The sequence below is a fragment of the Streptomyces sp. NPDC001980 genome (assembly GCF_040296885.1).
In the GTDB taxonomy this organism is placed as follows: Bacteria; Actinomycetota; Actinomycetes; order Streptomycetales; family Streptomycetaceae; genus Streptomyces.
Window position 1 is genome coordinate 1 of sequence record NZ_JBEOYD010000011.1, and the last position, 56,592, is coordinate 56,592.

Genomic DNA, 56,592 nt, shown 5'->3' on the forward strand with positions numbered 1-56,592 from the left:
CTTCCTTTTTTAGGTTATAAACATGAAGCACCCCCGCTTCAAGGCCCGCCAGGGCTGACGGAGGTCCCGTCCCACGACGGCCGCCCGGCGTTCCCGCCGGGCGGCCGTCGTGCGTCATGCGTCACGGCGTCGCCTCCGGCCGGTCCCGACAGCCCGACGGACGGGCTTCCCGACGGACGGGCCTGAGGACCCGACGGGCCGGGAGACCCTGAGGAAGCCGGCCTTGTCCCGTGGCGCCCGTCTCGGACGGCCGCCCGAGACGGCCGGTGGCGCGTGACGGCCCGTGGCCCGGCCGGTCGTTCGTTTCGGCCGGTGGCCCGTGACGGCCGGTCGCCCGGCCCCACGGCCTCGCCGCCTGCGGAGGACCCCGTACGCTCGCCCCATGTCCCCGCACGTCCTGATCCTCGGCGGTACCGCCGAGGCCCGCCGCCTCGCCACCGAGTTGTCGGGGCGCCCCGGCGTCCGGGTCACCACCTCGCTCGCGGGCCGGGTCGCACGGCCGGGCACACTCGCCGGCGAGGTGCGGATCGGCGGGTTCGGCGGGACGGCCGGCCTCGGCGACTGGCTTCGCGAACACCGCGTGGACGCGCTGGTGGACGCCACCCACCCCTTCGCCGAGACGATCACCGCGAACGCGGCCCGTGCCGCCCGGGCCACCGGAATCCCCTCCGTCGTCCTGCGCCGCCCCGGCTGGCAGCCACGCCCCGGCGACGACTGGCACCCGGTCCCGTCCCTGCCCGCGGCGGCCGCCGCCCTGCCCCGCTTCGGCCCCCGCGTCTTCCTGACCACCGGCCGCCTGGGCCTGTCCGCCTTCGCCCACCTGGCGGACCGGCACTTCGTCGTACGGTCCGTGGAGCCCCCCGAGCCGCCCCTGCCCCGGCACACCGAAGTGCTGCTGGCGCGCGGGCCGTTCACCGTCGCCGACGAGAGCGCGCTGCTGACCGGGAACCTGATCGACGTCCTGGTCACGAAGGACAGCGGGGGAGCGGCCACGGCCGCCAAACTCACGGCCGCACGGGAGCTCGGGCTGCCCGTGGTCGTCGTACGGCGGCCCCCGTTGCCAGACGGCGTGACGGCGGTGCCGGACGTCGCCGGCGTACTGGAACGGCTGAGTCTCGGCCCCGCGTGACCACCCCGGGCGTCAGGGCGTCAGGGCGTCCGGGCGTCAGGGTGTCCGGGCGTGAGGGTGTCCGGACGTCACGGTGTCTGGACGTCACGGTGTCCTGGCGGCCGGCGTCAGTTCCGCCGTCTGTTCGGACAGGCCGTCGGTCAGGTCCTCGACCAGCAGACGCTTGCCGATGGCGTCGACCGCGGCGCGCAGGTCCGCGCCCGAGGGGCGGCCCAGGTCCTGCTGGACGCGGTCCTTCAGCCAGCTGCCCCACGCGTCGCCGAGCACCCGGGCCTCGTGGTCGCCGGCCGCGGTCAGGGACAGGAAGGAGCCGTCGCGGGTGAGGTAGCCCTCGTCGGCCATGCGGTCGAAAACGGGCAGCAGGACCTCCGGGGGCACCCGGCGGCGGGCGGCGATCAGGCCGAGGTTGCCGTGGCCGACCAGCCGGGTGTGCAGTTCGACCTGCATCACGGCCCAGGCGCCGGCCACGTCCAGCCGGGTGCCGGACTCGCGGATGATGCGGCGGGCGGTCTCCAGGTCCGCCCGGCCGATGATCTTCGCCACGGCCGCCTCCAGCACCCGCTGCGAGTCCGGCCCGTGCGGCGAGGCGAACCCCTCGCCCATGTCGGTGGAGCCGAGCCGGGCGCTGTCCCGCAGCTGGACCTGCTTGAGGAACAGGGCGACCACGAACCCGACGGCGGCGACCGGCACGGTCCACAGGAACACGGTGTGGATGGTGTCGGCGTACGCCTGGATGATCGGCTCGGCGGCGGGCGCGGGCAGCCGATGGAGGCCCTCGGGGCTGGTGGCCGCCTTGGAGATGACAGCCGGGCCGAGGGCGGTCGCCCTGTCGGCGGCGGCGATCCCGTCCGCCAGGTTCGGCTTCAGCGCGTTGGTGTAGAGGGTGCCGAAGACGGCCGTACCGAACGAACTGCCCAGCGTGCGGAAGAAGGTGACGCCCGAGGTCGCGGTCCCGAGGTCGGTGTAGTCGACGGTGTTCTGCACGGCGATCGTCAGCACCTGCATGCACAGGCCGATGCCGGTGCCGAGCACGAACATGTACAGCGACTCCAGCCAGGCCCCGGTGCCCGGCCCCATCAGGGACATCAGGTAGAGGCCGGCGCCCATGACCGCGGAGCCGATGATCGGGAAGAGCCGGTACTGGCCGGTCTTGCTCACCACGTTGCCGCTGAAGATCGAGGCGATGAGCAGGCCGATCACCATCGGCAGGGTCCGCACGCCCGAGATCGTCGCCGAGTCGCCGTCGACGTACTGGAGGTAGCTCGGCAGATAGGTCATCGCGCCGAGCATCGCGAAGCCGACGATGAAGCTGAGGATCGAGCAGACGGTGAAGACCGGGTTGCCGAACAGCCGCATCGGCAGCATCGGTTCCCGCGCCCGGGTCTCCACCCGGCAGAACAGCGCGAGCGCCACCGCGCCGCCGACGAACAGGCCGATGATGGTGCCCGAAGCCCACGGGTACTCGTTGCCGCCCCAGCTCGTCGCCAGGATCAGCGAGCTCGCGCCGACCGCGACCAGCGCGATGCCCAGGTAGTCGATGACCGGCTTCGCCGCCGACTTCACCACCGGGATGGTGCGGGCGGCTGCGGCCACCACGACGATCGCGATGGGCACGTTGACGTAGAACGCCCAGCGCCACGACAGGTGGTCGGTGAACAGCCCGCCGAGCAGCGGCCCGATGACCGTGGCCACGCCGAACACCGCCCCGATCGCGCCCTGGTACTTGCCGCGCTCCCGCAGCGGGATGACGTCGGCGATCAGCGCCATCGCGGTCACCATCAGCCCGCCGGCGCCGATGCCCTGCATCGCCCGCCAGGAGATCAGCAGCGACATGTTGGTGGCGAGGCCGCACAGGAACGAACCCGTGATGAACACGATCGCCGAGACCTGGAAGACCACCTTGCGGCCGAACACGTCGCCGAACTTGCCGACCAGGACGGTCGCCACGGTCTCCGCGAGGAGGTAGGAGGTGACCACCCACGACATGTGCGCGGCGCCGCCCAGGTCCGACACGATCGTCGGCAGCGCGGTGCCCACGATCGTCTGGTCCAGGGCCGCGAGCAGCATCCCCAGCATGATCGTCACGAAGACGACGTTGCGCCGGCGGGCGTCGAGGACGGGCGGCTGGGACGCGTCGGGCAGGACGGATTCCTCGGTCACTGTCACGATGTCACCACCACACTGGTGGGCTACCGTCGCCTACCGGAAGGGACCACCCGGGTACCGCTCAGCCCTCCTTCGGAACCTCCGGGTGGCGGCGCAGCAGATACGTGTCCATGATCCAGCCCTTGCGCTCGCGTGCCTCGGCCCGCAGCCGCTCGATGCGCGGACCGGCCTCGGCGATCGGACCGGAGACCAGGATCTCGTCCGGGGTGCCGAGGTACGCGCCCCAGTAGATGTCGATGTCCTCGTCCGCGTACCGGCGGAAGGCCTGGTGCGCGTCGAGCATCACCACCACGTCGTCCACCCCGTCCGGCAGCCCCTCGGCGAGCCGCCGCCCGGTGGTGATCTGCACCGGCCGGGCCACCCGGTTCAGCCCCGTACGGTGCCGGGCCGCCAGTGCCGAGACACTGCTGATCCCGGGCAGCACGTCGTACGCGAACCGCACCGCGCCCCGGGCCAGCACCTCCTCCAGGATCGCCAACGTGCTGTCGTACAACGACGGATCGCCCCACACCAGGAAGGCGCCGGTCTGCTCCTCGCCCAGCTCCTCGCGGATCAGCCGCTCGTAGATGTCCGCGCGGGCGCTGCGCCAGTCGCCGACGGCCGGCGGGTACGCCCCGCCGCCCGCGGCCCGGTCCCGCTCCGGGTCCCGTGCCTCGACCACCCGGTAACCGCCGTCCGGTATGTGCGTGTCGAGCATGTCCAGGCGCAGCTGTGTCAGGTCGCTCTTGACCTCGCCCTTGTCGAGGAGGAAGAACACGTCCGTGCTCTTCAGCGCCCGGACCGCCTGGAGGGTGAGCTGGTCGGGGTCGCCCGCGCCGATACCGATGACATGAATCTCTCGCACGCCCCCGAGTCTGCCGCATGGCACTGACAGCGGGTCACCCCGGTGCTACCGGGAGCCGCGCAGCCGGGGCGCCTCGCCCTTAGCGTCGACGCTCCCGGCGCCGCCCTCCACCCGCCCGGCCAGCTCCCGCGCCCACCGCGCGAGCCCGTCGACATCGATCCCGTGAGGCCGTGGCCCTCCGCCCCCGCCCGCCCACTCCTCCACCGCACCCGCGCCGCGCCGCAGCAGCCGCGCGCCGCCGGTCGCGTTCCCGCGGGCCGCGTGCGTGAGCCCCACCGCCAGCTGGGCCAGCCCCCGCCACAGCGTGCGCTCCGCCTCGGGCCCCGACTTCCAGGCGTCCTCGAACACCTCGTGCGCGTGGAAGGGCTTCCCGGCGTCCAGCAGCGCCTGAGCCTCGGCGACCGTCTCCTCCGGAGTCCGTACGACGCCTTCGGGCTGCCGCTCGACACCCGGTGCGCCGTACGGCAGCGGCCGCCCCAGCCCGTCCCGCGGCCGGGCGCTGCGCGCCCTGCCCTCGGCGTCCCGGTCCCGTGCCTCTGTCCACGCGTCTCGCATACGACCGATTGTCCTCCCTCGTCCGCCGCCTGCTTTCGGCCCGGCCAGGTACGTGGGGTAAGGTTCTGTTCGCGCGATCACGCGGGTCACCGCGCGACAGTGCAGCACCGGGACGTGGCGCAGCTTGGTAGCGCACTTGACTGGGGGTCAAGGGGTCGCAGGTTCAAATCCTGTCGTCCCGACGGTGTTCACCAGCGGGTCTGCCGGAATCGGCGGGCCCGCTGAGTGCGTTCGTGTGACACGTGATGGCGGCGTGATGGCAACCGAGAGACACTCGGCAGCCGGTCTCAGCCCTTCACCAACTCCCCCCCCCCGCGTGGTCATCTCCACGCTGCGCAAGAAGCTCGGCAGGCCGTGGCCGATCGAGACCGTTCCCGGTGTCGGGTACCGCGTTGTCCGCACCTGACGCGGGCGGGACACCGCGACCGGCTCCTCGCAGGTCCCTCAGCGCCCAGATCATCGGGAGCCTGATCGCCGTCTTCACCGTGCTGGCCCTGGTCATGATCGCCACCGTCACGCTGCTGACGGCCTACGTTCCCGTCGGCATCGTCGGAGGGGCACCGGCGGTCGCGCCCGGCACGACGGGAGGCGCACTTCCACCCTCCACGGGTACGGCGGGTCCGGTCCCGCCCCGGCAGGAGGTCGAGCGGCTGCAGGTGTTCTCGGCTATCGCCCTCACCGTCGGGGTCGTCTCCGGAGTGTTCGCCGTGCGCCGGATCATACGACGCTCGCTGGCACCGCTGAGCGCGATGGCCGCCGCGCCCCGCCAAGCCGCCGCCGCGGACCTGCGCGCCCGGGTACCGGTGGGCCGGACCAGGGACGAGATCACCGACCTGGCTGTCACCTTCAACGTCATGCTCGCGAGACTGGACGACGCCTTCGAGGCACAGCGCCGTTTCGCGGCGAACGCCTCCCACGAACTGCGGACACCACTGGCTACCACGCAGGCGGTCATCGACGACGCGCTGGCCGACGAGCCGCCCGGACCGACACGTGACCTCCTGCAAGACCTGTGCACCCTGAACAGCCGCAGTGTCCGCACCGTACACACGCTGCTGGACCTCGCGGACACCCAAGCGGGGCGGGGCAGGACGGGGACGGCCGACGCCTAGGTGACCTGGCCTGAATCGTCGGTCAGAGCAGCCGCGGTCAAGGTGAGGTGCTGGACCAGGACCGCGGCTGCGGTGTCGGCGTCGCGGGCCAGCACCGCCTCCTCCAGCCTGCGGTGTTCCGTGGCGCCGTCCCGGCCGGGGTTGCGGTGCGCCGACCAACGGCGGGCCAGCTCGCTGGCGGTCCACAACCGGTCGAAGGTCTCCAGCAGTGCGCGGTTGCCGCACCCCTCCAGCAACGTGCGGTGGAAGGCCCTGTGAGCCTCGGCCCAAGCAGCGGTGTAGTACTCGCCTTCCTCCGGCACGTACGCCGGAGTGCGCACCAGACGATGATGGGCGGCCCGCACACGGGCCTCCCAGTCGACGTCGCCGCGCTCGATGGACATGCGCAGTACGACCGGTTCGACGGTCCGGCGGGCTTCCGCGATCTCCTGCCAGCGGCGGTCGGAGAAGGACGGGACCGCGAAACCGCGGTTGGGCAGCCGGTCGGCGAGCCCCTCGCCCACCACCCGCACGAGTGCCTCGCGCACCACGGCCAGGCTCACGCCCTGCTCCTTGGCAAGATCCTGCGGCTTGAGGGGGGTGCCGGGGGGGTGGTCCCCGCGCATGATCGCGTCCCGCAGGTGTGCGTAGACCTGCTCGGAGAGCATCTGCTTCCCCGGCGGGGTCGAGGAGTGCGCGGTCTGAGTCATGAACCCATCCTAGACGACCTGATAGACGATCCCTTGGATAATCGATTATTGATGTTATGGTCGATTCAGCAGCCGATGAGGACGTCCTCGTCCGGAAAGGAACGACCGCCGTGTCTGCCAACAACCCCTTCGCCCGCCTCCCCCAGGCGGCCTCATTCACCGTCACCAGCACCACCGTCACCGACGGCACCGCGTGGCCGCCCGAGCAGCACTCCTCCGGCCTGCCCGGCGGGAAGGACACATCCCCGCAGCTGTCCTGGAGCGGCGCCCCGGACGGCACCAAGAGCTACGCCGTCACCGTCTACGACCCCGACGCCCCCACCGGGTCCGGGTTCTGGCACTGGGCGGTCGCCGACATCCCCGCCACTGTCACCGAGCTCCCCGAGGGCGCCGGCGACGACACCGGCTCACAGCTGCCCGAAGGCGCCTACCAGTTGCCCAACGACGCCCGCGTGGCTCGCTTCATCGGCGCCGCCCCGCCGGCCGGACACGGCCCGCACCGTTACTTCATCGTGGTGCACGCCCTCGACATCCCCGCCACAGGCGTCCCGGCCGACGCCACACCGGCCGTCCTCGGCTTCACCATGGCCGGTCACACCCTCGGACGCGCGGTGTTGACCGCCACCGCCGAAACACCCGCCTGACGGCGCCGCCCGACTCCCGGAGACACCACCGCCATGCACCTCGAAGCCCTTCCCGACTCCGCCCGCACCGGCGACGGCCCGATAGACCTCACCGCCGTCCGTGACGTCAGCCACGCCGTCAGCGCCGCCCACCTGTTCATCTATCTCGTCCCCGAGAGTGCCCAGGAGGCGGCCGAGCTCGGCGTGACCGACCGCGGGCCGGCGTATCTGGCCTTCCGGTCGGCCGCGATGGGCGCGGTTCCGTGGCACGTCACGGCCGCGGCCTTCTACAACTTCAGCCCGCGGGCGGTGCGGGCCATGGCGGGCGTGTGGGACGCCGCGCCGCCCGAGCGGTGGCAGGCCGCCCGCTTCCTGGCCGCCGGACGGGCGATGCGGCGCGTCAACATACGTCTCACGGACGACCACCTCGTCGAGGCGCGCTCGCTGATCGACCCGGTCGTCGCCGGTGCCGACTACGCCGGCAAGGTGCTCGCCGCCGCGAACGCCTCGGTCGCGCTTCCCCCCGACCCTCTCGTCGCACTCTGGCAGCAGATCACGGTGGCGCGCGAGTGGCGCGGCGACGCCCATCTCGTCGTACTCGCCGACAACGGCCTTGGGCCGTGCGACTGCCTTGTCCTGCACACCGCGACCGGCCGCCTCCCGACAGCTCTCGCGCGAGCGACCCGTCAGTGGGACGACGAGGAGTGGAGCGCGGCGACGGCACGCCTCGTCGCGCGCGGCTGGCTCGACTCCCACGGCGTGGTCACCGACGTCGGCAGTGCGGCACGCGAGCGCATCGAAGTGGAAACGGACGAGCACTGCGCCGCGCTGTGGGCGCCGATCGGCACCGCGGGCGCCCGCCACTTCGCCGCGCTCATCGCGCCGATCACCAACGCGTTCACCGCGGCGGGGACGTTCCAGGCCGTTCATGGACGGTCTGATCTCGCATGAACGGTCCTTTGCGCGAGCAAGATCGACAGGCGGCCGCCAGACCCCCGCTGATCTTGGATCGACTCTCAGCTTGTTCTTTATGGTCTGAGTCGGTTTCGTTCGGTGATGCTCTCGGGTCGTTTCACGGTCTTGCCCACGTCGTGGCGGGTGGCGGGCCGCCGGTTCTTTGAGCCAAGTGGCCTTCCAGGCCCGAGAGTTGAGGGTTTCGGCGCACGGGCCGGACAGTGCAGGTGCGGGCGGAGGTTCCGAAACCCTCGGCGGACTCGGGCCGGGGTGAGCCGGCCGGGCTCGGCGGGCTTCTCCCACGGCCGCCGCAAATCGGCGGCGGCTTCGCGCAGAAGTCGGATCTGGGTGTGCGCGGCGATGATCAGCCAGGTCCAGCGCTCGCCGGCCTCGGGGGTTCGCAGCTTCGGACGGGTCCACCCGAGGGTCTGTTTCATCAGCCTGAAGAGGTGTTCGATGTCGAATCTCCGCAGGAACGCCTGCCAGCGCACGTCCACGTCCTCGCTGTTCAGGCCGGTGGCGGACGACCAGAGCCAGAGCGGGAGCGGGGCGCCTCCGCCGGGCAGGCGGTCGACCTGGAGGCGGATCAGCGTGCCTTCGATGATGGGGAGTTCGCCGGTGTGGTCGATCCACGCGGAGCGGGTGGTCAGGCGGGGGTGGATGCGGTCCCAGGCCATCGCGCGGGCGGTGCCGTACCGGTCGGTGACCTGCACGGTTGCCGCGTCCGGCTCGCCCCAGGTCTCCGGCTTGGCGAAGCGGAACTGCTTGCCGTGCTTCGGGTAGCGCCCGCCCTGAGGATAGGCCAGGGCGTACTCCTTGAGCGAGGGCGCCGGCCGTCGCATCACCCGGTCCGAGCGCATCCGTCCCAGGACCTCGACGGGGAGCCCGTCGAGGAGGTGGGCCATGCGCGGGGCGTCGTAGCCGGCGTCGAAGACGATGAGGATGTCGCGGTCGCCGAAGTGCCAGCGGCCCATCTCGATCAGGTCAGTGACCACACGGCGGAGTTGGGCAGCGGTGACCTCGGCGACGTCGTCCTCGGGTCCGAGACGGACGGCGTCCAGGAGCTGGCACCAAGAGGTGCGGCCCGATTCGAGGGCGGCGACGAACGAGTACGGCCAGCCAGGGATGAACTGATCCGAAGACCGTCCGCTGCGGCCGTAGACGTGGCAGAACAGGCGATCCGCGCTGGTCGGCGCGTCGGGGCGGAGCCAGTTGCTGACGTCGACCGCCAGGACCAGGCGCCCGTCGGCGGCCCGCGGCATCGGCAGACCGGCCAGCACCTGCCGCAGCCGGGGCACGTCCACGTTCCCGCAGTTCAACGCCTCGTACATCGCGCCGTGCCCACGCCGGTGCTCGGCCACCAGCGTCAGGTCCACCGGCGACGTCACCGGCCCGTCCGCGCACAGCAACGCGTCCACGAGCTCGAACAGCTCGTCCCCACGGGCGGTCAGACAGTCGAATAAGTCGTCCCGGAAGCGTGAGGCGTTCGCGAACGCCTCCGCCGGAACAGCATACTCACCCTTACGGCCTTCGCACTGGTCAAGTGCCTCCTTGGTCGGAGCACATGATCGTGCGGAGGCCGCCCGCGTGTCCGTTGAACAGCCCAACCATAGATCAAGTTCGAGTGCTGTTTGAATGCCGGTGAGCAGGTCAGGCGGCAACCAGCGAGGCCTGGATGCGGCTGACGGCACGCAGAATCTCGTCGCGGTTCTTCGCCCGCTTGATCCATGCCGGAAGACGGGCCACCAACGTCATCTTCTGCCCGGTGTCGTACCAGGGCGCTCGTTCCCGCAGCGATGCCTGGACGAAACGACGGATCAAGTCGAGATGCTCGAGGTTGTACGCCCACAACCACCCGTGCCGGGTCTCAACCTGGAGCCACAAAGGCATACCGAAGTACGGATCCGTCGCGGGTTGATCTGTGCCAGCAGAGAGCTCGACACGACGGCCGCTCCACATTCGAGACAGCCCGCAGCCACGACAGACCAGACGTCGTGGCCTGAACAGGGGCCGACCCCCGGGAGCAGAGTTTTCGGGCGCTGGAACAACACGAGCGGCCTTCTCGCAACCCGGACACCGCACAATGATCAAGCTGATGAAGTCGTACTCGGTGCTGCGCGGATCCCGGAACCGCCCAGAGAACAAGGCCATGCAGTGAGTATGCAACTGCCTTGCACATCGGTGCATCCCGATTCGACCGCTCACTTTCAGGCCTGCCAGCCACCCTGCCATGGCCAGACCGAGGTTAAAGAACAAGCTCAGAACCCGTTCTCACTCAAAAGTGGGTCGGGCCCCCATCCGAGACTTGCAGTGTGTGAAAATCCGGGCCCCTGACGGACCCTCAGCACTCGTCGGCGTCGGACCGGTCGGACGCCGACGGCTCTCGGGCGACTACTACGTCTACCCCGGTGCCACCGACCGTGCGCTGCGGCGGTATCGGGCGTTTCTGCAGCCCCCCGGACGACGCGCAGGATGCGGAGTGTTCGTGCCGCGGCTGCTCCTTCGACGACGTGCGGCACGCTCGCGACGTGCTGGAGGAGGTCTTGCAGCAGTTGCCTCCCTGGCCCCGCGCCCAGCTGGAACACCAAGTCCGCGCCCTGGATGCCAGGTACGTCGAGCGGACGCCGGCCGATCCGTTCGCCGCTGATCGGCAGTGGCGTTCCGACCTCTGGTGGCGGCGCCGTCTGGCCGGCTGACGAGAAGCTGGATGAGGGGTCCGGCCCAAGCCGCGGTGAAAAGATCCATCCGTGGCTGGTGTGATCACGGCGTCACAGCCGTCCTGGACAGGCCCGTTCACCAGGCTGAGCCCGCGCTGCTTCGGCAAGCTGGTGACCGCCCTGCGCCGCGAGGGAGCGGACACGGTCCGCCGAGGCCCGCCGTGGGGCCTGCCCCTGGAGGACCGCGTCCTGCTGGTCGCGGCGTACTGGCGGACGAACTAGACACTGCGCCGGCTTGCGCCGCTGTTCGGAATCTCGAAGGCTGCGGCCGACCGCATCATCAACCGCCTCGCACCCCTGCTCGCCCTGCGGCCACGCCGACGATTCCGCAAGGACACCGTGCTCATCGGGGACGCCGATCCGGGGCAGCCCGATCTCCTCAGAGCGCCGGCGCAGCCTGGGACCATCCGGCCAGGTCGGAGCGCTTGACGGTCTCACGGGAACGGTCGCACTCAAGCGGCGTGGAGTCCACGCCCCATACGTCGTCGCTCCACAGCGTGGTGTCCAGGTGGGCATGAGCGTGCCGCAGCCACCGCGCTTCGGAGGTGAAGCCGAGCATGGCCTGCATCATCGCCAGGGTCGCCAACTCGGCATCGCTGAGCTGCGGCGCGCTCATGCCCACGGTCGGCCGCCATGGCCTGTACTGCGGCGAACCCACGACTACGGTGTCAGCACGATCCTCCCGAAGACCTCACCCGCGGCCATCTTCTGGTGCGCCAGCACGGCTTTGTCCAGTGGCAGCACCTCGTGCACCACTGTTTCGATCTCGCCGCGACCGGCTGCGGCGAACTGCTCGCTGCGCACGGCACGCAGGTCGGCTTGGGCGACGGTAGCTGCGCTGAAAGCGGCGAAGGACATCGACTTCTGGAACGCCGCCATGATCTTCGTGCCGAAGTCCGAGGGCGGCTGACCTGCGACAGCGCCCACGGCCACCATGCGGCCGTTCGGGTTGAGCCTGTCGACGAACGACGGCATGTCCTCACCGGCCACAACGTCGATGATGACGTCATAGCCCGCTGGAGCCTCCTTCCCTCCGTGGCCGGAGCGGTCCAGCACGTGGGTCGCGCCGAGACGGCGCAGCCGCTCGCCGCGCTCGGCCGACGATGTCGTGACCGCCACCGCGGCGGCACCACCGCGAGCAGCGAGCTGAACGGCCATGATCCCGATGCTGCCGGCCGCGCCACGCACCAAGACTGTCTCCCCGGGAGTGAAATGGGCGTGGCGAAGCCCGAAGTGAGCCACCGCACCGGAACTGCCGAGGGTCACCGCGGCGACGGCGGACAGGGTACTGGGCAGGGGAAGAATCTGCTCGACCGGCGCGACGGCCTGTTCGACGTAGCCTCCGCCGGTGCCGGTGAAGCCCCACACCCGCAGGCCGATCCACGACGCGTCGACGCCGTCACCGACCGCGGTCACGGTGCCCACCACCTCGCCACCCGGGATGAAACCCTCCTTGAAGCCGTAGGCGGCCAGAGCCCCGCTTCGGATCACGGTGTCGACACCACCGACGCCCACCGCCTCAACGGCCATCAGCACCTGCCCGGCAGCAGGTGCGGGTATCGGCAGGTCGACAACAGCCAGACCCTCAGGACCCCCGAACTTCCGGATCGCGATTGCCTTCAATGTCGTCTCCACGTTTTCGGACCGCTCAAGCACGATCCGGCTCCATACCCGCCACCGATCGCCGCCTGGCGGGAAGAGGCTTCACGCCACGGCCGAGGATCGGTCCCCGTGCCGTGCGCCCCAATGATCTCGGCGAGCTTCTACGTCTTGGACGGTATCGGACGCCCCCGTCCGTTTGGTTAAAGTGAGAGAGTGACCGAGCAGTTGCCTCATAAGCTGCGTTCCGACGCGATGGACAACCGCGACCGCATCCAGGACGCGGCCCGAGCGCTGTTCTCGGCCGAGGGCCTGGATGTGCCGATGCGGGAGATCGCGCGGCGTGCCGGGGTGGGACCCGCCACCTTGTACCGTCACTTCCCGACCAAGCAGATGCTGGTCGCCGAAGCCTTCGCGGACCAACTGCGCGCATGTCGCACGATCGTCGACGAGGGGTGCGCAGATCCTGATCCGTGGCGTGGCCTCTGCCTGGTGATCGAGAAGATCTGTGAGCTGCACGCACGCGATCGGGGCTTCACCGAAGCCTTCCTGTCAACCCTCCCGGGGGCGCCGGATGTCGCGGGACGTGAGTACACGGTGAAAGCAGTCGCCGGACTGGCCCAGCGAGCCAAGGACGCAGGGCACCTGAGGCCCGACTTCGTTCTGGACGACCTCATTCTCGTACTCATGGCCAACAAGGGGATCCACGCCGCATCCACCGCCACCCAGGTCATGGCCTCCCGACGCTTCGCAGGGCTGGCGATCCAGGCGCTTGAAGCCTGCCCTCACCACGCGCCGCTACCACCAGCGGCACGACTGGCATCCGCAGCGCCGGCCGGCGCCTGACCGTGGGCGAGCGGTATCCACGTTCGACGCACGAACCACTGAACCCCTTGGAACAGATCGTCTAGTCGTGGTCGGTGGAGAGAGCGACGTGCCGCCAGGCGTCCATCTCCTTGCGGAAGGTGTCCAGTTTGGCGTCGAAGGCTTGCAGGGTGTCGGCTCCGAGCGGGAGGCGCAGGGGCGGCTCGGGGACGGCGGCCATCTCGACGATGGCGCGCGCGGCCTTGACCGGGTCGCCGGGCTGGGCGTGGTTCAGGCTCGCGGCGGCCTCCCGCATCGCGCCGACGGTGGCCGCGTAGTCGTCGATCGTGTCGGGGCCGGTGTGCAGGCTGGCCGGGTCGAGGAAGTCGGTGCGGAAGAAGCCCGGTTCCACGAGCGTCACATGGATGCCCAAGGGGGCCAGTTCGGTGTGGAGGGTCTCGGTAAAGCCTTCGACGGCGAACTTCGTGGAGGCGTAGATGCCCCAGCCCGGCGCGGTGCCGAAGCCCACGATGGAGCTGATGTTGATCACGTGGCCGGAGCGCCGGCGGCGCAGTACCGGCAGCACGGCGCGCTGTACGGCGAGCGGGCCGAACACGTTGGTCTCGAACACCGCGCGTACGGCGGCGTCGTCGGACTCTTCGACGGCGGCGAGCAGTCCGGTGCCGGCGTTGTTGACCAGGACGTCGATCCGTCCGAACCGCTCGACCGCTGCGTCGACGGCCGCCTGGATGCTCTGCGGGTCGGTCACGTCCAGCGGCACGGTGAGCAGCGTGTCGCCGGCGTCGGGGAACTGCTCGCGGACGGTTTCGGCCCTCCTGGCGGTCGCGGCCACCTGGTGGCCGGCGGCGAGGGCGGCACGGGTGATTTCCAGGCCGAAGCCCCGGGACGATCCAGTGACGAACCAGACGCTCATGGTGTTCTCCACAGTGTTCAGGCGGTGGGCAGGTCGCATTCTCAGGCGGCGTGCAGGTCGAAGGCCGCGCGGTTTTGGGCGATGAAGCCCTCGACGTCGAGAGGGGCGCTGCCGCCGATCGTCCTCACGAGGTCGTTGGTGCCGGCGAAGACGCCGTTGCGGTAGTCGACGGCCACGGCGAGCAGGTGCTGGATCAGGTGGTCGGGCGCGCCGCGCCCGCGCAGGATGGCGGCGAACTCGTCGAGTTCGATGGGCACGTAGGTGACCTCCCGGTCCAGCGCCCGCGACATCTTCTCGGCGATCTCGTAGTGGTTGAGCTCCTCGGCTCCGTACAGCGGGTAGATCTGGCCGGCGTGCGGGGCGGGGTCTTCGAGGATGGCCGCGATCACCTTGGCCTGGTCGCTTTCGGCGATGGGGGCGTGGCGTCCGTCGGCGAACGGCAGGCGTAGTTCGCCGGTTCCGTCGGCCCAGGTGTCGATCAGCCACTGGGCGAAGAAGGTCGGGCGGATGTGGGTGACCGGGACCGGGGCGTGGTCCAGGACGCGTTCGGCGACCCAGTGCTGGCGTGCCGCGTTGCTGGCGGTGTTGCGGCGGGCGGAGACCTGGGACATGTTCACGATGGCCTGGACCCCGTTCTCCTCCGCCGCTTGGGCCACGTTCGCGGTGGCGTCCATCAGGCCGGGGCGGATCGGATAGGTGAAGTACAGGGCGTCGATCCCCTTGGTCGCGTGGTCCAGGGAGTCGAGGTCGAGGACGTCGCCTTCCACGACGTCGGCTCCGAGGGCGGCGAGCCGCTCGGCGCGCCCGTCGAGGCCGCGGACGAGTGCGCGGACGTGGTGCCCGCGCTGGAGCAGGAGTTCGGTGGTGTGGCCGCCGGTCTTGCCGGTGGCCCCGATCACGAGGAGGTTGCGTTCCATGATGATGATCTCCGTTTCTTGAGAGGGGAGCTGGCGGGAACTCCAGCGTCAGACCTTCGAGCGGGTGTCGCAGAAGATGAGTGACGTGGTGCGATGCCCGTCTTGCAGGAGGCTGTGATCGCGGGCCCGCCCGAGTGGCCGCGGCCCTGTGGTCAGGGTGTGCGGCGGGGCCGGAGGGCGATCAGCGCGGCGGCCGCAGCGAGTCCGGCGCCGGCCTGGACCCACCAGGCGTGGTCGAACCCGGTGGTCGTGGTCCGGGGGGTGAGGGCGACGAGCAGGGCCACCCCCACGGCGCTGCCGATCTGGCGGCTCATGTTGAGTACGGCGCTGCCGGTGGTGGCGCGTTCGGGTGCGAGGGCACCGGCGGCGGCGAACAGCGGCGCCTGGGCCAGACCGCCGGCCAGGCCCACCAGGATCAGGCCCGGGAACATGCCGCCCCAGTAGTCGGGGGCGGTGTGCACGGCCGCGAGCCAGTAGCCGGCGGCGAGTGCCATGGCCAGCGTGCCGGTCACGGCGGGGACGGTGCGTCCGAAGCGGCTCTGGATGGGGCCGGCGTTCATGGCGAAGGCGATCGAGGCCAGGGGCGCCGGGACGATGGAGACGCCTGCGCGCAGCGGGCTGAAGTGCCAGACCTCCTGCAGGAACAGGGCGGTGCTGAGCAGGACGATCGCGAAGCCGGCGGAGAACAGGAACAGGGCCACGCCGGCGGCGGTGAACGCCCTGCCGGCGAACAGCTGCTTCTCGATGACCGGCGCCTTGGCGTGCAGGGTCCGCTCGACGGTCGCGGCCCCGGCCAGGGCGGCTGCGGCGAACAGGGCCACGGTGCGCATGTCCGTCCAGCCCCAGCCCGGTGCCTGGACGGTGGCGAGCACCACAAGGCTCACGGCCAGCAGAAGTGCGAGGGCGGAAGCCGCGTCCGGCATATCGGCACCCTTGGGCCGACGCACCTCGGGCAGCAGCAGCGCACCGGCGATGAGGGTGGTGATGCCGACAGGAACGTTGATCAGGAAGATCCATCGCCAGTCGAGGGTGACGAGCAGACCGCCGACGGGCGGGCCTGCCGAGGCCGCGATCGCGCCCACGCCCGCCCACAGGCCGACCACCAGGGTGTGCCGGCGTTTGGGAAAGCTCGGGTAGAGCAGACCCAGCGAGGTCGGCACGATCATCGCCGCGCCGACAGCCTGGAGAGCCCGGGCACCGACCAGCACGCCGAGGCTGGGTGCGGCAGCCGCTACGGCGGAGGTGAGGGTGAAGAGCGCCACTCCGGACAGCAGCATCTTCTTACGTCCCCAGTGGTCCGCGATCCGGCCCGCGGGCACGAGCACGGCGGCGAAGACGATCGCGTAGGCCGACAGCACCCACGACACGCTTGCGACGTCCGTGCCCGGGAACGACCGCCCGATCCCGGCGAGGGCGACGTTGACGACGAAGAAGTCGAGCTGCGCCATGAAGGCGACGCCACCCAGCACCGCCATGATGCTCCAGCGGCGCGGGTGACCGGCGTCGGTGACGGCCGGGGCCGGGCCGGTGTGCGGTGTCGACGCGACCGCGTGCGGTGCAGCCTGTGTGGGCATCCTGTCCGCCTCCGAAATAAATGGGCTTGGCAGCCCTTTTTTGGCTTGCCTCCAGGAGACATCCCGCAGAATGGGTTGTCAAGCCCCTTTTTCGCGTTACAGTGGTGGCCATGACCACCACCGGCCAAGCGCCGACTCGGAAGCTGACCGCCAAGGGCCTGGCCACGCGGGAACGCATCGTCAGGGCGGCCGCCGAGCTGATCTACGAACACGGTGCGCAGAACACCAGCAACGAGCAGGTTCGCGAGGCCGCCGGAGTCAGCGGCTCACAGCTGACGCGCCACTTCCCCACCAAGGAGTCCCTGGTGCGCGCGGTGCTCGCCTGGCAGGCCGACAGCATCGTCGCCCGCCACCAGGCACCGGAGCTGGGCGAGTTGGACAGCTTCGCCGCCCTGCGTCGGTGGGCCGACTCCTACATCGCGTCGCAGGACATGCTGCGCGGCGGATGCACGTTCGGCTCTCTGGCCGCCGAGGTCGTCAAGACCGAGCCCACCCATCGGGACGCCGTGGCCGACGGTTTCGAGCGGTGGCAGGCACTGTTCAGGCGCGGGCTGGGCAGGATGCGCGAGCGCGGAGAACTGCGGCCGGAGGCCGATCCGGCCGCGCTCGCCCACCTGCTCGCCGCCGCGTTCCAGGGCGGAGCGCTGCTGGACCAGGCGGCCGGCGAGTCCACCCCCCTGCGGGACGCGCTGTACGGGGCCCTGGACTACATCGAGTCGTTCGCCGCGGCGCGCTGACCGCACCGCGGAGCGCGGACCTTCGAGCGGGCAGCGTTCAGGAAGCGCCCGAGACGGCTGGGCGGGACGCCTGCCGGGACCGGGCCCGTGCGGTGCGGGGGAGCCCGGCGAAAGCCTGATCGGCGACGCGCTCCAGTGCGGCCGCATCGAGCCCGCCCCTGGCCAGCACCTCCATGCCCCGGTTGATCGCCATGAGCAGCCGGCTGATTTCGCGGGCGTCCGCCTCGAGGTCGAGGTCACCATGGCGCTGCGCCGCCTGAACGCACTCGGTCAGCGAACCCTCGATTCTCCCGAGGGCCTGTCTGACGCGAGCGCCGGCCTGCGGATCGGGGTCGGTTCCCTCGACGACGAAGCCGGTCACCATGCAGCCGAGCCCGTCGGGGTCGTCGTGTACGAATCGCGCTGACTTGACGAGATACGCGTGCAGCCGTTCCAGTGCGGTGTCATCGGGGCCGTCGAGTACGGCCGACCAGGCGGCCTCGGTGCGGTCGCAGTACGCCTCCAGCGTCCGCAGGTAGAGCCGGCTCTTGTCGCCGAACGCGGCGTAGAGGCTGCCGCGGCCCAGCCCGCCGGCCTTGGCGATGTCGTCCACGCTGGTACCGGCGTATCCGGTACGGCGGAACTGTCGCTCGACGGCCTGTACGACCTTGTCCTTGTCGAATCCTGGTGGGCGCCCCATGGGGGCCAGCCTACAGGCAGTGCAGGAATTCTTGACATTCCGTTCCACAAGTTCATACGGTTCCTGACGGAGCGGTCCAGAATTCTGGGGTCGTTGTCCGCGGCATCCCGCGAATCCCGCAGAACGGATGAGACGTATGTCCTCGCATGGCGGTATCAACGACCTCGCTACGGGTGACGGCAACCCGGTTGGGGCACAGGGCAACCGGACGGCGACCGACGTGATCACCTCTGACCTGGTGTTTCGCCTCACGCGAGGGATGGAGGGCAGCGGCCGTACCGTGAGTTGCACCCCCATGACGGGCGAGGTTGTCGCGGAACTGCCCGAGTCGACACCCCACGATGTGGAGGTGGCGTTCAGCAGGGCCCGGGAGGCCCAGCGAGAGTGGGCCTTGCTCTCGGTGCGCAGGCGCGCGGCAGTACTGCTCCGATTTCACGACATCCTCCTGGACAAGCAGGCCGAGGCGATGGACCTGGTTCAGGTGGAGACCGGAAAGGCCCGCCTGCACGCACACGAGGAAGTACAAGGAGCCGCGGTGGTGGCCCGGCACTACGGGCGCAGGGCCCCCGCCTACCTCCGGCCGCGGCGACACCTCGGCGCGTTTCCGGTGCTCACGAAAGTCACCGAGTGGCACCACCCGCGAGGCGTGGTCGGGCAGATCGTCCCCTGGAACTACCCCCTCGAACTCTCCCTGGCGGACGCGCTGCCTGCGCTCGTCGCCGGCAATGCCGTGGTGACGAAACCGGACACGCAGAGCGCCCTGACGCCACTGTGGGCGCGCATGCAGCTCATTCAAGCCGGGCTGCCGGCCGACGTCTGGCAGATAGTCGTCGGCGACGGCCGGGTCGTCGGGCCCGCCGTCGTGGATCGGGCCGACTACGTCGCGTTCACCGGCTCTGCCCGCACCGGTCGCGAAGTCGCGGCCCGCGCGGCGACCCGTCTGGTCGGCGCCTCACTCGAACTGGGCGGCAAGAACGCCCTGCTCGTGCTGGCCGACGCGGACCTGGACAAGGCGGCCGACGGCGCGGTGCGCACGAGCTTCACCTCGGCCGGCCAGTTGTGCCTGGCGGCCGAGCGGATCTTCGTGCACTCCTCGGTCGCACCCGCGTTCTTGAAGCGGTTCGTCCAACGCACCAAAGCACTCACCCTCGGCACATCGCTGAGCTACGGGGTCGGAATGGGTTCACTGGCGGGCCGACGCCAACTTGAGACGGTGTCCCGGCATGTCGATCAAGCCGTCGCCGAGGGGGCCACCGTCCTCACCGGGGGTAAGCCGCGCCCTGACATCGGCCCCTTCTTCTATGAACCCACCGTTCTGGACGGCGTGGAGCCCACGATGGCCGTCCATGCGGAGGAGACGTTCGGGCCGGTCGTATCGGTGTACCGGTTCACCGACGAGGACGAGGTGATCGAGCGAGTGAACGCCACGCCGTACGGCCTCAACTCCAGTGTGTGGACGAAGGACACACGGCGCGGTGAACGCATCGCGGCCCGTCTGCAGAGCGGCACCGTGAACATCAACGAGGGCTACACATCCGCCCATGGCAGCGTCCGGTCCCCGATGGGCGGCATGAAGGACTCCGGACTCGGCCGTCGGCACGGCCTCGAAGGCATTCTCGGCTACACGGAGTCGCAGACCGTCGCCACGCAGCGGATACTTCCGCTGGCCCCGTCGATGGGCATGAACGATCAGCGGTACGCGGCTTTCATCGGCATGAGCCTGCGCGTCATGAAGGCACTGAGGCTCCGCTGATGACCGAACCGGGGCATCGGCCCGGGCGGGCGGCGTGCCGGCAGATGTCGGCGCCACAGCGGCAGTGCGGCCCGAGCGCAGCGGCGGCGGAAGTGAAGCGACTCGGGTACGGCGGACTATTGCGCAACCTCGGCGGGAACGTCGCGGACGATCTCCGTCAGTTCGCCGGAGTCGATGTCGTAGAAAAGACCGTAGATCTCAAGGTGCTTCGGGGTTCCCGGGCTGTTGCGGATCAGGCTCACGTCGTAGCTGAGCGACTTCTCGAAGTCGGTGATGGCGATGCCGTCCCAGTCGTACAACGACGAGATGTCGGAGTGCTGTTCGTCTTTCCACGCAGCGGTGATTCCCTCCGCCGTGAAGGAGGTGGCCCCGCAGAAGGAGTGGTGTACGACGACAACTCGCTCGATTCCGAAGAGGTGTTGGGAGACCGTGATCGAGCGCAGCGCGTCCGCGGCGCGACCGCCCCCGACGATCAGGGGGAACACCGTCGCTGTGGAGCCGATCTTCCTGCCGGTCTCGTCGAGGAGGAGTTCGCCGGGGTAGACCTCGTCGCCGAAGTGGTCGGCCACCGCTTGCACGGCCCCGGCTGCCCGGGGGTCGAAGCAGTGCATGACGATCGTCCTGACGGGAATCGAACCGGTGACGATCTCCCGAGCCAGCGCTTCATCGAAACCCGGCTGTGCTCGGAACGTGAACTCCGCAAAATCAGACACTGCTTGACTCCGCTTCTCATGGCTGACTACCCGGCTCTCTCGGGAAGCCAGGAACGTTTCGGACAAGGAATGGGGACGCGGTACCGGCGGTGAGGGCTCTTCGCTACTCGCCCCACGGTCCGCCGACCACGCCCCGCTCCATGGTGGTGACGCCGTCGGCTGCCCGCTCCTGCGCGAGGTGGAAGGCGAGCGCGTAGGGAGGCGCTGCCGTCTCGGAGCGGGCGCCGTGGGCAAGGACTTCCTCGGCCAGATGGTGGGCCATCCGAAGCCGCGGATACGCGGCATGGATCCGACTCTGCTCCGCGGCCACGAGATCGGCGTTCTTGCCGAAGTCGATCCAGATGCCTTCGTAGGTCAGGTAGGTCAGCAGCCCCATGCGTTCGGGGATCTGCGGAGTGGTGTGCAGAGCGATGGCCTCCCAGACCTTGTCGACATCCCCCGCCGGGGCGCCGAGACCGGTCAGCAGGGCGGCGGCGACATCGGCGCTCTCGATCTCGAACCTGAGCAGGCCCGGTGCGTCCGGACCGGTGCCCAGGTCGTGCAACACGTTGGCGGCGAAGAGGAGTTCCTCGTTGTAGTCCGCGTCGTTCAGGACCCCCTTGTGGGCGGCGAACAGGCGGGACCAGTAGAAACCCCGGATGCAGTGGTTCAGCACGGACGGATGCACCGCGGCGCGGGCAGCGGCGAGGCTCGCCTCGACCAGCGGTCCGGAGGGGAGATCGAGCACGCCGTCGTGCAGCCTGTCCGAGGGAGTGGGGGGAATGTTGGTCATGGTGTGACGCTACGAGAGCGGATCTCGTGCGAGAAGTGGCACGGATGCCATCCATCGCTACTGTCGTGCCACTATGACGAACAGACATCATGTCGCCGTGCTCGTGCTGCCCGGGGTGCTCGCGCTGGAATTCGGTGCCGCGACGCAGATCTTCTCGACGGACCCGCACTACGAGCTGACCGTGTGCGCCGACAGCGGACCCGGCCCCGTGCCTGTGTCCGGCTTCGAGATCACCGTCGCAGCCGGCATCGAAGCACTGGCAGACGCCGACACCGTGATCATCCCGGGTTACGACGACATCGACACGATCCATTCACCGGGACTCCTGACGGCGCTGCGGGCGGCTCACGCCCGGGGCGCCCGGCTCGTCTCCATCTGCACCGGGGTCTTCGCCCTCGCCGCGGCCGGACTGCTCGACGGGCGCCCCGCCACCACGCACTGGCGGCATGCCGAGCAACTGCGACGGCGCTACCCGCACGTCGACGTCCTGCCGAACCAGCTCTACGTCGACGACGGCGACATCCTCACGTCCGCCGGCGTGACGGCAGGGATCGATCTGTGCCTGCACCTGATCCGCACGGACCTGGGCGCCGCAGCGGCGAACACCCGCGCCCGGGATCTCGTCGCGCCGCCACGGCGTCAGGGAGGCCAGGCGCAGTTCATCGAACGGTTCCGTCCCGAAGCCGGCGGAGACGAGCTCGCTCCCCTGCTGGAGTGGATGCTCGACAACCTCGCGGCCCCGCTCACCGTCGACGACCTCGCAGAGCACGCCCATATGTCACGGCGGACCTTCATCCGCCGCTTCCGTGAGGAGACCGGCACCACGCCGATGGCCTGGCTGACCGACGCGCGTATCGACCGGGCACGCGAACTGCTGGAGGCGAGCGCCGTGCCCGTGGAGCAGGTCGGCCGGCTCACCGGCTTCGGCGCTCCCGCTTCCCTGCGGGCCGCCTTCCACCGGCATCTCGGCACCTCCCCCCAGGAGTACCGGGCTCTGTTCCGCCACAAGACGGAGTCGGCGCAGACCTGACGGGGCGCCCGCCATCGCCCGGCGGGCGCCCCACAGGGCCGGGTTGAAGGCCGCCCGAGCATTCTTGACATGTCGTTCCAGAAATTCGTAGGGTTCTTGACAAGGCAGTCCAGAACTCGGCTGTCCGTCGCTCTCGACACCCCTCGAAGCCCACGGAACGGAAAGAGACGCATGTCTTCGCAAGATCAGATGGCCCCTCCGCTCGCACAGAGGGGAGGCGAAGGACCCTCGAACACCCGCCCGGCTCTCATCCTCACCGTGCTGGCCATGGCGAGTTTCCTCGGCCAACTCGACGTATGGATCACCAACGTCGGCCTGCCGAACATCGGGCAGGGCCTGGGCTCGACCTCTCTGTCGGACCTGAGCTGGGTGCTCAACGGCTACGCGATCGTCTTCGCGGCCCTTCTCGTCCCTGCCGGGCGGCTCGCCGACCGTTTCGGACGCAAGAACGGCTTCCTGCTCGGCATGGCCGTCTTCGTGGCGGCGAGCCTCGGCGCGGCGCTGTCCGGCGACGTATGGGTGCTGGTCGTCTTCCGCGCCCTCCAGGCGGTGGGCGCCGCCCTGCTGACCCCCGCCAGCCTCGGCCTGGTCCTGACGAGCGCCCCCGCCGACAAGGTGGAGCGTTACGTCAAGATCTGGTTCACCGCAGGCTCGCTGTCCGGGGTATGCGGACCGATCTTCGGCGGGCTGCTGGTCCAGATCTCCTGGCGGTGGCTGTTCCTGGTGAACATTCCCGTCGGGCTGCTCGCCATCGTGATGGCCGCCCGGCTCGTGGCCAACGCCAAGCACGAACAGGACGCCCGCATCCCCGACCTGCTCGGCGGCGTCCTGCTGATCGTCATGGTCGGCGCCCTGGCTCTCGGCGTGGTGAAGGCGCCCGACTGGGGCTGGTCGGACACCCGCGTCATCATGTCCCTGGTGGTGGCGGTGGTCGGGCTGGCCGCGTTCCTGCTCCGCTCGTCACGCCACCAGGTGCCCGTGGTCGATCTTTCCCTCTTCCGCGACCGGATCTTCGCCTCGGGAAACCTCGCCGGCATGCTGCAAGTGGCCGCGTTCGGCAGCCTCCTGCTGTCGACGATCCTCTGGCTGCAGACGCACTGGCACTACTCCGCCATCAAGACCGGATGCGCCAGCCTTCCCGGCCCGATCGGCTTCGCGGTGGCCGCCACTGCCAGTGAAACCCTCCAGCGCCGGTTCCGGATCCCGGCCGGTGTCATCGCGGCGGTCGGCAGTGCGATCGCCTCCGCCGGCATCCTTCTCTTCGCCGTTCTGCTGCACAACGACCCGAACTACGCTTCCGGAGTCCTCCCGTGCTGGCTGCTCTTCGGGTTCGGCGCCGGCCTGGCGCTCCCGACCGTCGTCTCTTCCGCGACGGTCGGCCTGCGCCCTGAGCAGGCCGCTACCGGCAGCGCCGTCGTGACCATGTCGACCCAGATCGGTTCGGTCGTCGGCATCAGCATCCTGGTCGCCATGCTCGGCACCGCCTCCGGTGGGGCCTCTCTGGAGACCTACCGTCACGCGTGGCTGGTCACGATGGCCCTCATGGCCGCCGCAGCCGTGGTGTCGCTGGGCGTCTCACAGAAGAGGCCGGTGGCAGTGCGATGACGGCGTCCCTTCCGGCCCAGGCTTCCCGCGCCCCGGACTCCACCGGCGGGCGAGCCCGCCGGCTCGGCCTTCTGGTGGTCTGTCTCGGCGTCATGATGGCCTTCGTCGACGTCACCTCCACCATCTCGGCCCTGGGCGACATACAGAGCGACCTGCGCATCACCGCGAGCACGCTGGTATGGATCACCAGCGCGTACAGCCTCGCTGTCGTGAGTTTCGTGATGTCCGCCGGGACCTTCGGCGACCTCGTGGGGCGTCGGCGCGTGTTCAGCCTGGGTGCCGCCGTCTTCCTGGCCGGCAGCGTGGTCGCTGTCTTCGCCGACAACGCCGGCATGCTCATCACCGCACAGGCGATCGCCGGCCTCGGCGGGGCAGCCGTGCTGCCGACGAGCCTCGCGATCGTCAGTGCCACCTTCACCGACCCGCACGAGCGCACCGCCGCGATCGGCATCTGGGCCGCATGCTCCGGAGTGGGCCTGGCCGTCGGCCCGATCCTCGCCGGAGCCCTGCTCGAACACTTCTCCTGGCATGCCGTCTACATCGCCAACATCGTCATCGCGGGCGCGGCCCTCCTCCTGGCCCCGGTCTTCGTGACCGAATCCAAGCACCCCACGCGCAAGCCCGATCTCGCGGGCCTCGTCCTGGGCACGGTGATGACGGCCTCGGCCACTAACGCGATCATCCAGGGTGGCTCCACGGGATACACCAAGGCGCCGATCATCACCATGTATGTGGTCTTCGCCGTATCCCTGTTCCTGTTCGTACGCGCAGAACTCCGCCACCCCGACCCCATGCTCGACCTGAGGCTCTTCCGGAGCGCTGCCTTCTCGGCCGTCATGGGCGTGGCAGCCGTCAGCGTCTTCGGACTGGTCGGTGTCGCCCTGCTCAGCGTGCTCTACATGGAGCGCGTGGGACAGACCAGCCCCGTCGACGTCGGCGTTCGCCTGCTGCCGCTGTTCGGAACGTTCCTCCTGGTCACCGTGGTGTCCGCCAGGGTGCTGGTGCACCGGGTCGGGCTCACCCCCTTGATCACCGCGGGTCTGGTCCTCATCGGAGCCGGTTCCCTAGCGCTGCTCGCGACCGATGCCTCGGGAAGTTACGGCGCGATGTGGCCCGGACTGCTCATCGCTGGCATCGGCGCGGGCCTGCTGACGGCGCCTTCGACCGCTGCCGCGGTCAACAGTGTCCCGCCACAACAGGAGGGCATGGCGGCGGCAGCGGTGAACATGGCCCGCCAACTGGGAACCGTGCTCGGCCCCAGTGTGCTCGGAACGGTCGTCACCAGCCGCTTCCCCCGGAACCTGCACGACCGTCTCGTCGAGGCAGGCATGCCCTCGCCGCAGGCGGACCGGATCGTGGAGGGTGCGTCACACGGCGGCGGCGCGACGGGCCTTCCCGCATCCCTCGCTCGCGTGGTGGGAACCGCGGTACCGAGTGCGTTCACCGACGCCGTGCACCTGGGCAACGTCATAGGCGGAGTCGTACTGATCGTCATGGCCGTGCCTGCGGCGCTGTTCGTCCGCCACGAGGTTCACAGTCGCTGACCACCGGGTCAAACGCCGGACCGTGCCTCCGAGCGACACCGTGATCAACCGTCGGCCCGGGTGGAGTCCCTCATCGCCCGGCTGCCCCGCCTGTCGATGATCACCGGTCTCTTCGCCCTCGCCTGGTTGATCGTGGTGGTCCTGATGATCGTCCGCTCGGGCTCGACGACAGGCGCACAACGGCTCAGCCACCGCCGGTCACACCCTCGACGAGACGCCCGCCGGGTACGGCCCGTGGGACCAGCTCGGCCACGAGCGCGGCGACTTGCTCCGTCTCGATCAGGAACCCGTCGTGCCCGTACGGGGATTCGATGACCCGGACGTCGTCCGCCGTGGCGATGCCCGCCGCCAGCTCGGCTTGTTGGGCGAGTGGGTAGAGGCGATCGGAGTCGACGCCCGCGACCAGGGTGCGGGCGGTCACGCGGCCGAGGGCGGCACGGACGCCACCGCGGTCGCGGCCGATGTCGTGCGCGTTCATCGCCTCGGACAGCACCACGTAACTGCCCGCGTCGAAGCGCCGGATCAGCTTGGCGGCGTGGTGGTCGAGGTACGACTCGACCTGGTACCGGCCGCCGCCGAACGGGTCCTCGGCACCCTGAGGCGCACGGCCGAAGCGGACCTGGAGTTCCGGCTCGCTGCGGTAGGTGACATGGGCCAGGCGGCGGGCGAGGCCGAGGCCGGCGTGCGGGCCCCGGCCGGTGTCGTGGTAGTCGCCGCCCTGCCAGTGCGGGTCGCTGCGGATGGCGTGCAGCTGGATGTTCGCCCAGGCGATCTGCTCCGCGCTCGCCGCCGCGGTGGTGGCGAGCAGCAGCAGCGCGCCGGTGCGCTCGGGGTGGGTCACCGCCCATTCCGCGGCGCGCATCCCGCCCATCGAGCCGCCGACGACCAGCGCCCACCGCTCGATACCCAGCGCGTCGGCCAGCCCGGCCTCGGCGGCGACCTGGTCGCGCTGGGTCAGAAACGGGAAGGCGCCGCCCCAGCGCCGACGTCCGTCGGGACGCAGCGAGGCCGGTCCCGTACTGCCCTGGCAGCCGCCCAGGACGTTCGGGGCGATGACGAACCACCGGTCGGTGTCCAGCGCCAGGCCCGGCCCGACCAGCCCGTCCCACCAGCCCGGGGTCGGATGACCCGGCCCGGCGGGTCCCACGACATGGCTGTCACCGGTGAGGGCGTGCAGGACGAGCACGGCATTGGAGCGGTCCGGCGCGAGCCGCCCCCAGCTCTCGAACGCCAGCCGCCCGCCGGGCAGTTCACCGCCCGCCTCCAGGGACAACGGCTTCTCGGACACGTACCACTGACGGTGCCCGGACGGGTCCCCCTCCCGCCAGGCCCCGGTGGCCGGCGGAAGAGGAACCTCGGTTTCGGGTACGGCGTTCAGGACGCGCCCTTGGCCGCGCGGAAACCGGCCTCCAGGTCGGCCTTGAGGTCGGCGAGGTTCTCGATGCCGACCGACAGGCGCACCAGGCCCGGCGAGGTCCCGGTCGCCACCAGCTGCTCCTCGTCCAGTTGGCTGTGGGTCGTGGAGGCGGGGTGGATGATCAGGCTGCGTACGTCACCGATGTTGGCGAGGTGGCTGAACAGCTCGACCGCGTCCACGAACCGCTTGCCCGCCTCGACGCCGTCCCGAAGCTCGAACGAGACCACTGCGCCGGCTCCGCGCGGCAGGTACTTCTGCCCCGCCTCGTACCACCGGCTGGACCCCAGGCCCGGATAGTGGACAGCGGCGACCTCGTCCCGCTGCTCCAGCCACTCGGCCAGCGCCAGCGCGTTCGCGGAGTGTCGCTCGATGCGCAGGCTCAACGTCTCCACGCCCTGCAGCAGCAGGAACGCGGAGTGCGGGGAGAGGGCCGGGCCGAGGTCGCGCAGCAACTGCACGCGCAGCTTGATCGCGAAGGCGCCGGGGCCGAGCGCCGGCCAGTACCGCAGCCCGTGGTAGCTCGGGTCGGGCTCGGTGAAGTCGGGGAACCGCTCGGCGTGCGCACCGAAGTCGAAGGTGCCGCCGTCCACGACGACGCCCGCGATGGCGGTCCCGTGCCCGCCGAGGAACTTGGTGGCCGAGTGCACCACGATGTCCGCGCCGTGCTCGATGGGCCGCAGCAGATAGGGAGTCGGCACCGTGTTGTCCACGATCAGCGGCACGCCCGCCGCGTGGGCGGCGTCCGCGACCGCCCGCACGTCGAGCACGTTGCCGCGCGGGTTGCCCAGCGTCTCCGCGAACAGCGCCTTGGTGTGGGGCCGGATCGCCGCCCGCCAGGCGTCGACGTCGTCCGGATCGTCGACGAAGGACACCTCGATGCCCAGCTTCGGGAGCGTGTGCCGGAACAGGTTGTACGTGCCGCCGTACAGCGACGTACTGGAGACGATGTGGTCCCCGGAACTCGCCAGCGTCAGGATGGCCAGCGTCTCCGCCGCCTGTCCGGAGGACAGCGCCACGGCCGCGACCCCGCCTTCCAACGCGGCGATGCGCTGTTCGAAGACGTCCTGGGTGGGGTTGTGGATGCGGGTGTAGATGTTGCCGGGCTCGGCCAGGGCGAACAGGTCGGCGGCGTGCTGGGTGTCCCGGAACACGAACGACGTCGTCTGGTAGATCGGCGTCGCCCGGGCTCCCGTCGTCGGATCCGGCGCGGCCCCGGCGTGAATCTGCTTGGTCTCGAAGGACCAGGCCGAGGTGTCGGGCCCGGCGGGCGTCTCGTCGAGGGTGTGACCGGCGGTGACGGAGTCGATGGGCTGGCTCATGGCGTCTGCTCCTTGTGCGGGCGAGCGTGAAGGTACGACGGCGCGCGCGTGCGGGCACGCGTCCGTGGAACAGCGGAAACGCTGGAGAGGGGGAAAGGCCGGAGCGGAGCGTCAGCTCTCGGCGCGACAACCCGTCGCGGTGACACGCACGTAGTCGACGTGGCGGCGGGTCACAAGCACGGTCATGCAGACAGGGAACCACACAGGAGCAACCCGCGCCAGCACAACCACGTCGTCTCAACGGTCGCGACGCGGTTGCGGGGGAGGCGACGGTGGATCACGCATCCCGAGTCCCCGGCCCCACCTGCCGGACTGCCCGGGTGACCGCGGATGCCGCCGGGATGGTCAGGGGCGGGAGCCGGTTCCGTGGACGCCGTGCCGGTCGATCAGCGCGAGTTCCTCGTCCGTCAGCGGTGGGAAGTCCAGCGCCTTGAGGTTGTGGTCCAGTTGCCACGTGGAGCTCGCGCCGATGAGTGCGCTGGTCACCTGGGGCTGTCGCAAGACCCACTGCAACGCGAGTTGCGCCAGCGACTGGCCCCGCCGCCGGGCGATCTCGTCGAGTGCCGTCGCGCGTTCGCGGTAGGTGTCATCGATGACGTCGGGCGACAGGAAGGCGCTGTCACGGGCGCGGGCGCCCGGCGGGATCGCACCGTCGAGGTTTTTGTCGGTCAGCAGGCCCTGGGCGAGTGGACCACCAGGATGAAGCCGTCCGCGGCGGCGAGTTCGAGCTGGCCGTCGAGTTCCGGACCACGATCGAAGATCGAGTAACGAGGCTGATGGACCAGCAGCGGGACCTCGGCCCGGCGGAGCGACTCCGCCGCGTCGTGGGCCCGTTCCTGGATCTCGTCCTCGGTCAGGTCCCGCGCGTTTTCTCCCGGACCACCTCGGCGGCGCGCGGTGGCGGGCCATAGCGGTTGGCGTTGTCGAAGTGGGTGATGCCGAGGTCGAAGGCGTGCAGCACTATCTCGCGCTGGGTCGCGTAGGGGCGGTCCGTCCCGAACTTCTGCCAGAGGCCGAACGAGAAGGCGGGGAGTTCGAGGCCGGAGGCGCCGGCCCCGCGGTAGTTGCCGAGCCTTTCGTAGCGGTCATGGGCCGCTCGATGGGAGGGGGCGCCAAGTGCCCTACGGGGAGGGTCCGTCCAGGTGAGGGGTCGGTGCAGGACGAATCCAATCAGGCCGGAGGAGGCCCACGGCGGTCGGCTCCGTACTGGCCGTCCGGCGGTGAATCGGGCGCATTGACATTCCGATCGATCACTCGGAGACTCGATCGCATGCCCGAGGTCCTGATGCTCACCAGCGAGCGATGCGTCGACCTCGTACGGGTGTCCAGCGCCCAGTGTTGATCCTCTGGTCCCCTTCGCCAGTCCACTGTCGCGTGCTGCCGCGTCCGCTCCGACCCGCAAGGACGTGAGTCCGGCTGCTCCGGGCGCTCGACGCCGATCCGTGCACAGTGCCTGAGACGGCGTCCCCCCCGCCTGCCTTCTGACAGCCGCCACCCCGCACAGTGATCGGAAGCATGATGAGCCCGGAATTCCTCTGGTACATCCCCAACACCGTCGAGCCGGGACATCGCGGTGACGACACGACGACCGGGTGGGGCTCCGTCGAGTACTCCACCGACCTGGCCCGCGCGGCCGAGGAACACGGCTGGGGCGGCGCGCTCCTGGGAACGGGGTGGGGACGTCCGGACACCTTCACCGTCGCCACCGCGCTGGCCGCCCGGACCACCACCTTCAAGCCCCTGATCGCGATCCGACCCGGCTACTGGCAGCCGGCTCACTTCGCCAGTGCGGCGGCGACCCTCGACCAGCTCAGCCGCGGCCGGGTCCTGGTCAACATCGTCAGCGGACTGGACAACCTCGCCGCGTACGGGGACACCCGAAGCGATCCCGCGCAACGTTACGACCGCACCAGGGAGTTCCTCCACCTCGTACGACGCCTGTGGACCGAGGAGGACGTGACGTTCGACGGCGAGCACTTCCAGGTCGCCCGGTCCACGGTGGCTCCGCGCCCGTACGTGACCGGCACGAGAGCGCATCCGACGCTCTACTTCGGCGGTGCGTCCGAGGCCGCCGAGCGGGTGTCGGCGGCGGAGGCGGACGTGCAGCTCTTCTGGGGCGAACCCCTCGACGGACTCGCCGAACGGATCGACCGGCTCAAGGCGTTGAGCGAGCAGGTGGGCCGCAGGCACAAGCCGCTCGAGTTCGGGCTGCGGATCACCGCGCTGGTGCGCGACACCACGGCGGAGGCGTGGCGCGCGGCCGAGGAGAGGGTCGCGCGGATGGCGGCGGACGGGGGGAAGGAGCTGACCTGGGCGGGGGACCGCAGGACCGCGGTCGGACAGCGGCGGCTCTTCGACCTCGCCGCGCGGGGCGAGGTGCTCGACACGTGCCTGTACACCACGCCCGGCAGGTTCGGCGGCGGGGGAGCGGGGACCACCTGGCTGGTCGGCTCCGCCGCCGATGTCGCCACGGCGCTGGACAACTACCGCAAGCTCGGCATCACCCACTTCGTCCTCTCGGACACCCCCTACAAGCAGGAGATCAGCCGCATCGGCGGCCAACTGCTGCCCCGGCTGCGCTGACCTGGAAGAACGACCCGTCGCACGCCGCTCAGTGGCTCCACAACCGGGGAGTCGTCCGGGTGGCATGACACCAGGCACTGCAATGAGCGCCCCGGGGCTGAGCGGTGTGATCGCCCGGTCGAGCCGCCGCCGGACGGTCAGGCGTCGACGACGAGGTTCTCCCGAGGCCGGGAGCAGCACAGCAGGATCTTGTTCTGGGCGATCTCGCGCGGCCGGATGCCTCCGTGGTGCCGCATGTCGACGGATCCGGTCAGCAGGGTGGTCTTGCAGGTGCCGCACATTCCCTGGGCGCAGGAGGCGGGCAGGCTCAGGCCGGCCCGGGTGGCGGCCGCGAGGAGGGAGGTGTCCGCGTCGCAGGTGAGGGTGCGCCGGCTGCGGGTGAACTCGACGGTGAAGACGCGTCCTTCGGTGGTTTCTCCGGTGCCGGGGACGGTGCCGGGGACGGGCACGGTGTCGGCTTCGGCGGCCGGTGGCGCGTCGACGGTGAAGCTTTCCTCGTGGTAGCGGTCCATGGCGAACCCGTCCGTCGCGAGCATGCGGCGCACGGCGGCCATGTAGCCGGCGGGGCCGCACGTGAAGATCTCCCGCTGCCGGAAGTCGGGGGCGATCTGCCGGAGCATGTCGAGGGTCAGCCGGCCGCGATGGCCGCCCCAGGGCTCGGTCGGGCCGTCCTCCTCGCAGACGTGCACCACCCGGACGGTGGGGGCGGTGGCGGCGATGAGGTCCAGCTCCCGGCGGAAGAGGATGTCGGCGGGGGTGCGGGCGCTGTGGACGAACACCACGTCGGCCGGGTGCGCCAGGTCGTACAGGGCCCTCGTCATGGCCATCACCGGTGTCGCGCCACTGCCGCCGGACAGGAACAGGTACTTCGGCGCGGGGTGCCGGGCGAGGGTGAAATCCCCGAGCGGCCCCCTCGCCCGCACCGTGTGTCCGGGCCGCAGCCGGTCGTGCAGCCAGTTGGAGACCAGGCCGCCCGGCACCCTCTTCACGGTGATCGCGACGGAGTGGGGGCGGGTCGGCGGCGAGGAGATGGTGTAGCACCGCTCGACGGTCCGGCCGTCGATGTCGACGGTGAGGGTGAGGAACTGTCCGGGCTCGTGGTGGAAGAGGCGGGGCTGCGGGGACTGGAGGACGAAGGTCCTGACGTCGGGGGTCAGGGCGTGGACCTGCTTGCAGACCAGCAGGCCGCCGGTGTCGCCACTGGTGTCGCCGCCGGTGTCCTCGTCGGTCCAGGAACGGGTGCCGGCCCAGGCCGGGAGCGTGTCGGTCATCGTGCCAGGTGCGCCTTCAGCCGGGTCGCGTACCAGTTGACGAACGCCTCGACCTGGTACTCGGTCGGGCCGTAGGGGCCGGGCCGGTAGGCGGGGCTGCCGATGCCCTGCTGGGCGCGGGCGACGAGGAGCGCGTCCTGGTCGTTGGTGGCCGTCCAGACCCGCGTCAGGCTGTCGAGGTCGTAGTCGACCCCCTCGACCGCGTCGGGGTGCACCAGCCAGGTGGTGCGGACCAGGGTGCGGTCCGGTGCGAGCGGGATCACGGAGAAGGTGATCGCGTGGTCGGAGAGGAAGTGGAACCAGGCGTTGGGCTGCATGTGCATCGAGAGCCGGCCCAGGCGAGGCGTGCGGAAGTCGGCCAGCAGGCGCTTGCAGGCAGCCGTACCGTCCTCGGTGAAGGATTCGCCCGCGCCGTCCAGCGGTTCGCGCTGGATGCGGAAGCCGGTGGTGCGGGTGTCCAGTTCCTCGATCGCCTCGTACGGCAGACCCAGTGACTCGTACGTCCCGCGGGACTCGGCGTCGGCCCGCAGGTAGCGGTCGTACGCCGGCCGCAGCACCGGCGGCACGTCCTGCTCGGCGTAGCCGTACACGGGGAAGAGGGAACACTGCAGCTCGGGGTGGCCGCCGCAGTGGTAGCACTCCCGGTTGTTCTCCATGGTGAGTTTCCAGTTGCCGTTCTCCACCAGGTCGATCTGCGCGGCCACCTTCGCCCGGCGCAGGCCGTGCGGCAGGATGTACGGCTCGATGCGGGCGGCCACCTCGTCGAAGTCGGCGGGCGGTTCCTCGGCGAGACAGATGAAGACCAGGCCGGCGACCGTGCGGGCGTGCACACTCCGCAGACCGAAGCAGGACGGGTCGAAGTCGGCCGGCTGCGACTCCGCGTGCAGCAGGCGGCCGTCCACACCGTAGGTCCAGCGGTGGTAGCCGCACACGATGTTGCCCACCGAGCCGCGCTCGGCGTTGAGTATGCGGGCGCCGCGGTGGCGGCAGACGTTGTGGAAGGCGCGTACCTCCTCGTCGTCGTCCCGGACGACGACGACCGAGTACGGCCCGAGGGCCACGGTCACGTAGTCGCCGGGCTCGGGGAGTTCGGCCTCCGCGGCGACGAACAGCCAGTGCCGGGCGAAGACCGCCTCGATGTCGAGGTCGAAGAACTCCCGGCTCGTGTAGAAGGGGGCTTCCAGACTCCGGCCGACGGGACGGCGGGCCACCAGGCCGGCCAGGTCCGTCGTGGGGGCGAGTGTGCTCAACTCGATGTCTCCAGAGGGTTGGTGCGGGTCAGACCGGCAGGCACAGGCGCAGCGCGTCGTAGACGGCGGCGTGGATGTTGCGGCTGGTGACCGCGTCGCCGATGCGGAACAGCCGGTAGCGTCCGGCGTCGTTGCGGACCACCGTCTGCTCCCGGTGGTCGAGCAGGGCGCGGTGGTCGATCTCGCCGAGATTGCTGGATCCGGGCAGCAGTTCGCGGTACAGCTCGTCCGCGGGCAGGGTGCCGTGTTCCACGATCACGTGGTCGACGGTCAGTTCGGTGCCGGTGCCGGTGTAGTCGCTGTGGAGGGTGGCGGCCAGGCGGCCGTCGGGGGTGCGGCGTACGGTGCGCAGCCGGCGGGCGAGGGTGGTGGTCACGCCGTGTTCCGCGAAGACCTTGAGGTAGGCGGGGGAGTTCATGCTGCCGACGTCGGGCGCGAGGGTGCGTTCCGGTGTCACGAAGTGCACGCGGGCGCCGGACGGGGCGAGGACTTCGACGGCGTCGAGTGCGGGGTAGCCGCCGTGGTCGTCGTAGACCAGTACCTCGCCTCGTGGGCGCAGTGAGCCGGTCAGCACGTCCCAGGTGTCGGCGACCAGGTCCTCGCCCTCGTCGAGGAAGGACCGGTCGGGCATGCCGCCGGTGGCGAGGACGACGAGATCGGGGTGTTCGGCGAGCACGTCGCGGGCCTCGGCGTAGCTGCCGAAGCGGAGGTCGACGCCGTGGTGCTTGCACTCGGCGACCCGCCAGTCGACGATGCCGAGCAGATCGCGGCGGCGCGGGTTGGCCGCGGCGAGCCGGATCTGGCCGCCGGGGAGGTCGCCGGCCTCGAACAGCACGACGTCGTGGCCGCGTTCGCCGAGCACCCGGGCGGCTTCCAGGCCGGCCGGGCCGGCGCCGACGACGACCGCCGTCCGCCGGCGGCCGGTGGTGGCCGGGACGGTGTGGGGCAGTTGGAGCTCCCGGCCGGTCGCCGGGTTGTGGACGCACTTGGTGTCGCCCGAGTCGTAGATCGCGTCCAGGCAGTAACTCGCCCCGACACAGGGGCGGATGCGGTCCTCACGGCCGCCCGCGATCTTGGCGACCAGATGGGGATCGGCGATCTGGGCGCGGGTCATGCCGACCAGGTCGAGCAGCCCCTCGCGCAGGGCGTACCGCGCGGTGGCGGGATCGGCGATCCGGGCCGCGTGCATCACGGGCACCCGCAGCCGGCGCCGGACCTCGCCGGTGAACTCCAGGAAGGGGCCCAGCGGGGTGCCGATCGGCGGGATCGTACGGACCAGGGAGGCGTCGCTCTCGATGGAGCCGCGGATGGTGCTGACGAAGTCGATGCCGTCGTCGGTGAAACGCTCCGCGGCCACCAGGGCGTCGTCGAAGGTCAGTCCCCCCGGGCGATCCTCGTCCAGCATCAGCCGGATACCGACCACGAACTCCGGGCCGACCGCCTCCCGCACCGCGCGGATCACCCGTCGCGGGAAGGACATGCGGTGTTCCAGGCTGCCGCCGAGGTCGTCGTCGCGATGGTTGGTGGTGGGGGAGAGGAAGCTGTCGAGGAGGTGGCCGTAGGCCTCCAGCTCGATGCCGTCGAGGCCGGCCTCCCGGCAGCGTTGTGCCGCGGCGACGTAGTCGGCCGTGACGCGGTCGAGGTCCCAGGCCTCGGCGGCCTTGGGGAACGCCCGGTGCGCGGGCTCGCGCAGCGGGGACGCGGAGAGCACCGGCAGCCAGTCGCCGGAGTAGTTGCTGGTACGGCGGCCCAGGTGGGTGACCTGGCACATGACCGCCGCTCCGGCGTCGTGCACCTCGTCGGCGAGCCGGCGCAGCCACGGCACGATGTCGTCCCGGTACAGCAGCAGGTTGCCGAAGGCGGGCGGGCTGTCCGGCGAGACCACGGCGGAGCCGCCGATCATGGTCAGGCCGACGCCGCCGCGGGCCTTCTCGACGTGGTAGGCGCGGTAGCGGTCCTTGGGCAGGCCGTCCTCGCCGAAGGCCGGCTCGTGGGAGGTGCTGACCACCCTGTTGCGCAGGGTGAGGTGCTTGAGGCGGAAGGGCTGGAGCAGGGGATCGACACTCTGGGAGGGCATGACCACTCCTCGGGAAGCGGGGTGCCGACGGCCGCGGCAGAGCTTCGGTGGCTGCGCGGCAGCGTCGTACGTATCGCATTGCGAAACAGACTCGCGATGCGAGACAAATGGTGAGGGCGTCGGCCCGCGGCCGTCAAGAGCCGATCCGGAGGGCGTCGGTCAGTCGTGCTTGCGGTGGCCCTGGCGCCAGGAGATCCGGGCGCCCGCCTCCCGCACCCGCTCCGCGAGAGCCGGCACGGTGTCGTCGTTGACGCGGAAGGCCGGACCGGAGACGGTGACGGCCGCGACGACCCGGCCGTCCGGGGAACGGGCCGGCGCGGCGACGGCGGCCAGCCCGATCTCGTGCTCCTCCGACGTGGTGGCGTACCCGCGCTCCCGGACCGTCCGCAACTGCTCCTTCAGGAGCGCCGGTTCGACGACCGTGTGCGGGGTGTACCGCGCGAGCCCCCGCCCCAGCACCTCGTCGGTCTCCTTCTCGGGCAGGTACGCCAGGAAGACCTTGCCCGCCGCGGTGGCGTGCAGGGGGCTGCGCTTGCCGACCCAGTCGATGCTGGCGATGGTCGCGCCGCCGATCTCCTGGTCGATGGTGATCACCTCGATGCCGTCGTGGATCGCGAGGTTCACCGTCTCGCCGACGGCGGCGGCCAGTTCCCGGCAGACCGGCCTGCTCAGCAGCGACAGGTCGCTCTGCCGGCCGGCGCCCGAGGCCAGTTCGACCATGCCGAAGCCCAGGCGGTAGCGGCCGCGCTCGGCGTCCTGCTCGACGAGGCCGCGCGACTCCAGCGTGGCGAGGAGCCGGAAGACCGTCGCCTTGTGCAGGCCCAGTGTCTCGGCGATCTCGGTGACGCCGGACGGGCCGCGCCGGGACAGCGACTGGAGGATCGACACCGCGCGGTCGACGGACTGCACCGAGGTGTCGCGGGGCCTCCCGTTGCCGGTCATGGCGCAAGGATAGCCAGCCGGACGGCCGCCCTCCCGGGGGCCCGGCGCCCCCGCCGGACCGGTTACGGATCCGTTTCCGCGGTTAATTTCCGGTCTTGAGGCTTGGCGGGAAACCGCCGTATGGCTATCGTTCACGCACTCCACTCAATCGTTCCGCTGAACGAATAGCGAGAAGGACGGTCGGCCCATGACCGACACCCACCACCCAGGACGGCGGTCTTTCCTCGCCGCCGGTGCCGCCGGTACCGCCTGTCTCGGTGCGTCCTGGCTGCTGTCCGGATGCTCGGGCGCGGCGTCCTCGACCGCCGCCCTGCCCGCGTCGGCACCCCAGGGTGAACCGGACCGCGGCGGCACCCTGCGGATCGCCCGCCCGCCCGCGTCGGACGCCGAGACCCTCGACCCCGCGAGCTCCCTGTCGGCGTACGAATACCTCGGCGCCCTCTACAACCGCCTGGTCCGCGTCGGCAGCGACGGCGACCTCGCCCCCGATCTCGCCGAGTCCTGGGAGACGGACACCAAGGCCCGCACCTGGACCTTCCGCCTGCGCAAGGGCGTCACCTTCCACGACGGCCGCGCCTTCACCTCCGCCGACGCCGCCTACACCCTGCGTCACATCCTCGACAAGGCGACCGCGTCCCCGCAGGCGGCCGTCCTCGCCCCGCTCGTCGACCTCGAGACCCTGCGCACCCCGGACGCCCACACACTCGTCGTCCCGCTCAAGTCCCCGAACGCCGAGTTCCCCAGCCTCCTCACGCATTACAACTGCTACGTCATCCCGGACGGCAGCGCGAAGTCCGTCGGCCGCACCGGCATCGGCACCGGCCCCTTCAAACTGGAGTCGTTCACGCCCGCCGGCCCCGGCCGCGTCACCGCCTACGCGGACCACTGGGCCGGGCGCCCCGTCCTCGACGCGATCTCCTTCTACTCCGTGGCCGACATGTCGGCCCGCGCCAACGCCCTGCTGGCCGGCCAGGTCGACCTGCTCTCGCAGACCAACCTCGACTTCGCGACGGCCCGCGTGGTCGCCGCCTCGGACCGCGCCACCGTCGCCCGGGTGAAGAACGCCCAGTGGTACGTGCTCCCAATGCTCACCACCGACAAGCCCTTCACCGACGTACGCGTGCGGCAGGCGATGAAGCTCGCCTACGACCCCGAGCACGTGGTGAAGGTCGCCCTCCAGGGCGCGGGCACCCCCGGCTGGGACAACCCGGTGCCGCCCGACGACCCGCTGCACATCTCCGCCCACCCCGCGCACGACCCCGACCAGGCCCGCCACCTGCTGAAGCAGGCGGGGCAGGAGGGGCTGGCCGTCGACCTCTACACCTCCGCCTACGACCCGCTGCTCACCCCCATGGCGCTCGCCTACCAGGAGTCCGCCAAGCGGGCGGGCATCCGTATCCGGGTCAAGACGGCCGCCGCGGACTCGTACTACACGCAGATCTGGATGAAGAAACCGCTGATGGCGACCTACTGGTACACGGGCCGGCCCGTCGACCAGCTCTTCACCCAGATCTTCCGCAGCGGCTCCTCCTACAACGAGACCGCGTGGTCCGACAAGGACTTCGACGCCGTCCTCGACCGCGCCCGCGCCGAGACCGACGCCACGCGGCGGCGCGAGCTCTACGGCCAGGCACAGAACCTGGTGATCGAGAAGGGCGGGGCGATGACACCGATGTTCGCCGACCGGCTCGTCGGGCTCTCCCGGAAGGTCCGCGGATACGCCGAGCACGGCTTCGAGTTCGACTACCTCGGCATCGGCCTGAAGGGAGCCTGAGCATGTTCGCGTTCGTCGCCCGCCGCGTCGCGGCGGCCATCGGCACCCTGTTCCTGTCGTCCGTGCTCGTCTTCCTGGCCCTCCAGGCCCTGCCCGGCGACGTGGCCACCCAGATCCTCGGCAAGGACGCCACGCCCGACGCCGTGGCCGCCCTGCGCAAGCAGCTGGGACTCGACCAGCCCGCCTGGGAACGCTACTTCGACTGGATCAAGGGCGCCCTGCACGGGGACTTCGGCACCTCCCTGGTCTCCGGGAAACCCGTGGGCGGCGAGGTGGCGCAGTACCTCGCCAACTCCGCGCTCATCGCCGTCGTCACCATCGCGTTCGCGGTGACCGGGTCACTGGTGCTGGGCATCCTCGCCGGCCTGTACCGCGACCGCTGGGCCGACCACCTGATCTCCACCGTCAGCCTCGTCGGCATGAGCGTCCCCGAGTTCGTGGTCGCCACCGTGCTGGTGCTGTGCTTCTCGGTCGCGCTGCCGTGGTTCCCCGCCGTCGTCCTGTACGGCCCCGACGCGAGCGTCGGCCAGCTGCTGCCCGCCGTCTGGCTGCCCGCACTCGCCCTCGCCATCGTCATGGCCGCCTACATCGTCCGCATGGCCCGTACGTCGGTCATCGACGTGATGGCGAGCGAGTACGTCACCACCGCCCGGCTCAAGGGCCTGTCCACCTGGCGGGTCGTCACCCGGCACGCACTGCCCAGCGCGCTGCTGCCCACCCTGCACGTGATCGCACTGAACGTGGCCTGGCTCGTCGGTGGCGTCGCCGTCGTCGAGAACGTCTTCAACTACCCCGGCATCGGCAAGCTGATGCTCACCTCCGTGCAGAACCGCGACCTGCCCGTGGTCCAGGCCGTCGCACTGATCAGCGCCGTCGTCTACGTCGTCTGCAACCTCGCCGCCGACCTCGGCGCCATGGCCCTCAACCCCAAGCTCCGTACGCGCGGGAGGACCCGATGACCACCCTCGACACCGTCCCGCCCGCCGCACCCGCGGCCGCGGACGTCCGGGCCCGTACCGCCCGGGCCTGGCGCACCCTGCGCTCCTCGCGCACCGCGCTCGTCGGCCTCGCCGTCGTCGGCGTCCACGTACTGCTCGCCCTGCTCGCTCCACTGCTCACCTCGTACGACCCCGTCGCCAACGACCCCTCGCACGTACTCCTCGGACCGAGCTGGGAGCACTGGGCGGGCACCGACCAGTACGGCCGGGACGTCCTGACCCGGGTGCTGTACGGCGGCCGGTACGCGCTCGGCGTGTCCGTCGTCGCCACCGTCCTGGCGGTCGCCCTCGGCACGGTGATCGGCTGCGCGGCGGCCCTGCGCGGCGGCTGGTTCGACGACGTCCTGGGCCGGGTGCTCGACGCGGTGCTCGCCGTGCCGTCCATCCTCGCGCTGCTCGTCGTCGTGACCGCGCTGGGCACCGGTTCCGCGGTCATCGTCTGCGCCGTCGCCGTCGTGTTCGTGCCCCAGGTCGTCCGGGTGGTGCGCGGTGCGGCGCTGGCCGTCGTGCCCGCCGACTACGTCACCGCGGCCCGCGCCCGCGGCGAGGGCACCTGGTCGATCCTGCGGCGGGAGGTCCTGCCCAACATCGCCGACGTGGTCGGCGTGGAGTTCGCGATGCGGGCCTCCTGGGTCGTGCTGCTGATCTCCTCGCTGTCCTTCCTCGGCTTCGGCGCCGACCCGCCGACCCCCGACTGGGGGCTCATGGTCGCCGAGAACCGCACCGCCATCACCGTCGTCCCGATGGCGAGCCTCGCGCCGATCATCGCGCTGGCCACGCTCGTGGTCGGGCTCAACCTCGCGGCCGACGGCCTGTCCAAGGCCTGGGGCGTGGACCGGATCAGGGAGGGCTCCTGATGACCTCGACCCATCCGATTCCCCCGACTCGGGGCGAGCCCTCGACGACCCCCGTCGTCTCCGTCGACTCCCTTTCCGTCTCCTACCGTTCGGGCGGGCGCGACCTGCCGGTCGTGCACGACGTGTCCTTCGAACTCGCCCAGGGACGCACGCTCGCCCTCGTCGGTGAGTCCGGCAGCGGCAAGTCGACCGTCGCCGCCACCCTGCTCGGTCACCTGCGGCACGGCTCGCGCCTGGACGGCGGGGTCGTGCGGGTGGCGGGACACGACGTCTTCGCCCTGCCGGCACGGGAGTTGCGGCGGTTGCGCGGCGGGACCGTGGCCATGGTCGCGCAGAACGCCGGCCACGCGCTCACTCCGTCCATGCGCGTCGGACGGCAGATCGCCGAGGCCGGCAGCGACGTCCCGGTGCTCGACCTGCTGGAGCAGGTCCGGCTGCCGCGCCCCGCCGACCTCGCGCGCCGCTACCCGCACGAACTCTCCGGCGGCCAGCAGCAGCGCGTCGCCATCGCCATGGCCCTCGCCGCCCGCCCCAGGGTCCTCGTCCTCGACGAGCCCACGACCGGCCTCGACGTCGTCACCCAGCGCGGCATCCTCGACCTGGTCGCCGCCCTGCGTGACGAACTCGGCCTGGCCGCCGTGCTGGTGAGCCACGACCTCGGGGTCGTCGCCCGGATGGCCGACGAGGTGAGCGTGCTGCGTTCGGGCCGGGTCGTGGAGTCGGCGCCCACCCGGGCGCTCTTCGCCGGGGCCGAACAGCCCTACACCAAGCGGCTGTTGGCGAGCGTGCCGCGGCTGACGGACGACGGGCTCGCGTTCGTGGGGGAGAGCGGCGAGCGGGAGGTGCGGGCGCGGGCCGTGGTGGACGCGGACGCCCCCGTCGCCGTCTCCGCGCAGGACGTCACCGTCGACTACGGGTCGGCCCGCGCCGTGCACGGCGTCACCTTCGACGTCCGCCGCGGCGAGATCGTCGCCCTGGTGGGCGAGTCGGGCAGCGGAAAGTCCACCCTCGCCTGGTCCCTCGCCGGGCTGCGCGCCCCCTCGGGCGGCACGATGACCCACGGCGCCGGCGATCTGGCCCGGCCCGCCCGCCGCCGTCCCGCGGCACTGCGGCGCCTGGTGCAGCTGGTGTTCCAGAACGCCGACACCTCGCTCAACCCGCGCCGCACGGTCGGCGACGCGATCCGCCGCCCCCTGCGCTTCTTCGGCACCGCCCCCGACCGCCGGTCGGCCCACGCCCGCGCCCTCGACCTCGTACGGGACGTGCGGCTCGACCCGGCGCTCGCCGACCGGCTGCCCGCCCAGCTCTCCGGCGGCCAGCGCCAGCGCATCGGCATCGCACGGGCGCTGGCCGGCGAGCCGGACGTGCTGATCGCCGACGAGATCACCACCGCCCTGGACGTCTCGGTGCAGGCCGAGGTACTGCGACTCCTCGACGACCTGCGCAGGGAACGGCAGTTGGCCTGCCTGTTCATCAGCCACGACCTGGCCGTCGTCCGGGGCATCGCCGACCGTGTGCTCGTCCTGCGCCACGGCGTGGTGGTGGAGGAGGGCCCGACCGAGGCCGTCTTCGCCGACCCCGGACACCCCTACACCCGTGAGCTGATGGCGGCGGCCCTGGAACCCGACCCCGATGCCCGCCCGTTGGCGGAGGCGGTGGCCGACTGGGCCGACGCGGCGCAGCCGGACGACCTGTGGACCGACCAAGGCGGCGGTCACCGCGTACGCCGCTGGCGCCTCGCAGAAACCGCCGAAGCCGCCGACACTGCCGTCACCTCCCTCAGCGAAGGAGTCTCGTGAAGTACCGCGAGCGGTTCGAACGCCAGGTCGTGCGCGAGGACGTCTGGATCCCCGTCCAGGGCGGCCGGACCCGGCTGCACGCACGCGTCTGGCGGCCGGCCGATGCCGAGCACGACCCCGTGCCGGCGCTGCTCGAATACCTCCCGTACCGCAAGAGCGACTGGACCGCACCCCGCGACGCCCAGCGCCACCCCTGGTACGCGGGCCACGGCTACGCCTCCGTCCGCGTCGACATCCGCGGTCACGGCGACAGCGAGGGCGTCCCCGGCGACGAGTACGACGCGACCGAACTCGCGGACGGCGTGGACGTCGTCAACTGGCTGGCCGCGCAGCCCTGGTGCACGGGCAGGGTCGGCATGTTCGGGATCTCCTGGGGCGGCTTCAACTCCCTGCAGATCGCCGCCCTCGCCCCCGAACCCCTCAAGGCGATCGTGACGGTCTGCTCCACCGACGACCGCTACGACAACGACGTGCACTACACCGGCGGCGCCGTCCTCGGCATCGACATGCTCGCCTGGGCCGGCACCATGCTCGCCTTCGCCGCCCGCCCGCCGGACCCGGCGAACGTCGGCGCCGACCGCTGGCTGCCGATGTGGCGCGAACGCCTCGACGCCCTCGAACCGTTCCTGCACACCTGGCTGGACCATCAGCAGCGGGACGACTACTGGCGGCACGGCAGCGTGTGCGAGGACTACGGCGCGATCGACGCGGCGGTGCTCGCGGTCGGCGGCTGGCACGACCCGTACCGCGACGCGGTGCTGCGGCTGGTCGAACACCTGCCGCACGACCGCGTGCGGGGGCTGATCGGCCCGTGGTCGCACCAGTACCCGGACCGCGGACTGCCCCCCGGCCCCGCCATCGGCTTCCTCCAGGAGACCCTGCGCTGGTGGGACCAGCACCTCAAGGGCGCCGACACCGGCGTGATGCGGGAGCCGCTGCTGCGGGCGTGGATCAACGACCCGGTGCCGCCCGCCACGTCGTACGACGTCATGCCGGGCCGCTGGGTCGGCGACCCGGCCTGGCCCTCGCCGCGGGTCACCTGGCAGGAGCGCCCGCTGGGCCCGGACGGCACGCCCCCCGTCCTGGTCCGTTCCCCGCTCCACACCGGCATCGACGCGGGCCGCTTCTTCCCCTTCGGCAACGCGAGCGACCTGCCGCCCGACCAGCGGGAGGAGGACGGCCGGTCGGTGTGCCTCGACTCGGCCCCGCTGACCGAGCGTGTGGAGATCCTCGGCCGCCCACGGGTCCGGCTGCGCCTGGACAGCGCCACCCCGCGCGCCCACGTCATCGCCCGCCTGTGCGACGTGGCCCCCGACGGCTCGTCCACCCTCGTCACCCGGGGCCTGCTGAACCTGCTCGCCCGGCACGGACGGGACAGGGCCGTCGAGTGGAGCCCGGGAACGTACGAGGACGTCGAGTTCGAGCTGAGCGCCATCGGGTACGCCTTCCCGCCCGGCCACCGCATCCGCCTCGCCGTCTCCGACGCCTACTGGCCGTGGGTGTGGCCGCACGGCGAACGCGGGGAACTGACCCTGCTGCCCGCCCACAGCACCCTCCTGCTGCCCGTCCGGGCTCCCGGCGAGGAGCCGCCGGTCATCTTCGAGGAACCCGAACAGGCGCCACCGCTCCCGGTGACGTACGACGTCCCGGGCGAGCCGCGTCCCGAGCGGCTCGTCACCCACGACGTCGCGGCGGGGGAGTGGACCCTGGAGGTCGACCCCCGCTACGGCGGATCCCGCACCTACCCGGACGGGCTGCGCTACGAGGAGAACGCCCGGGAGACGTACCGTGTCCGCAGCGACGACCCGCTGTCCGCCTCGGCCGTCTCCGCGTGGACGATCCGCCTGACCCGCGGCGAAGCAGGTGAGCAGGAAGCGGGCCGGCCATGGGACGCGGAGATCGTCGCGCGGACCGAACTGCGGGCCACGCACTCGGAGTTCGTGATGGACAGTCACCTCGAAGCACGGGCGAACGGAGAGACAGTGGCCAAGCGCGCATGGCACCGCACCACCCCGAGGACGTCGGGATGAAGGCCGAGCGGAGCCCGCGCCGAGCCGTCGCCGCCGCCGACCGCACCCGGCAGCCCACCGAGGTGCGCCGCCGCCTCATCGTCGAGGCCGCGGTGCCGCTGATCGCCGAGCGGGGCTACGCCTCGGTCGGCGTGCGGGACGTCGCGGCCGCGGCCGGGGTGTCCGTCGGCACGGTCACCTACCACTTCGGCAGCGTCCAGGAGATCCTCTCCGAGGCGATGGTGCTGCAGATCGAGCGGTACTACGCGGCCCTCAACGAGGCCGCGGACCGGGCGACCAGCGGTGCCGAGGGGCTGCGGCTGCTCGTCGACGCGCTGTTCACCGAGGACACCGACCGGCACTGGCGGATGTGGTTCGAGTACTGGAACGCGGGCGAGCACCACCCCGACCAGGCGTTCGCCCGCGGCCAGGACCGGCGCTACGAGAGCTGGCACCAGCAGATCCGCACGCTGGCCGAACGAGGGGTCGCCGACGGCGATTTCAGCTGCGACGACCTGGACGGCTTCACGGTCCGTTTCGCCGCACTCGCCGACGGCCTGGCACTGCAGCGGCTGCGCCAGGCCCCGCCGCTCACCACTGAGGACGCCCGCCGCCACATGAACCACTTCGTCGAGACGGAACTCCGTCGACGGCCCTGAACATGACGAAGCGTCGATGATCACCGACCTCGAATCCCCAGCCGCGGTAGTGGTCGTGGCAGGCTGAACTCCGTCTGCGCGGACACATACAGCTGCGGCAACGGGGTCTCCTGGATTCCCCGTCGGCGTGGACACCCTTCGGGCTACCGAGGGGCCCTCCGCCGGACGGCGTGCCGGCGTCTCCCGCCGCGGCAGGTTCAGGCGTCGGCGATGCGGCTGAACAGTTCGGCGGCGCGGGCGATCACCGCGCGATCCTCGGCGGTGAGGGCCCCGAGCTGTTCGTCGAGCCAGGCGTTCCGCTGCATCCGCGTGGCATTTCCCAGGCGGTGGCCCTCTTCGGTGGCACTGAAGACCACCTTGCGGCCGTCGCGCGGGTCCGGTGAGCGTACGGCGTAGCCGGCGGAGGTCAGGCGGTTGACCGTCTGGCTCATTGAGGCAGGGGAGACGCGGCCTTGCTCGCTGAGGCCGGTCAGCGTCTGAGGTCCGTTCTTGTGCAGGTACGTGAGGACCTCCAGTGCCACGTCGCCGAGGCCGCCTTCCGGGCGTTCACTGCGGAAGCGACGGTACAGACGCCCGACGGCGGAGCGCACCTGGGCGCCGAGGTCGTCGTCCTCGGCCCCGGCTGCGGGCTGTCCGGCGGTTGCGTGGTTCTCCATGACTTCTTAATATACCTAAGCATATCTTTCGGGTACCTAAACACAGCGAGGGTCAGGAGAGTCGAACCATGCCCGCGAACCCCCTCGGCATCGCACTGCGCAACCGGCGTGCCGGCCAGCACACCCTCGCCTGGGCCGACGATGCCCTGCAGGCTCCGGAAAACTTCACCCTGACCAGCCCCGCCTTCGACCACGGCATGCCGATGCCGAGCGCGTACCGCGGCCGGGCGTTCGGCGCAAATATCTCCCCGGCCCTTGGCTGGACGGAGCCGCCGCAGGGCACCGCCGAGCTCGTGCTCATCGTGCAGGACCCCGACGTCCCCTTCGGCAAGCCGGCCATTCACGCACTCGCGCTGGGCATCGACCCCGCCCTGGGCGGCATCGCGGACAACGCCCTGGCCAACCCCAGTCCGGTCCCCGGCATCCGGCACGGCAAGGGCCCCCTCGGTCGCCTGGGCTACACCGGACCCATGCCGATCCGGTCGCACGGACCCCACGCCTACGTCTTCCAGCTGTTCGCCGTCGACCGGCCCACCGAACTGGCAGCCGGCTTCACCCTGAACCAGTTGGTCGCCACCGTCACGGGCCATGTCCTCGGACGGGCCCGGCTGGACGGGACCTACGAGAACCGCTGACGCATCGGCGCCTGTGTTCCGCTCCGGCCGTGCTTCGGCCGGAACTGCTGGTGGCGGAGGCCGGCTCGGGGTTCGTCACGGCGGGACAGCGGTCCACGCTCGGCGTCGCCGTGGCCGGTGCGGCGATCGATGAGAGCACGGACGGTGTGGACGGAGCGGGTCCGCTCACTGGCGTACCGGAGCGCGAAGAGCGCGGCCGGCACGAACGGGTCTGAACGGCCAGACCGAGGGCGTAGCGGCACGTAGTACCGCGGTACTACCCGTCGGGCGCGGATCAGTCTCCGGTACCACCGAATCGGGGCGATTCGCCTCCTAGCGTTGCCGGTGAGGCGTCAGGGGCGACAGACGGGCGCCGGTTCCCACAGGAAGAGACGCGCATGATCGACGCACAGCAGCTGACCAAGAGATACGGCGAGAAGACGGCCGTCGACGGGCTGGACTTCGCCGTGCAGCCGGGCACGGTGACCGGCTTCCTGGGGCCCAACGGCGCGGGGAAGTCCACGACCATGCGCATGATCGTCGGGCTCGACGCCCCGACCAGTGGGTCGGTGACGGTCAACGGACAGCGCTACGCCGGCCACCAGGCACCGCTCCAGGAGGTGGGGGCGCTGCTGGAGGCGAAGTCGATCCACCCGGGCCGCTCGGCCTACAACCACCTGCTGGCGCTCGCGCTGACCCACGGCATTCCGCGCCGCCGGGTCGACGAGGTGATCGAACTGGCCGGCCTCGGCAGCGTGGCGAAGAAGCGGGCCGGTGCGTTCTCCCTCGGCATGGGGCAGCGGCTCGGTATCGCGGCGGCGCTGCTGGGCGATCCGCAGACGGTGATGCTGGACGAGCCGGTCAACGGGCTGGACCCGGAGGGCGTGCTCTGGATCCGCAACCTGCTGAAGGCCCTCGCCGAGGAGGGCCGGACCGTGTTCGTGTCGTCGCACCTGATGAGCGAGATGGCCCTGGTCGCGGACCATCTGATCATCGTGGGGCGCGGGCGGCTGCTGGCCGACACCACCGTGGCCGACCTCGTCCGGGAGGCGGGCGGCGACACGGTGCAGGTGGCCACCCAGGAGCCGGCCCGGCTGCGGGAGGCACTGGCCGGTCCCGGCGTCGACATCACCGGCCGGGCCGGCTCCGAGGAGCTTCAGGTGACCGGGCTGAGTGCCCGCGAGATCGGCCTGAAGGCGGCCGAGCAGGGGATCGCGCTGTTCGAACTGACCGCGCGGACGGTGTCGTTGGAGGAGGCGTTCATGAACCTGACCAGGGATGCCGTGGAGTACCACGGCACGACGGCCGGCATCGAGACCCGGGTGACCGAGGGGAGTGCGGCATGAGCACCCTCACCGCGCCCGTCGAGGCGTCCCCGGCCGCCCCCGCCCGCCCCGCCTACCGGGTCACCGGCCGGCGCGTGCTCGCCTCGGAGTGGGCCAAGCTGTGGTCGCTGCGCTCGACCTGGATCACCCTGGGGCTGGGCCTGCTCTTCCTCGTCGCCTTCGGTCTGATCGCCGCGAACCACTACAAGTCCGGCATCGGCTCCGGGCACCAGGACCGTGACTTCGCCACCGCGACGGCCGTGAGCCTGTCCCTCTTCGGCACCAACTTCGCCCAGCTCGCCCTCGGCGTGCTCGGCGTGCTGGTCACGGCGGGGGAGTACTCCACCGGAATGATCCGCTCCACGCTCACGGCCGTGCCGCGCCGGCTGCCCGTGCTGTGGTCCAAGGCGGCGGTGTTCGGGCTGGTCGCGCTGGTGGTGGGAACGCTGGGTGCGTTCGTCGCGTTCCTCTTCGGGAGCCAGATCGTGTCGGGCACGCCCGCGGCCATGGGCCTCTCGCACGCGGGTGTCGTGCGGAGCCTGCTGGGCGCGGGGCTCTATCTCGGCCTGGTCGGCGTCATCGGCACCGCGCTGGGCGCCCTGCTGCGGTCGGTGGCCGGCGGCATCTCGGTACTGGTCGCCTCCCTGATGCTGGTCCCGGGACTGATCTCCCTGCTGCCGAGCTCCTGGCAGGACAACATCAGCCCGTACCTGCCGTCCAACGCGGGCGAGTCGATGTTCGCCCTGACGCACGACTCCACGACCCTGTCGCCGGGCGCCGGGCTGCTGGTCTTCCTCGGCTGGACGGTGCTCGCGCTGGCGGGTGCCGCGTACCGGCTGGTGCGCAGCGACGTCTGACGGCCTGCACCATGGGCAGGTGACCACTTTGACGACGACCACCTCCGCCGCCGACTTCGGGGCGACGGGACCGCTGGCCGCCCGGCTCGCCCGGGTCGGCCAGCGGCTGCGGCTCGCGGACCGCGCCCATCCGTGGGTGCTGGACACCGCGGTGGCGGCGCTGGTCTTCCTCATGTTCTGCCTGCCGGACCTGCTGCACCACGGCGGCTCGGGGTACGGGGACGGCGACGGGGACGACCGGCACAGGTTCCAGTTCGCCTTCACCGAGCTCCCGCTGGCGGCCGTGCTGGCCCTGCAGGCCGGTCTGGTGCTGCCGCTGCTGTGGCGGCGGCGCCGGCCCATGGCGGCCTTCGTCGCCATCGCGGCGGTCTTCGTCCTGCAGTGGTCGCTGGATGCCGTGCTGCGCGCGGACGTAGCCCTGTTCGTCGCGCTGTACAGCCTGGCCCTGCACGGGCGGTTGCGCCGGCTGCCGTGGGCCTGCGCGGTCATGGCGGCGGGGATGGTGCTGGTCGCGGTGCGGGTCTCGCCGGCCGTGTCCGTCTGGGACGCCCTGTTCTTCCTGCTGAGCACGGCGACCGCGGCCCTGGCCGTCGGCCTGATGGTGCGGACCCGGCGGGCACAGCTAGCGGGGCTGCGGGAGCGGGCGGCGCGGCTGGAGACGGAACGCGACCAGCGCATCAGACTCGCGACCGCCACGGAACGCGCCCGGGTGGCCCGTGAGATGCACGACATCGTCGGCCACAACCTGTCCGTCATCATCACCCTTGCCGACGCCGGCGCGTACGCCACCGACACCGCTCCCGAACGCGGCAAGGAGGCCCTGCAGCTCATCGGCGACACCGGCCGGACGGCCCTCGGCGAGCTGCGCCGGGTGCTCGGCGTCCTGCGCGAGGCGTCGGACGGCGCCCGCCAGGCACCCGAGCTCAGCCCCCAGCCCGGCCTCGCCGACATCGAGACGCTGTGCGACGGCGTCCGCACCGCCGGTCTGGAGATCGTCTACCGGACCGTCGGCGAGGTGGACGCCCTGGACCGCGGGATGCAGCTGACGGTCTACCGCATCGTCCAGGAAGCCCTGACGAACACCCTGAAGCACGCGGGCGCCGGCACCCAGGTGAAGCTGTCGGTCGTCGTCGGGGACGAACGGCTCGTCGTCCGGATCCGCGACAACGGGCCGGCCGGACACCCCGGACCATGGAACGAGGAGGGACACGGACTGGTGGGCATGCGCGAACGAGCGGCGCTGTACGGAGGGACCGTGAGCGCCGGACCCGCGGCCGACGGGGGATGGGCCGTGGAGGCCGCCCTCGACCTCACACCTCGGGGAGGCACCCGGTGACCACGGTCCTCGTCGTCGACGACCAGCAGCTGCAGCGCTACGGCTTCCGGGTGCTGCTCGACTCCATGCCCGAGACGGAGGTGGTCGGCGAGGCCGCGAACGGCTCCGAGGCCGTCCGCAGGACCGCCGAACTCCGTCCCGACGTGGTGCTGATGGACGTACGGATGCCCGGCATGGACGGCATCGAGGCGACCCGCCGGATCGCCGAGGCCGGGGGGCGTTCCCGGGTCCTGGTGCTGACCACCTTCGACGTCGACGAGTACGTGCATGCCGCCCTGCGGGCCGGAGCCAGCGGCTTCCTCCTCAAGGACGCGCGCCCCGAGGAACTTCTCGCCGGGATCCGCGCGGTCGCCGGGGGCGACGCGGTGATCGCGCCGGCCCTCACCCGCCGCATCCTCGACGAGTACGCCCGCCACGTGCCCACCAGAAGGGGGGACCCGGGCGAGGACCCCCGCCTGGCCGCCCTCACCGAACGCGAGCGCGAGATCCTCGTCGCCATCGGCAAGGGCTGGACCAACGGCGAGATCGCCGCCCGCTTCGTCGTGGCCGAGTCCACCGTGAAGACGCATGTCGGCCGCGTCCTGGCCAAGATCGGCGCCCGTGACCGCGTCCAGGCCGTGATCTTCGCCTATGACCAGGGCATCGCCCGCCCCGGGGCCGGCTGACGGAAATCGGCGGGCTGAAGGGAACGGACGTCTTCTCACCCGCCTCTAACCCTACAAGCCGTAGGGTGGGATGTCCTCCTACGCGCTGTAGGAGGATCCGGCTCCGCGGCCGGTTCCGTGGCGTGCGACGACGAGAGGTGCCAGATGCCCGAGGGAACGAACGCCACGACGACCGGCGTCCCTCGCACCGGCCTCCCCGCGCAGGCGGTCCGGCCCCGGCGTTCGCGGGGCGAGCCCCGGCTCGGGGCGGTCGCGGCCGCCTTCACGCTCGCCCAGCTCGTCCTCGTACGGCCGGATCTCGGTCTCGGCTGGGACGAGACCGTCTACGTCAGCCAGGTCAGCGGTCACGTTCCCGCCGCCTACTTCAGCGCGCCCCGCTCCCGCGGCATCTCGCTCCTCGCCGCCCCGATCGCCTCGTGGTCCGACTCCACCGTCCTGCTCCGGATCTACCTGGCCGTCCTCTCCGGCCTTGCCCTCTACCTCGCCCTGCGCGTCTGGCGAGGCCACTTCGGGCCCGGCGTCCTGGCCCTGGCCGGCGCCCTGTTCGCCTCGTTGTGGGTGACGCTCTTCTACGGCCCCCAGGCCATGCCCAACTACTGGGTCGCCATCGGCGCCCTGGCCTGCGTCGGCTGCTTCCTGCGGGCCCGCGCGAACGCCCGGGACCGGGCGGCCTGGTGGGGGGTGTTCGCGGGCGCGGCGCTGATGGCGTGGATGCGCCCGATGGACGCGGTCTACGTCGTCCTGCCCCTGCTCGCTCTCGCCCTGCGCAGCCCGCGCCGCCCTCGTCTGCTCGCCGTGCTGGTCGCGGGGCTGGTGGCGGGTGCCGGCGAGTGGGTGATCGAGGCGTACACGAGTTACGGGGGCCTCGCGCGGCGCCTGTCCGCCGCCTCCGCCATTCAGGGCGGCCTCGGCTGGCACCTCGCCGTGGTCGACCAGTTGCGCAGCCTGGGCGGGCGCACCCTGTGCCGGCCCTGCACCGGATCGGCCCCCAGCCCGGTGGTGACCCTGTGGTGGTTCGCGCTGCCGCTCCTCGCCGTCCTCGGCGCGGTGGTCGCGGTGCGTGCCCGGCGCGCGCTGCCCGCCCTGCTCCCGGGTGCCTGCGCCGTCACGGCCGCGGTCCCCTACCTGTTCCTCATCGGCTACGCGGCTCCCCGCTTCCTGCTGCCCGCCTACGCCCTGCTCGCCCTCCCCGTCGCCCACGGCCTCGTCCACCTGGTCACCGCCCCGGCCCACCGGGCCGGGCGCACCCTGGCCGCCGGCCTGGTGGCGGTCGGCCTGGCAGGCCACGTGGCCGTGCAGTACGTCGTCCTGGAGCACACCGTGCACAGCTCCGACGCCTCCCGCGCCGACTGGGCCCGCACCGCCGCCGCCCTCCACGAACTCGGTGTGCGGTCGCCGTGCCTGCTCAGCGGCTACGACGCCGTCCCCGTCGCCTTCGCCACCGGCTGCGGCTCCGCCCAGACGGCGGGGCACGACGCCAGCACCACCGTGGCCGAGCTGACGCGCGCCGCCCACCGCACGTCCTTCGCCGTCCTGACTCCGCCCCGCGGCCGCCCGCCCGCGTACGCGCGCGCCTGGCCCGAGGAGCGGGTCGGCGTTCTCCGTGCGTACCTGGCACCCGGCGCACGGCAAGGGAGGTGACCGCCGTGGCCGAGGCCGAGAGCCCGCCGATCACCGTGGGCAGGCGCCTGTACGTCCAGCTGGGCATCACCCTGGTGGTGCTCACCGCCGTCGGCGGGATGCTCGCCGCGCACCGGGCCACGCTGGACAGCGGCACCGACCGGCTGGCCGCCGCCGACGGGGAGTGGCTGGTGCTCGCCTGCCTCGCCGCGGTGGGCACCTGGGTGTGCGCGGCCGTGGCGCAGCAGGGGGCCGTGGTCGAACGGCTGCCCAAGGGGCGGCTGGTGGCGGCGCAGTTCGCGGCCGGCGCGGCCAACCACCTTCTTCCGGCGGGGGCCGGAGCGGCGGTGGTCAACCTGCGCTTCCTGACGCGGTGCGGGCTGTCCACCCGGCGCTCGGCGACGGCGCTGGCGGTGAAGGCGGCCGTCGGCGGCGTTGTCCGGTGCGCGCTGGGAGTGGCCCTGCTGGTCACCTCCCCCGGCACGGTCGGTCTCTCCGCGCGGGTCCCGCATGTCCTGGTCCTGCTGCCGGTCGCGGCCGGAGCCGTCGTCCTGGCGGTCGCGATCAGCGGGCGCCTCAGGCGAATGGTGGGCCGGGCCCTCGCCGACGTCCGGGACGTGCACCGGAGCCCGGCCCGGGCCGGTGCGCTGTGGGGCGGGTCGGTCGCGTTCGCTCTGCTGCATGCCGGGGTGATCGTCGCCGTGGTCCATGCGATCGGCCTCGGCCTCCCCGCGAGCCGTGTGGTCATGGCCTACCTGGTCGCCAGCGGCGCGGCGGCGCTGCTGCCCACGCCCGGCGGACTGGGGTCGCTGGACGCCGCGCTGGCCCTCGCCCTCACGGCGGCCGGCGCGCCGGGACCGGCGGCGGTCTCGGCGGTCCTCGGCTACCGTCTGCTGACCGGGTGGCTGCCGATGGTCCCCGGGCTGCTGGTCCTGGCGCTGCTGGCCCGCCGCTCGGTCTTGTGAACCGACTCGACGCCCTGCCCCCCCTGGTCGTCAGGCCACTGCCCCGGCCCACCGGCAGCGCGTCAGTCCGGCGGATCCGGTTGCCGTTCCAGCCGGTACCCGTGCCCCCGCAACGTGGTGATCCGGGGCAGCCGGGCCTGCCGCCCGCCCGCCTGTGCCGCGTCGGTCAGTCTGCGGCGCAGGCCCGCCAACGTCACGTCGAGGGTCTTGGTGGAGCCGAACCAGTTCTCGTCCCACACCTCGGCCATCAGCGTCTCGCGGGAGACCGCCTCGCCGACCCGCCCGGCCAGCACGGCGAGCAGGTCGAACTCCTTGGCCCGCAGCGGGACCTCGACACCGAGCAGGACGCAGCGCCGGGACGTCACGTCGACGACCAGATCGCCCAGCCGCACCGGCCCCCGGGCCGGCACGGCCACCGCGTGCCGCCTGAGGTGAGCCCGTAGCCGGGCGAGCAGCACGGTCATGCTGAACGGCTTGACCAGGTAGTCGTCGGCTCCCGCGTCCAGCCCGGCGATGACGTCGATGTCGTCGGTCCGTGCCGTCAGGACGACGATCAGCAGGTCGGGGAGGCGGGCGCGCAGCTGCCGGGCGACGTCCAGGCCGTCCATGTCCGGCAGCCCCAGGTCCAGCAGCAGTACCTCGTACGGTGCCCGCCCGGCCTCCACGAGTGCGCCCGCTCCGGTGCGGCACCACGTCGGCGCGTAGTCGTGGCCGCGCAGGCCGGTTTCCAGGTGGCGGCCGATGGTGTCGTCGTCCTCGACGACGAGGACGCGCAGTCGGCTGCGGTCAGGTGCGGCAGGCGTGCGCATGGTCGACAGCCTAGGAGCCCCTGGGGCGAGGGGCTCGTCGTCGGTGCACGCCGTGTTCACAGGTCGCGGAGCTCCTCCACGGCGGGGCGGTGGCTGCCGCGGATGCCGTTGAGGGCCGCGGCCAGGACGGCGGCGACGGCGGCCGCCCCGGTGAGCGCCAGGTAGGCACCGGGGACCGACAGGGCCGCGGGTGGCGGATCGAAGACGCCGGTCAGGACCTTGACCAGCATCTCCGACAGGGCCCAGCCGATGAGGGCGCCTCCGGCCAGGCCGCCGAAGGCCAGCAACAGGGCCTCGGAGAGGACCATGCCGCGCAGGTGCCGCGGCTGCGCGCCGAGGACGGTCGCGACGGCGAACGTGCGGCGGCGTTCGGCGAGTCCGAGGCCGAGGACCAGGCCACCGGCCCCGGCGGCGAGCAGCACGGCGAAGGCGAGCTCGATGCGGGTGAGGCCGGCCAGGTCGACGGAGGTCAGGCTGGTGCCGACGGTGCCGCGGGTCTGGGTGAGGTCGGTCACGATGGCCCGGGTACCGAGCTGCCCGCGCAGCCGGTCGGCGATCTGCCGCTGGTTCGTGCCACCGGTGTCGAGGAGGAAGGCGCCGGCCGAGTCGTCGCCGGTGGCCTTGGCGATGTAGGAGGCGTTGGCGACGAAGAAGCTGTCCTTGGGGGCGGTGGGGAACTCCTTGGCGATGCCGGCGTAGTGGAAGGGGACCGTGCGCAGGGACTTGGTGCGCGCGTCCTGGATGCGCAGGTTGACGGTGTCGCCGGGGGAGAGCTGGAAGTCGTTAACGGTCTCGACGCTGACGAGGAGGTTGTCCGGGCGCTGGGCGAGGCGGCGCATCAGCTGGTCGGCGGTGCCGCCCGCGAAGTAGGCGTCCTGGAGCGAGGTGGCCCTGGCGACGCTGTCCGGCCGGACGCCGTACAGGTCCTGGAGGTCGGAGCCGACGTAGGCGAAGCGGTGCTGGAGGGGTTCGACGTGCCGTACGCCGGAGATCTTCAGAGCGGCCCCGGCGGAGGGCGGGGTCTGGGCGCCGGGTGGCTCGGTGACGGTGACGTCGGCGCCGTTGGTCAGCCGGGCGTCGACCTCGGCCTGCTGGTGGTAGGTGGCGTTGAAGACGGCGGTGGAGATCGCGAAGGAGACGGCGAGCGCGAGCAGGACCACCGACCGGGCGAACGGGCGGCGGCGCCGGGCCAGGACGGCGGCGGTGGTGCCGGCCAGGGTCGCGGTCAGCGGCCGGACCAGCCGGACCAGGGCAGGACGGCCGTGGGTGAGGGCGAGCAGGGTGAGGCGCCACAGCAGCAGGGCCGCGCCGATCCACAGCAGGGCGGGACCGAGGAAGGCCCAGTACGACACGGAGATGCCGGGGACGCCCTCGGGCGCGAGGACGAGCGCGTACTGGTTGCCGGAGGAGGCGCGGAAGACGAGCCAGGAGCCGATCAGGAGGGCGAGGTCCAGGCCGTACCGCATCCACCAGGGCGATCGGGAGCGTCGTACGTCCTCCTGCCTGCGGGTGTCGGCCACGGTGACCGTGCGCAGGTCCCGCAGGGCCGGGACGAGGACGGCGCCGGCGGCCACCGCGGCTCCGAGGACGAAGGCGACGGCGTACCAGAGGGACCAGGTCGCCGCGCTCGCGCCGAAGGAGGCCGTGCCGAAGGCGAGACGGCCGGTGAGGGCGGCGATGCCGAGCCCGGCCAGACCGCCTGCCAGGCCGATCAGGGTCGCCTCCAGACCGGCGAGTGCGGTGATCTGACGGGGTCGCAGGCCACGCAGCCGCAGCAGCCCCTGTTCCTGGCGGCGCCGTTCGCCGCCGGCCGAGGCGACCGCCGCCGTCAGCGCGGCGGCCAGCACCGCGCCCGGCACACCGAGGAAGAGGAAGAGGATCTGGGCGTACAGGGCGTCCTGGCGGGCCGAGTCGAGAGCAGCGCCGACGTTGTTGCCGACCAGGGCGGTACCCGCGGAGCGGGCTTCGAGGTTGTGGGCGGCGCCGGTGACGGCGGAGTACGCGGATGCCGGGTCGGAGGGCAGCCGTGCGGTGTCGCGGGCGGCGTGGATCTGGGTGGTGACACCGGTGGCGCCGCGGGTGAGGGCGCTGAAGCGGGCGGCGGGCAGCAGGACGACGTTGTCCGGGGGCGCGGTCGGCTGGGACTGGCTGGGGGCGCCGACGGTCTGGAAGAGGGAGTCGGCCTGGGGCAGGTCGACCACACCGTCCACCTTCACCTGCCGCAGACCGGCACCGGGCAGCTGGATGCCGATGGTGTCGCCGGGGGCCGCGTGCAGGTTGGCGGCGGTCTGCTGGGCCAGCAGGACACCGGTGGACGCGCCGGAGAGCGTGCGGACGGCGTCGGGGAAGCGGGCGCGGTAGCCGTCGGGCAGGCCGAGCGCCATGCCGGGGCCGGTGGTCTGGGTGCTTCCCCGCACGCGGGCGGTGAAGCCGCTGGTGTGCGCGAAGCCGACGGGCAGGGCGGCGCGGATGCCCGGGGTCCCGGTCACCAGGGACAGGACCGTGTGCGGGTCGGCGCCGGGCTGCACCTGGACCTGCCAGTCCACGGCGACCGAGCGCACGGCGCGCTGGGTCATGGTCGCCTTCGACGCGGTGAGGAAGGAGCCGAGCGCGGCGACCAGGGCGACCGCGAGCGCGATGCCGGTCAGCGCGGCCAGGAGCCGTCCGGTGCGGTGGCGGGCCAGCCCGCGGGCCCAAGTGGCGATCATGGCATCTCCTCGGAGGTCGGCGGGTTTCCGGTGCGGTTCCGGTGCGGTCCCTGCGCCCGGGCGGTGGTCACAGGACTTCCTCGGGTGCGAGCAGCCGTCCGTCGCGCATGCTGCGGCGCACGGTGAGCCGGGCGGCGACGGCCGGGTCGTGGGTCGTGACGACGAGTGCCGCGCCGGTGTGGTCGGCGGCCGTCAGCAGGGCGTCCAGGACGCGGGCGCCGGTGGCGTGGTCGAGGCGGCCGGTGGGTTCGTCGGCCAGGATCAGGCGTGGCGCCTGGGCCAGGACCCGGGCGGCGGCCACCCGCTGGGCCTGGCCGCCGGAGATCTCCTCGGGGAACCGGTCGGCCAGGTCGGCGGCGTCCACCAGGGCGAGTGCCGCGAGCGCGCACCGTCGCGCCTCGCCCTCCGGACGATCGGCGAGGACCAGGGGCAGAGCGGTGTTCTCCGCCACGTCCAGGGCGGGGATCAGGCTGTCGCCCTGGAACACCAGGCCGATGTCGTACGGCCCGAGCGAAGCGGCCCGGGTGACGGTGCCACGGGTGGGCTGTTCGAGCCCGGCGAGCAGGTGCAGCAGCGAGCTCTTGCCCGATCCCGAGGGGCCGACGACCGCGAGCCGGTCCCCGGCCCGGATC

49 protein-coding genes, 1 tRNA gene and 3 pseudogenes (1 of these 53 only partly in view) are annotated in these 56,592 nt (G+C 71.6%); 28 read left to right on the plus strand and 25 right to left on the minus strand.

All coding sequences use genetic code 11. From position 1 onward, the window contains the following. Window positions 1–382: 382 nt before the first annotated feature. A complete protein-coding gene (locus ABT137_RS18630) occupies window positions 383–1,129 on the plus strand; it encodes a cobalt-precorrin-6A reductase (protein WP_351709998.1) in 747 nt (248 codons plus the stop codon). Between the two features lie 84 nt (window positions 1,130–1,213). On the opposite strand, the gene ABT137_RS18635 is transcribed toward ABT137_RS18630, so the two are convergent. The 3 genes from ABT137_RS18635 to ABT137_RS18645 all read right to left on the minus strand — a co-directional run bounded on the left by ABT137_RS18635 (window position 1,214) and on the right by ABT137_RS18645 (window position 4,694). After that, complete coding sequence (locus tag ABT137_RS18635; protein ID WP_351710001.1) at window positions 1,214–3,295, minus strand: MDR family MFS transporter; 2,082 nt, start codon at window positions 3,293–3,295, stop codon at window positions 1,214–1,216. A 61-nt stretch (window positions 3,296–3,356) separates the two neighbouring features. Further along, window positions 3,357–4,139 (minus strand): precorrin-6A synthase (deacetylating), encoded by a 783-nt coding sequence (cobF, locus tag ABT137_RS18640; RefSeq protein ID WP_351710004.1) that lies wholly within the window; start codon window positions 4,137–4,139, stop codon window positions 3,357–3,359. A gap of 45 nt (window positions 4,140–4,184) precedes the next feature. Next, window positions 4,185–4,694 (minus strand): DUF309 domain-containing protein, encoded by a 510-nt coding sequence (locus ABT137_RS18645; RefSeq protein ID WP_351710007.1) that lies wholly within the window; start codon window positions 4,692–4,694, stop codon window positions 4,185–4,187. A 108-nt stretch (window positions 4,695–4,802) separates the two neighbouring features. On the opposite strand from ABT137_RS18645, the gene ABT137_RS18650 reads away from it, so the two are divergent. Continuing rightward, a tRNA-Pro gene (locus ABT137_RS18650) sits at window positions 4,803–4,876 on the plus strand. A gap of 210 nt (window positions 4,877–5,086) precedes the next feature. Further along, a complete protein-coding gene (locus ABT137_RS18655) occupies window positions 5,087–5,806 on the plus strand; it encodes a HAMP domain-containing protein (protein ID WP_351710009.1) in 720 nt (239 codons plus the stop codon). On the opposite strand, the gene ABT137_RS18660 is transcribed toward ABT137_RS18655, so the two are convergent. After that, entirely contained in the window at window positions 5,803–6,495 is a 693-nt protein-coding gene (locus ABT137_RS18660; protein ID WP_351710012.1) for a GntR family transcriptional regulator, read from the minus strand. The two genes, ABT137_RS18655 and ABT137_RS18660, sit on opposite strands and share 4 nt — an antisense overlap. A 110-nt stretch (window positions 6,496–6,605) precedes the next feature. Here ABT137_RS18660 and ABT137_RS18665 point away from each other — a divergent pair, with 110 nt between their 5' ends. Both ABT137_RS18665 and ABT137_RS18670 read left to right on the plus strand, forming a co-directional pair. Then, a complete protein-coding gene (locus ABT137_RS18665; RefSeq protein WP_351710014.1) occupies window positions 6,606–7,139 on the plus strand; it encodes a YbhB/YbcL family Raf kinase inhibitor-like protein in 534 nt (177 codons plus the stop codon). A 33-nt stretch (window positions 7,140–7,172) separates the two neighbouring features. Next, window positions 7,173–8,069 carry an SCO6745 family protein gene (locus ABT137_RS18670; RefSeq protein WP_351710017.1) on the plus strand — a complete coding sequence of 299 codons (897 nt, stop codon included), beginning with the start codon at window positions 7,173–7,175 and terminating at the stop codon, window positions 8,067–8,069. A gap of 77 nt (window positions 8,070–8,146) precedes the next feature. On the opposite strand, the gene ABT137_RS18675 is transcribed toward ABT137_RS18670, so the two are convergent. Together ABT137_RS18675 and ABT137_RS18680 are read right to left on the minus strand one after the other, a co-directional pair. Then, window positions 8,147–9,523, minus strand: a complete 1,377-nt coding sequence (locus tag ABT137_RS18675; RefSeq protein WP_351710539.1) for an NF041680 family putative transposase — start codon at window positions 9,521–9,523, stop codon at window positions 8,147–8,149. A gap of 199 nt (window positions 9,524–9,722) precedes the next feature. After that, window positions 9,723–10,223 carry a hypothetical protein gene (locus ABT137_RS18680; protein WP_351710020.1) on the minus strand — a complete coding sequence of 167 codons (501 nt, stop codon included), beginning with the start codon at window positions 10,221–10,223 and terminating at the stop codon, window positions 9,723–9,725. A gap of 377 nt (window positions 10,224–10,600) precedes the next feature. Here ABT137_RS18680 and ABT137_RS18685 point away from each other — a divergent pair, with 377 nt between their 5' ends. Further along, entirely contained in the window at window positions 10,601–10,768 is a 168-nt protein-coding gene (locus ABT137_RS18685) for a hypothetical protein (protein WP_351710023.1), read from the plus strand. Between the two features lie 51 nt (window positions 10,769–10,819). Beyond that, a pseudogene (locus ABT137_RS18690) lies at window positions 10,820–11,143 on the plus strand (helix-turn-helix domain-containing protein); the annotation flags it as partial. 43 nt (window positions 11,144–11,186) lie between these two features. Here ABT137_RS18690 and ABT137_RS18695 read toward each other — a convergent pair. Then, window positions 11,187–11,447: pseudogene (locus tag ABT137_RS18695) on the minus strand (IS982 family transposase); the annotation flags it as partial. A gap of 2 nt (window positions 11,448–11,449) precedes the next feature. Continuing rightward, entirely contained in the window at window positions 11,450–12,412 is a 963-nt protein-coding gene (locus ABT137_RS18700; RefSeq protein ID WP_351710540.1) for a zinc-binding dehydrogenase, read from the minus strand. Between the two features lie 192 nt (window positions 12,413–12,604). Between ABT137_RS18700 and ABT137_RS18705 the strand changes: the two genes are divergently transcribed. After that, entirely contained in the window at window positions 12,605–13,234 is a 630-nt protein-coding gene (locus tag ABT137_RS18705) for a TetR/AcrR family transcriptional regulator (protein WP_351710026.1), read from the plus strand. 61 nt (window positions 13,235–13,295) lie between these two features. Here the strand turns inward: ABT137_RS18705 and ABT137_RS18710 are convergent, their stop codons facing one another. The 3 genes from ABT137_RS18710 to ABT137_RS18720 all read right to left on the minus strand — a co-directional run bounded on the left by ABT137_RS18710 (window position 13,296) and on the right by ABT137_RS18720 (window position 16,617). Continuing rightward, complete coding sequence (locus tag ABT137_RS18710) at window positions 13,296–14,126, minus strand: oxidoreductase (RefSeq protein ID WP_351710029.1); 831 nt, start codon at window positions 14,124–14,126, stop codon at window positions 13,296–13,298. A 41-nt stretch (window positions 14,127–14,167) separates the two neighbouring features. Then, window positions 14,168–15,043, minus strand: coding sequence for an NmrA family NAD(P)-binding protein (locus ABT137_RS18715; RefSeq protein ID WP_351710032.1), 876 nt, complete (start codon window positions 15,041–15,043; stop codon window positions 14,168–14,170). A gap of 152 nt (window positions 15,044–15,195) precedes the next feature. Further along, the gene (locus ABT137_RS18720; RefSeq protein ID WP_351710035.1) at window positions 15,196–16,617 is read right to left on the minus strand and encodes an MFS transporter; all 1,422 of its coding nucleotides are present in this window, start codon (window positions 16,615–16,617) and stop codon (window positions 15,196–15,198) included. A 110-nt stretch (window positions 16,618–16,727) separates the two neighbouring features. On the opposite strand from ABT137_RS18720, the gene ABT137_RS18725 reads away from it, so the two are divergent. Further along, complete coding sequence (locus tag ABT137_RS18725) at window positions 16,728–17,354, plus strand: TetR/AcrR family transcriptional regulator (RefSeq protein ID WP_351710038.1); 627 nt, start codon at window positions 16,728–16,730, stop codon at window positions 17,352–17,354. A gap of 37 nt (window positions 17,355–17,391) precedes the next feature. Here the strand turns inward: ABT137_RS18725 and ABT137_RS18730 are convergent, their stop codons facing one another. Further along, window positions 17,392–18,033: a TetR/AcrR family transcriptional regulator gene (locus ABT137_RS18730; RefSeq protein ID WP_351710041.1), complete on the minus strand. Its 642-nt coding sequence runs from the start codon at window positions 18,031–18,033 to the stop codon at window positions 17,392–17,394. A gap of 127 nt (window positions 18,034–18,160) precedes the next feature. Between ABT137_RS18730 and ABT137_RS18735 the strand changes: the two genes are divergently transcribed. Further along, the gene (locus tag ABT137_RS18735; protein WP_502984536.1) at window positions 18,161–19,786 is read left to right on the plus strand and encodes a succinic semialdehyde dehydrogenase; all 1,626 of its coding nucleotides are present in this window, start codon (window positions 18,161–18,163) and stop codon (window positions 19,784–19,786) included. Window positions 19,787–19,902: 116 nt separating this feature from the next. On the opposite strand, the gene ABT137_RS18740 is transcribed toward ABT137_RS18735, so the two are convergent. Then, a complete protein-coding gene (locus ABT137_RS18740) occupies window positions 19,903–20,397 on the minus strand; it encodes a carbonic anhydrase (protein WP_351710047.1) in 495 nt (164 codons plus the stop codon). A 205-nt stretch (window positions 20,398–20,602) separates the two neighbouring features. After that, a complete protein-coding gene (locus tag ABT137_RS18745) occupies window positions 20,603–21,271 on the minus strand; it encodes an HD domain-containing protein (protein WP_351710050.1) in 669 nt (222 codons plus the stop codon). A gap of 73 nt (window positions 21,272–21,344) precedes the next feature. Between ABT137_RS18745 and ABT137_RS18750 the strand changes: the two genes are divergently transcribed. The 3 genes from ABT137_RS18750 to ABT137_RS18760 all read left to right on the plus strand — a co-directional run bounded on the left by ABT137_RS18750 (window position 21,345) and on the right by ABT137_RS18760 (window position 25,450). Then, window positions 21,345–22,301: a GlxA family transcriptional regulator gene (locus ABT137_RS18750; protein WP_351710053.1), complete on the plus strand. Its 957-nt coding sequence runs from the start codon at window positions 21,345–21,347 to the stop codon at window positions 22,299–22,301. Between the two features lie 267 nt (window positions 22,302–22,568). Continuing rightward, window positions 22,569–23,906: an MFS transporter gene (locus tag ABT137_RS18755; protein WP_351710056.1), complete on the plus strand. Its 1,338-nt coding sequence runs from the start codon at window positions 22,569–22,571 to the stop codon at window positions 23,904–23,906. Next, a complete protein-coding gene (locus tag ABT137_RS18760) occupies window positions 23,903–25,450 on the plus strand; it encodes an MFS transporter (RefSeq protein WP_351710059.1) in 1,548 nt (515 codons plus the stop codon). The genes ABT137_RS18755 and ABT137_RS18760 overlap by 4 nt, the downstream gene beginning before the upstream one ends. A gap of 184 nt (window positions 25,451–25,634) precedes the next feature. Here ABT137_RS18760 and metX read toward each other — a convergent pair whose 3' ends face one another. The 3 genes and pseudogenes from metX to ABT137_RS51035 form a co-directional block, all read right to left on the minus strand. Beyond that, the gene (metX, locus tag ABT137_RS18765; RefSeq protein WP_351710542.1) at window positions 25,635–26,828 is read right to left on the minus strand and encodes a homoserine O-acetyltransferase MetX; all 1,194 of its coding nucleotides are present in this window, start codon (window positions 26,826–26,828) and stop codon (window positions 25,635–25,637) included. Beyond that, on the minus strand, window positions 26,825–28,186 hold the full coding sequence (locus tag ABT137_RS18770) for a bifunctional o-acetylhomoserine/o-acetylserine sulfhydrylase (RefSeq protein ID WP_351710062.1): 1,362 nt from the start codon (window positions 28,184–28,186) through the stop codon (window positions 26,825–26,827). The genes metX and ABT137_RS18770 overlap by 4 nt, the downstream gene beginning before the upstream one ends. Before the next feature lie 345 nt (window positions 28,187–28,531). Then, a pseudogene (locus tag ABT137_RS51035) lies at window positions 28,532–29,345 on the minus strand (aldo/keto reductase). Window positions 29,346–29,701: 356 nt separating this feature from the next. Here ABT137_RS51035 and ABT137_RS18785 point away from each other — a divergent pair. Beyond that, window positions 29,702–30,769: an LLM class flavin-dependent oxidoreductase gene (locus ABT137_RS18785; RefSeq protein ID WP_351710065.1), complete on the plus strand. Its 1,068-nt coding sequence runs from the start codon at window positions 29,702–29,704 to the stop codon at window positions 30,767–30,769. A 137-nt stretch (window positions 30,770–30,906) separates the two neighbouring features. Here the strand turns inward: ABT137_RS18785 and ABT137_RS18790 are convergent, their stop codons facing one another. The 4 genes from ABT137_RS18790 to ABT137_RS18805 form a co-directional block, all read right to left on the minus strand. Further along, window positions 30,907–32,040 carry an FAD-binding oxidoreductase gene (locus tag ABT137_RS18790; RefSeq protein ID WP_351710068.1) on the minus strand — a complete coding sequence of 378 codons (1,134 nt, stop codon included), beginning with the start codon at window positions 32,038–32,040 and terminating at the stop codon, window positions 30,907–30,909. Beyond that, window positions 32,037–33,290 carry an aromatic ring-hydroxylating oxygenase subunit alpha gene (locus tag ABT137_RS18795; protein WP_351710071.1) on the minus strand — a complete coding sequence of 418 codons (1,254 nt, stop codon included), beginning with the start codon at window positions 33,288–33,290 and terminating at the stop codon, window positions 32,037–32,039. The genes ABT137_RS18790 and ABT137_RS18795 overlap by 4 nt, the downstream gene beginning before the upstream one ends. 28 nt (window positions 33,291–33,318) lie before the next feature. Then, window positions 33,319–35,367: an oxidoreductase gene (locus tag ABT137_RS18800; protein WP_351710074.1), complete on the minus strand. Its 2,049-nt coding sequence runs from the start codon at window positions 35,365–35,367 to the stop codon at window positions 33,319–33,321. A 159-nt stretch (window positions 35,368–35,526) separates the two neighbouring features. Beyond that, window positions 35,527–36,309 carry an IclR family transcriptional regulator gene (locus tag ABT137_RS18805; protein ID WP_351710077.1) on the minus strand — a complete coding sequence of 261 codons (783 nt, stop codon included), beginning with the start codon at window positions 36,307–36,309 and terminating at the stop codon, window positions 35,527–35,529. Between the two features lie 187 nt (window positions 36,310–36,496). Here ABT137_RS18805 and ABT137_RS18810 point away from each other — a divergent pair, with 187 nt between their 5' ends. The 6 genes from ABT137_RS18810 to ABT137_RS18835 are packed head-to-tail and all read left to right on the plus strand — an operon-like array spanning window position 36,497 to window position 44,405. Then, window positions 36,497–38,083, plus strand: a complete 1,587-nt coding sequence (locus ABT137_RS18810; RefSeq protein ID WP_351710079.1) for an ABC transporter substrate-binding protein — start codon at window positions 36,497–36,499, stop codon at window positions 38,081–38,083. A gap of 2 nt (window positions 38,084–38,085) precedes the next feature. Further along, complete coding sequence (locus ABT137_RS18815; protein ID WP_351710082.1) at window positions 38,086–39,042, plus strand: ABC transporter permease; 957 nt, start codon at window positions 38,086–38,088, stop codon at window positions 39,040–39,042. Then, window positions 39,039–39,938, plus strand: coding sequence for an ABC transporter permease (locus tag ABT137_RS18820; protein ID WP_351710085.1), 900 nt, complete (start codon window positions 39,039–39,041; stop codon window positions 39,936–39,938). The genes ABT137_RS18815 and ABT137_RS18820 overlap by 4 nt, the downstream gene beginning before the upstream one ends. Further along, on the plus strand, window positions 39,938–41,737 hold the full coding sequence (locus tag ABT137_RS18825; RefSeq protein ID WP_351710088.1) for a dipeptide ABC transporter ATP-binding protein: 1,800 nt from the start codon (window positions 39,938–39,940) through the stop codon (window positions 41,735–41,737). Before ABT137_RS18820 ends, ABT137_RS18825 begins: the two co-directional genes overlap by 1 nt. Then, entirely contained in the window at window positions 41,734–43,767 is a 2,034-nt protein-coding gene (locus ABT137_RS18830; RefSeq protein ID WP_351710091.1) for a CocE/NonD family hydrolase, read from the plus strand. Before ABT137_RS18825 ends, ABT137_RS18830 begins: the two co-directional genes overlap by 4 nt. After that, window positions 43,764–44,405, plus strand: coding sequence for a TetR/AcrR family transcriptional regulator (locus ABT137_RS18835; RefSeq protein WP_351710094.1), 642 nt, complete (start codon window positions 43,764–43,766; stop codon window positions 44,403–44,405). The genes ABT137_RS18830 and ABT137_RS18835 overlap by 4 nt, the downstream gene beginning before the upstream one ends. 197 nt (window positions 44,406–44,602) lie before the next feature. On the opposite strand, the gene ABT137_RS18840 is transcribed toward ABT137_RS18835, so the two are convergent. Then, window positions 44,603–45,061: a MarR family winged helix-turn-helix transcriptional regulator gene (locus ABT137_RS18840; RefSeq protein WP_351710097.1), complete on the minus strand. Its 459-nt coding sequence runs from the start codon at window positions 45,059–45,061 to the stop codon at window positions 44,603–44,605. Window positions 45,062–45,129: 68 nt separating this feature from the next. Here ABT137_RS18840 and ABT137_RS18845 point away from each other — a divergent pair, with 68 nt between their 5' ends. The 8 genes from ABT137_RS18845 to ABT137_RS18880 all read left to right on the plus strand — a co-directional run bounded on the left by ABT137_RS18845 (window position 45,130) and on the right by ABT137_RS18880 (window position 52,443). After that, window positions 45,130–45,696, plus strand: a complete 567-nt coding sequence (locus ABT137_RS18845) for a YbhB/YbcL family Raf kinase inhibitor-like protein (protein WP_351710100.1) — start codon at window positions 45,130–45,132, stop codon at window positions 45,694–45,696. A gap of 29 nt (window positions 45,697–45,725) precedes the next feature. Further along, entirely contained in the window at window positions 45,726–45,911 is a 186-nt protein-coding gene (locus ABT137_RS18850; RefSeq protein ID WP_351710103.1) for a hypothetical protein, read from the plus strand. Window positions 45,912–46,073: 162 nt separating this feature from the next. Then, the gene (locus ABT137_RS18855) at window positions 46,074–47,021 is read left to right on the plus strand and encodes an ABC transporter ATP-binding protein (protein ID WP_351710106.1); all 948 of its coding nucleotides are present in this window, start codon (window positions 46,074–46,076) and stop codon (window positions 47,019–47,021) included. Beyond that, window positions 47,018–47,857 carry an ABC transporter permease gene (locus tag ABT137_RS18860; protein WP_351710109.1) on the plus strand — a complete coding sequence of 280 codons (840 nt, stop codon included), beginning with the start codon at window positions 47,018–47,020 and terminating at the stop codon, window positions 47,855–47,857. The genes ABT137_RS18855 and ABT137_RS18860 overlap by 4 nt, the downstream gene beginning before the upstream one ends. 28 nt (window positions 47,858–47,885) lie before the next feature. After that, a complete protein-coding gene (locus ABT137_RS18865; RefSeq protein WP_351710546.1) occupies window positions 47,886–49,193 on the plus strand; it encodes a sensor histidine kinase in 1,308 nt (435 codons plus the stop codon). Next, the gene (locus tag ABT137_RS18870; RefSeq protein ID WP_351710112.1) at window positions 49,190–49,858 is read left to right on the plus strand and encodes a response regulator; all 669 of its coding nucleotides are present in this window, start codon (window positions 49,190–49,192) and stop codon (window positions 49,856–49,858) included. Before ABT137_RS18865 ends, ABT137_RS18870 begins: the two co-directional genes overlap by 4 nt. 144 nt (window positions 49,859–50,002) lie before the next feature. Next, window positions 50,003–51,499 carry a hypothetical protein gene (locus ABT137_RS18875; protein WP_351710115.1) on the plus strand — a complete coding sequence of 499 codons (1,497 nt, stop codon included), beginning with the start codon at window positions 50,003–50,005 and terminating at the stop codon, window positions 51,497–51,499. 5 nt (window positions 51,500–51,504) lie between these two features. Then, window positions 51,505–52,443 (plus strand): lysylphosphatidylglycerol synthase transmembrane domain-containing protein, encoded by a 939-nt coding sequence (locus ABT137_RS18880; RefSeq protein WP_502984537.1) that lies wholly within the window; start codon window positions 51,505–51,507, stop codon window positions 52,441–52,443. A 62-nt stretch (window positions 52,444–52,505) separates the two neighbouring features. Here the strand turns inward: ABT137_RS18880 and ABT137_RS18885 are convergent, their stop codons facing one another. From ABT137_RS18885 to ABT137_RS18895, 3 genes are all read right to left on the minus strand, one after another. Next, a complete protein-coding gene (locus ABT137_RS18885) occupies window positions 52,506–53,252 on the minus strand; it encodes a response regulator transcription factor (protein WP_351710118.1) in 747 nt (248 codons plus the stop codon). Between the two features lie 56 nt (window positions 53,253–53,308). Continuing rightward, a complete protein-coding gene (locus tag ABT137_RS18890; protein WP_351710121.1) occupies window positions 53,309–55,960 on the minus strand; it encodes an FtsX-like permease family protein in 2,652 nt (883 codons plus the stop codon). A gap of 67 nt (window positions 55,961–56,027) precedes the next feature. Then, a protein-coding gene (locus ABT137_RS18895; protein WP_351710124.1) for an ABC transporter ATP-binding protein crosses the window boundary here: on the minus strand, window positions 56,028–56,592 show its 3' portion. It continues 98 nt past the right edge of the window; the window shows 565 of its 663 coding nt (coding positions 99–663); its start codon lies off the right edge, out of view; its stop codon occupies window positions 56,028–56,030.

Coding starts and splice junctions, on each gene's coding strand:
- ABT137_RS18630 (WP_351709998.1), top strand. CDS start 383: ATGTCCCCGCACGTCCTGATCCTCGGCGGTACCGCCGAGGCCCGCCGC.
- ABT137_RS18645 (WP_351710007.1), bottom strand. CDS start 4,694: ATGCGAGACGCGTGGACAGAGGCACGGGACCGGGACGCCGAGGGCAGG.
- ABT137_RS18660 (WP_351710012.1), bottom strand. CDS start 6,495: ATGACTCAGACCGCGCACTCCTCGACCCCGCCGGGGAAGCAGATGCTC.
- ABT137_RS18670 (WP_351710017.1), top strand. CDS start 7,173: ATGCACCTCGAAGCCCTTCCCGACTCCGCCCGCACCGGCGACGGCCCG.
- ABT137_RS18680 (WP_351710020.1), bottom strand. CDS start 10,223: ATGGCCTTGTTCTCTGGGCGGTTCCGGGATCCGCGCAGCACCGAGTAC.
- ABT137_RS18710 (WP_351710029.1), bottom strand. CDS start 14,126: ATGAGCGTCTGGTTCGTCACTGGATCGTCCCGGGGCTTCGGCCTGGAA.
- ABT137_RS18715 (WP_351710032.1), bottom strand. CDS start 15,043: ATGGAACGCAACCTCCTCGTGATCGGGGCCACCGGCAAGACCGGCGGC.
- ABT137_RS18720 (WP_351710035.1), bottom strand. CDS start 16,617: ATGCCCACACAGGCTGCACCGCACGCGGTCGCGTCGACACCGCACACC.
- ABT137_RS18725 (WP_351710038.1), top strand. CDS start 16,728: ATGACCACCACCGGCCAAGCGCCGACTCGGAAGCTGACCGCCAAGGGC.
- ABT137_RS18730 (WP_351710041.1), bottom strand. CDS start 18,033: ATGGGGCGCCCACCAGGATTCGACAAGGACAAGGTCGTACAGGCCGTC.
- ABT137_RS18735 (WP_502984536.1), top strand. CDS start 18,161: ATGAGACGTATGTCCTCGCATGGCGGTATCAACGACCTCGCTACGGGT.
- ABT137_RS18740 (WP_351710047.1), bottom strand. CDS start 20,397: ATGCACTGCTTCGACCCCCGGGCAGCCGGGGCCGTGCAAGCGGTGGCC.
- ABT137_RS18745 (WP_351710050.1), bottom strand. CDS start 21,271: ATGACCAACATTCCCCCCACTCCCTCGGACAGGCTGCACGACGGCGTG.
- ABT137_RS18750 (WP_351710053.1), top strand. CDS start 21,345: ATGACGAACAGACATCATGTCGCCGTGCTCGTGCTGCCCGGGGTGCTC.
- ABT137_RS18755 (WP_351710056.1), top strand. CDS start 22,569: ATGGCGAGTTTCCTCGGCCAACTCGACGTATGGATCACCAACGTCGGC.
- ABT137_RS18760 (WP_351710059.1), top strand. CDS start 23,903: ATGACGGCGTCCCTTCCGGCCCAGGCTTCCCGCGCCCCGGACTCCACC.
- ABT137_RS18770 (WP_351710062.1), bottom strand. CDS start 28,186: ATGAGCCAGCCCATCGACTCCGTCACCGCCGGTCACACCCTCGACGAG.
- ABT137_RS18785 (WP_351710065.1), top strand. CDS start 29,702: ATGATGAGCCCGGAATTCCTCTGGTACATCCCCAACACCGTCGAGCCG.
- ABT137_RS18790 (WP_351710068.1), bottom strand. CDS start 32,040: ATGACCGACACGCTCCCGGCCTGGGCCGGCACCCGTTCCTGGACCGAC.
- ABT137_RS18800 (WP_351710074.1), bottom strand. CDS start 35,367: ATGCCCTCCCAGAGTGTCGATCCCCTGCTCCAGCCCTTCCGCCTCAAG.
- ABT137_RS18805 (WP_351710077.1), bottom strand. CDS start 36,309: ATGACCGGCAACGGGAGGCCCCGCGACACCTCGGTGCAGTCCGTCGAC.
- ABT137_RS18810 (WP_351710079.1), top strand. CDS start 36,497: ATGACCGACACCCACCACCCAGGACGGCGGTCTTTCCTCGCCGCCGGT.
- ABT137_RS18815 (WP_351710082.1), top strand. CDS start 38,086: ATGTTCGCGTTCGTCGCCCGCCGCGTCGCGGCGGCCATCGGCACCCTG.
- ABT137_RS18820 (WP_351710085.1), top strand. CDS start 39,039: ATGACCACCCTCGACACCGTCCCGCCCGCCGCACCCGCGGCCGCGGAC.
- ABT137_RS18825 (WP_351710088.1), top strand. CDS start 39,938: ATGACCTCGACCCATCCGATTCCCCCGACTCGGGGCGAGCCCTCGACG.
- ABT137_RS18835 (WP_351710094.1), top strand. CDS start 43,764: ATGAAGGCCGAGCGGAGCCCGCGCCGAGCCGTCGCCGCCGCCGACCGC.
- ABT137_RS18840 (WP_351710097.1), bottom strand. CDS start 45,061: ATGGAGAACCACGCAACCGCCGGACAGCCCGCAGCCGGGGCCGAGGAC.
- ABT137_RS18845 (WP_351710100.1), top strand. CDS start 45,130: ATGCCCGCGAACCCCCTCGGCATCGCACTGCGCAACCGGCGTGCCGGC.
- ABT137_RS18855 (WP_351710106.1), top strand. CDS start 46,074: ATGATCGACGCACAGCAGCTGACCAAGAGATACGGCGAGAAGACGGCC.
- ABT137_RS18860 (WP_351710109.1), top strand. CDS start 47,018: ATGAGCACCCTCACCGCGCCCGTCGAGGCGTCCCCGGCCGCCCCCGCC.
- ABT137_RS18875 (WP_351710115.1), top strand. CDS start 50,003: ATGCCCGAGGGAACGAACGCCACGACGACCGGCGTCCCTCGCACCGGC.
- ABT137_RS18885 (WP_351710118.1), bottom strand. CDS start 53,252: ATGCGCACGCCTGCCGCACCTGACCGCAGCCGACTGCGCGTCCTCGTC.
- ABT137_RS18890 (WP_351710121.1), bottom strand. CDS start 55,960: ATGATCGCCACTTGGGCCCGCGGGCTGGCCCGCCACCGCACCGGACGG.